Source organism: Virgibacillus halodenitrificans JCM 12304, assembly GCF_001310895.1.
GTDB lineage: Bacteria > Bacillota > Bacilli > Bacillales > Amphibacillaceae > Virgibacillus_Q > Virgibacillus_Q halodenitrificans.
Window position 1 is genome coordinate 173015 of record NZ_BAZS01000001.1, and the last position, 57671, is coordinate 230685.

Sequence of the window (57671 nt, forward strand, 5' to 3'; positions counted from 1 at the left end):
ATGAGGTGTAACTAAAACTATTTAAATTTAAGTATAGTTGAGGAGTTCTATCATAATGACATTAATTTTTGCGCATAGAGGAAGTGCCGGCACCCACCCTGAAAACACGTTTGCTGCATATTTGGAGGCGGAAAGAGTAGGTGTGGATGGTATTGAACTAGATGTACAATTAACAAAAGATAATCAGATTGTTGTAATCCATGACAGTACAGTTAATAGAACTACGAATGGAATCGGAAAAGTAAAAGATTACACGTTAGAGGAAATAAAACAACTTGATAATGGTTCATGGTTTGCACCTGAGTTTGATGGAGAAAAAGTTCCTACCCTTACTGAGGTTCTTAAATGGTTACAAACTAACAAATTACTTTTGAATATCGAGCTTAAAAATGAAACAAATATAGTACCCTACCTTGAGGAATTAGTTATTAAGGAAATTGAAAAACATAATCTAGTCGAAAGGGTAATTATTTCGAGTTTTAATCATTACTCTATTAGAAAGATTAATAAGTTAAATTCAAAGATTGAGTGCGCAATTTTATTTCTGGAAAAACTATACGAACCTTGGAATTATGCAACCACCGTTGGAGCGAAGGGGCTGCATTCTTATAATCCTAAAACTAGTGATGCCATGATAAGGGAGGCACAGGAAAGAGGATATCCGGTTAGAGTTTTTACAGTGAATAAGGAAGAAAGAATGCAACAGTTAATAGCCCAAGGATGCTCAGCCATATTTACAGATTATCCTGAAAGGGCATTGCAAGTTAGAGAGGTGGTTCGTGGATAGATTGGAGTAGTTAAAATGGAAGTTTTAAAATCAATTTTTATAGAATATGAGGTATATTTTCAGGTTTTAATTAGTGCAATACTTGGTTTTCTAATTGGAATGGACCGTTCATCAAAACATAAACCAGCGGGTCTAAAAACATATACGTATGTTGCAGTAGCTTGTACATTGATTACTATTATTTCAATTCATAGTGTTACAAGTTTTAGTAATCCAATCATGGGGACTCGTATGGACCCGATGCGTCTGGCTGCACAAATTGTTTCAGGGTTAGGTTTCTTGGGAGCAGGTGTTATTTTAAAGGATGGTCTTCAAGTAAAAGGTTTAACGTCAGCAGCTATGATTTTTTATGTAGGCGGTGTAGGGATAGGTATTGGAGCAGGATTTTATGGTTTAGTTATTTTCTCAACAATTATTACATTTGTTTTAACAAAAATCGGCCTAATCTTTGAAAAACAAAATGTTATAAAAATAGATGAATTCTCTAAAAATCAACACAAAGTAAAATAATGAGAGGGGTTATTGTATGTTGAAAATTGGTGTAATCGGGGTTGGTTCCATATCCAATTCACATATCGAAGCTTATCTGAAGAATGAACAAGTGGAGTTAACTGCTTTCTGCGATATTAATGAGGATAGGTTAAAGGAAAAAGGAGAACTATTTGGTGTAAAAAAGTTATATAAAAACTATGAGGAATTATTGAAAGATGAAGGTATTGATGCGGTAAGTATTTGTACTTGGAATAATACTCACTCGGAAATTGCGATTTCTGCATTAGAAAATGACAAACATGTATTAGTTGAAAAACCGTTAAGTATGAATGTAGAAGAAGCCTTAGCTGTGGAAGCAGCTGTTGAAAGAACAGGTAAAATACTTCAAGTAGGCTTTGTTAGAAGGCATGGAGATAATACAAGAGTACTTAAAACCTTTATAGATAACAACCAATTAGGTGAAATTTATTATGCAAAGGCTTCTTGTATGAGAAGGTTAGGGAATCCTGGTGGCTGGTTTAGTGATATTACAAAATCAGGAGGAGGTCCGTTAATTGATCTTGGGGTTCATATGATTGATACATGCTGGTATTTAATGGGCAAGCCAAACCCTGTTTCAGTAAGTGGAAATAAATATTCTAAATTAGGAAACCGCAGTCATATTAAAAATTTATCTTATTACAAAGCAGCAGACTATGATGCTAAATTAAATGATGTGGAAGATCTGGCAAACGCATTGATACGATTTGAGAATGGTCAATCGCTCTATATAGACGTCAGTTTCACACTTCATGCCAAAAGTGATGAGGTAAAGATTCAATTATTTGGAGAAAATGGTGGAGCAGAGATCGAGCCAGAGTTAGCGTTGATTGCAGAACAGCATGATACCATTCTAAATATTACTCCTCAAATAGATAATTTAGGATTTAATTTTTCAAAAGCTTTTTCAAATGAGATTAATCATTTTGTTGAATGCTGTTTAGAAGGAAAAGAAACAATTGCCCCTGTTAGCGATGGGGTGCAACTAATGAGGATTTTACAAGCCATATATGAATCTGCCGTAAAAGAAAAAGAAGTATATTTATAGCAGTTGGCTTGAAGTGATTAGGAGGGAAGGTAATGGCCGTTATTTTTGTGATAAAACCAGTAGAAAATTACTGTATAAACAGTACACACTGGAAAAAAATAAATTCCAATAGTGAATGGAATGTTGAACAAAAATTGGAACAAACAGAAAATATTGTAGCAACATACAGTGATGCACAATTTCATGAAGTACTAGCCGAGGGGTATGATGTTTATGTACCGTCGAGCCTCATTACTGACGATTACTGTGGGAGTTACAACAACCTTTATACTTATTTTGAATTGGAAAATTACCCTTTTTTTAAAAAATTAAAAGATGTAATAAAAAAAGATGAAAACAAAAAAGGAGTATTTAGGTTTAGAAGAAAAGTAAGTGAAAAAGAACAAAAAACGATTAGCAGTGATTTATATGTATTAAACTTTGTATTTGGTGATATAGAAAATGTGGAATTCGCCCACTCGGATAGGGGATATGAGCCTTTCCATGTTATCTTGCTTGTGCACTATATTAATGGAACTTTCGCTCATTTGGAATACACTTTTACTGATGAAGACTCCATCGAATTTGATTGGAGTGGTCTTAAAAGAATAATTGAATTTGACGGAAATGAAATGAACCCCGTTAAAACTAATGATCAATCTTCCAGTTTAATGTTATATACAGATACAATTTTATCTACTGCTTGCCAGGTAAATGAGGAGTTAATGACTAAATTAAATAGTTTTAAGCGATTAGTGGATGAGGGGGGTTTATAGTGAAAGTTGGAATGATGAGTTTTGCACACATGCACGCGCATAGCTATGCCAATAGTCTGCTAAAGCTGCCTAATGTAGAATTAGTGTGTATATTTGATGACGAAGAAGAGAGAGGTAAAGATGCAGCAAAAAAATACGGTACAGAGTATGTTAGTGACCAAGAGACATTTCTAAATAGAGAGATGGATGCAGTTATAATCTGTAGTGAAAATAGCAAACATAAGGAAATGGTAGTGAATGCTGCTAAAGCCAAAAAAAATATATTATGTGAAAAACCAATTGCAACTACACTTAAAGATGGAGAGGAAATGATTCGGGTATGTGAAGAGAACGGAGTTATACTACAAATTGCATTTCCCGTACGTTTTAATTCATCAATACGCCAGCTTAAAGATATGATAAGTAAAGGAGAACTTGGAAAGATTATTGCCTTCCGAACAACCAACCGCGGTCAGAATCCAGGTGGATGGTTTATTGATAAGCAAGCATCAGGAGGCGGGGCTGTTCTCGATCATACCGTACACATGGTTGATGTTATGAGATGGTGTATAGAAAAGGAAGTAAAAAAGGTAGATGCTTTAGTAGATTCATATTTTCATGATATTCCAATTGATGATGCCGGTCTTCTGACTTTAGAATTTGAAAATGGAGTAATTGCTTCCCATGATGCCAGCTGGTCGAAATTTTCGGCATACCCTACATGGGGTGACGTTACAATAGAGGTTATTGGTACAAAGAAAACTGTAAAAGTAGATGCTTTACAGGAGCATCTTCGTATGTATGAAGAAGATAGTAAACCACTAAAACATTTATTTTATGGCAATAATATGGACTTTGATCTAATTAAAGATTTTGTTGACTGCGTGAAAGAAGGAAGAGAACCCTCGATAACAGGTTATGATGGATTAAAGGCATTAGAAGTGGCTTTAGCTGCCTATGATGCTAGTGACAGTAAAAGTACTGTTTATTTATAGTTAATAAAGTTGCATTAGAACATGCCCAAGAGGCAACCTCTTGGGCATGTTTACTTGTTTGTGGCTAGGCTACCAGAATGAGAGAAGGCCACGTCCAAATGAGAGAGCCCCGCCTCAAATGAGAGACACGCGCATTCAAATGAGAGACACCCGCACCGAAATGAGAGAGCCCTCCCCCAAATGAGAGAGCGCCGCATCCAAATGAGAGAGCCGCACACCTAAAACGACCCGCCACAACTCATCCTCCCACTCTACTTAATCATTCCACATCAAATAGAAAGGTTGTCGTTTTCTTATATGTTTCTTCAGCTTCAAGCTGTATTCCCGGAAAGCCTTCATGCTCCAATGAAGCAGGTGATCCTTGTGTTTCAAAACACACGCCGAGGTGCTTTCTGGAACTGCCTGCAACGAGTTGCAAACCTTCCTCCAGTCCATTTCCGGTGTACATAACCATGCCAGGCTGATCCGTGGTGATTGTCATCGACCGACCACTGCCGGACTCTGTCACTTTTACCTGCTCCGTTGCATCTTTCTTAAAGATAAAATAATGGTCATAGCCATTACCGACAAGCCGGTTCTGTGGATGTGCGGATAATATGCCATCCTGCAATTTTCGCCCACTTCGGAAGTCAAATGGGGTATTGCCAACCACCAGTTTCCGACCAGTTGGAATCATCTCTTTATCTAATTCAACAAATTCATTACTGGCAATTCGAACATGGTGTCCGGCAATGGTTTCTTTTAAATTGCCACTTAGATTAAAATAACTGTGGTTTGTCATCGTCAAAACAGTAGATTGATCTGAATCAGCTTCGTAATCGATTACCAGTTCGTTGGCATTTGTTAGCGAATAAGTCACCGTAACGCGCAAATTCCCAGGGTATCCGCCTTCTCCATCAGGGCTTTCATGAGTGAGTTTTACGCCGACTGCTCCATCCGTAGAAAAGGTTTCTGCATGCCAGACAACATGACTGAATCCGTGCTCTCCGCCATGGAGGTGGTGCTTTCCTTCATTTGTGTCCAATTCGTAACTTGTTCCATTTAATTCAAAGGAAGCATTGGCTATTCTGCCTGCAACTCTTCCAATCACAGCGCCAAAGTAATTTGGGTTTTCCGCGTATTCCTCCAGATTTTCATAGCCAAGTACGATGTTTTCCTTATTGCCATGCTTGTCTGGTGCGATCAGCTTCGTGATAACCCCACCAAAATTCAGGATGCTCACTTCCATGCCATGATCGTTTGTTAGCGTATATTGCTTCCATTTATTTACGACCTGTTTTGATGTAATATGCATTATTTTTCCCCTCTCCACTTGATGCAAAAATAACGGGCAGACGTCATCTACCCGTTATCCTATTTCTATTTATTCACTGCATTGATAAATCGTTTAAATGCTGCCAGTCCGGATTCTGTCTGTTTAAATACACCAGCATCCTCCAGTACTCTGGCAAACTTTTTACCTAGCTCTTTTTCTACAATCGTATCAACAGTTGCCCCATCACTCACTGTGCCATACTCCTGCTTTAATTGGTCTGCCCATTCCTGATGGTATGCAGCAACGTCACTGGCTTCACCAAGTAAAAATTTCTTCAGCTCAGCAAGCTCTTCCTTTAATCGTGCAGGCAATACTGCAAGTCCCATTACCTCAATCAAGCCGATATTTTCCTTTTTTATATGATGGACATCTGCATGTGGGTGGAAAATACCCATTGGATGTTCTTCCGTTGTACGATTGTTTCGCAAAACTAAATCAAGCTCAAATTTGTCGCCGCGTCTTCTGGCGATTGGTGTAATCGTGTTGTGGCGTACTCCATCTGTATAAGCCAAAATAGCTGCCTCTTCATCCGAGTAATTTTTCCATGCGTTTAAAATATGCTCCCCAGCGTTGGCTAGCTGTTCCGGATCATCAGCCTGCAGACGAATGACGGATAATGGCCACTTCAATATGGATGCATGCACATCAGGAAACCCTGAAAGTGTAACATCCACAACATGTTCCGCATTTGTCATAGCGAATTCATAGCTTCCTGCCTGATAATGGTCATGGCTTAAAATGGATCCCCCGACAATTGGCAAATCTGCATTTGAGCCGATAAAATAATGTGGAAACTTTTCCGTAAAGGAGAGTAACCGTTGAAACGCAGCTAGATCAATTTTCATATTACGATGCTCTTCTGCAAGCAAAATGCTGTGTTCATTGTAATACACATAGGGGGAGTACTGTAAATACCAGTTTTCTCCCTGCAGTGGTACCTGAATAATACGATGATTCGCGCGCGCCGGATGACCGGTTCTTCCGTTATATCCCTCATTCTCGACACAGAGGAGGCATTTCGGATAGTTCACTGTCTGCTTCATTTCCCGTTCACGGCGAATTTGTTCCGGGTCTTTTTCCGGCTTGGATAAATTAATGGTAATATCGAGAACGCCATAGGCGCTGTCTGCTTTGAAGTGTATATTTTTAGAAATACGGTTCATCTGAATATAGTTACTGTTTTTGCTTAATTCATAAAAATAATCTGTTGCAGCAACAGGTGATTGCCTGTATTTTTTTTCAAAATGATGTTGAATGACAGAAGGTCTCGCCACAAAACAGTTCATTATATTTGCAGATAAGATTTCTTTCTCATCCAAAACATTTTCAATGACCTGTTCAGATACTGCCCAATCAATGATTTTTTCAAGAAGATCCGGGATGGAGGCATCCACGACTTCTGGTGAATGCTCCGGGAAAGAAGGGAGGCCAAGCTGATGCATGACCTGGTTACGCACATAAATATGATCTGCTGACTCGATCAGCTTTACTTCGATTCCTTTTTCAATCAGGCTTGCGATATGTGTGTAAATCAATGTTATTCCTCCGTTCCATAGCCGTTAGGGTGAGTGGAGTGCCATCTCCAAGCATCCTCCATAATTTTATCGATAGATGTTTGTTCAGGCTTCCAACCAAGAATGCGTTGGGCTTTTTCAGAGCTTGCTACAAGCTTACTTGGATCTCCAGGGCGGCGTGGCCCACTAACTGCTGGGATTTCCTTACCGGTAACTTTTCTTGCTGCATCAATCATTTCTTTAACAGAAAATCCTTGACTGCTGCCAAGGTTGAAAACATCGCTTGCTCCACCTTTTTTCAGATAATCAAGTGCAAGTAAATGGGCAGCAATCAGGTCATCGACATGGACATAATCACGAATACACGTGCCGTCTGGCGTGTCATAGTCTTCACCGAAAATCGTAATATGCTTTCTTTGTCCAAGCGCTGCCTGTAGAATAATCGGAACAAGATGTGTTTCCGGACGATGATCTTCACCGATAACAGCTGATTCCTTCGCTCCTGCCACATTGAAATAGCGGAGGGACACATAATTAATGCCATGTGCTTCATTAGTCCACTTCATCAATTTTTCCATCGTAAGCTTTGTTTCCCCATACGGATTGGTCGGCTTAGTTGGCATTGTTTCTGTGATTGGAACTGCTTCCGGTTCACCATATGTAGCCGCAGTGGAGGAGAAGACGATATATTTAACATTATGTTCCACCATTACCTGGAGAAGAACCTGTGTACCATATACATTGTTATCAAAATAGGCAAGCGGTTTTTCCATTGATTCACCAACAAGGGAATTTGCCGCAAAATGAATCACTGCCTCAATGGATTCTTTATCAAAAACATCACGTAAAAAGTCAATGTTGCGGATATCTCCTTCATAAAAGGTTGCCTCCGGATGTACTGCCTGCCGATGACCTGTCTGTAAATTATCGACAACCACCACATCATGACCTTGCTCCTTTAATTGATAAACCGCATGGGAGCCAATATAACCCGCTCCACCTAATACTAATATGCTCATTAAAAAATGCTCCTTTCTTTCTATAAAAGGTTATTGAAAAATTAAGTTGGTAATTTGCGTAGCTAGTGCGCTGGCGGATTACCCGAGACGATGCAGGGTTGTAGCGCGACAGTTTGCGTCTCGTCCGCGACACAAAGCACTCCGCCCGCGACATCATGTAGCTGAACCGAGACAGATAGCGCTCCTACCGAGACACCGTGCAGCTGAACCGCGACACGGAGCACTTCACCCGAGACACCAGGCGCCCTGTCCGCGACAACATGCGGCTGGACCGAGACAGCTCAGCGCTTACCCGAAACAGCATGAGTCAGCACTGCGACAGCAAAAGATCCACCGCGACACCGCTCCACAACATCAGCACACCACCACAATACTCACCTTACTCCGCCGCAGGCACGCTCTCTACATCATTCACCTTTTTCGCGCCGTCTGAAATACTTGCCGGGTAAAAGGTCGCGTCATAGCCGATTTTTCCGCGATAGATAGCATTAACTTGATCCCGGAAAGCTTCCTGATGTGCCTTTTCTACAATGGCGATCGCACATCCACCGAAGCCAGCCCCTGTCATTCTCGCGCCGAGTACGCCCTCTTGCTCGCGGGCGGCCGCTACAAGGGTATCCAGCTCCATGCCAGTTACTTCATAATCCTCTTTTAGTGATTGATGAGAGGCATCCATAAGGCGGCCAAATTCAGACAGATTGCCTGCATGCAATTCATCCAATGCCTTAAGTGTACGTTGGTTTTCTGTGACAGCATGGCGAGCGCGCTTACAATTTACCTCATCCTTAATTAAATGCTGATACTTTTCAAATTGCTCGTTCGTCAAGTCACCTAGACTGTTAATGGCAAGCTCTGATTGTAAATCTCCGAGTGCTGCTTCACATTGCTCCCGGCGCTCATTGTACTTTGAACCAGCAAGTGTGCGCTGTTTATTTGTGTTCATGATCATAATGATATGATCCTCAAGCTCTACCGGCGCATATTGGAAGACAAGTGTCTGGCAGTCTAGTAGCATCGCATGATTTTTCTTTCCCATGCCAATGGCAAACTGGTCCATGATGCCACTGTTTACGCCAATATAGTTGTTTTCCACTTGCTGACCAAGCTGGATCATGGCAAGCCGCTCGATATCTAAATCGAATAACTCTTCAAGCATTACACCTGTCACCATTTCAATAGATGCAGAGGAAGAGAGTCCGGCACCATTCGGGATGTTGCCATAATACAGAATATCCATCCCTGAACTAACCGAATGCCCTTGTTGCTTCAGAGCTTGAATCATTCCTTTTGGATAGTTTGCCCAGTCATGGTTGCTATCATATTCTAATTCATTAAGTTCACATTCAATTATACCTTTTTCGGAAAAATTGAGCGAATAAAACCGCAAAAGCTGATCATGACGCTTTCTGGCCAATGCATATGTTCCAAAGGAAATTGCTGCAGGAAAAACGTTTCCACCATTATAGTCGGTATGCTCCCCAATAAGATTAATTCTTCCCGGTGCAAAAAATGTAACTGGCTGGTGAGATGTTTGAAAAATCGATTGGAATTCGGTGAATAGGTCGTGTTTCATATTAAAACTCCTCTTTGCAAAATCTAGTTTTCTAGAACAAGTCAAAACGCTAGAGTGTAAGTAACTAATCCAAACTTTTATCCATAAGTATGATGTTTTAGTTTGTTTTGTAACTTAGTTAATTAATTTAATTAAGTCTATGTTACTACGAATAGAAGGGAAATTCAATATGAATGGAGAAATAAAATGAAAGGGGTTACTCACCTTTCATAGTCTTCAAAAGGCAAACTTATTTTTCCGGCAATCCTCCTCCTCTACCAAATAAAACACAAGGAGCTGCTAATCATGAACCACCACACAAAAATATATGTCTACAGCCTGGCCGGTCTGCTCTTCCTAAGCAGTCTGATTGCAATGCTTTATTTTGGCTATAAAACATTTTACATAGAAAAAGTAGAGTCCTCACAGCCGGCATATTCCTACCACTTCGCCCTCGTAGCCGAGGAGACAGAGAATAATTATTGGCGTTTGGTAGAAAAGGGAGCGAAGCAAGCTGCTGCGGAGAAGGGTATTTATTTGGAATATATTGCGCCAAATAAAGCGGATAATGATCAGCTGCTGAAGCTGTTTGATCGGATGATTGCGGCAAAGGTGGATGGGATTATTGTGCAGGGAATTGAGGGCGAACGCTTTGTTGATCTTGTCCATAAAGGGGTGGAGAGGAATATCCCAGTTATTACGATTGATACAGATGTGCCGAGCGAGCGCAAGGCTTATGTCGGGACAAATAATTTTTATGCAGGACAACTTGCTGGCAGACATATCATTGAAAACACAAAAGGAGAACAGCATGTTGGTGTTATTGTGGGCAGGTTTGAAGCAATTAACCAGCAGGAGCGATTGGCAGGCTTTAAGGATGCGATTAAAGCTCACCCGCGCATTCAAATTACGGAGATCAAGGAATCGAATATAACGGAAATTGGTGCAACACAGGCAACGTATGCAATGATGAAACAGCATCCCGAAATTAATGTGCTACTTGGCCTAAGTGCCCTTGATGGATTAGGAATGGTAGAGGGTCTCCAGCAAATTTTTCCTACAAAGGATGTGTTGATCACCTCCTTTGATATTTTGCCTGAAACGATGGAACTGATCCGTGAAGGTGAAATTGATGCAACAATTGCTCAATATCCGGAACAAATGGGCTCAATGGCTGTGGATGTGTTGATTGACCTGCAAAATAGAGACCTGGTAGACAATAAAATCTATACGAAAACGGAAATTATTGAAAAAGCTGATCTGCAGGTAGAGCCGGAGGTAGCGAGATGAAAACAATTAGAGGTAAGCTTACTGTCTACTTTCTTGTTTTTATAATTTTGTTTCAGGTGACTGCCATTTCTATCTTTGTCAGCTCTAATCAATTAACGAATACATATCATGATAGTTTTGAACAATTCCTTCTATTAAATTCGGTTGCACAAAAATCGGAAGAGCTCTATTTGCGGACCAAGACGGTTGTCACGAATGCGGATAAGGAGAATCAGGCGAGTTATTTTAAGGCAAAAAAACTGCTGCAGAAAGATAAGGACAGGCTGACACACCTGTATGCAGATACCCCAAAAATAGAAATAAAAAATTATATGAACCTGTTGGAGACGTTTATTTACGAGAGTGAATTAACGGTCGGGTTTACCTTGCAGGACGATATCGAGCAATATACAACCCACCTGGAGGAAACAAGAATAACTGCTTCTTATATTCAAGCAGCTGCCCTAGAAATTATTGATGTGGAGCTAACGGATTACCAAGCCTTTTATCAAAATTTACAGGTGCGCAATAATCATTTTTTTGTTTTTATTGCCTTTTTATTTATTACCACGATGATGCTGGCGATTTTCTTTGCGTTATGGTTTTCACGAGGAATTACGAGGCCGGTGCAGCAGTTGTCCCATGCGGCAAAGCAGGTTGCGGCAGGGGAGCTGCGGGGGGAGCCGGTTCACATTCATACAAATGATGAACTGAAATTGCTTGGCGATACCTTTAATCATATGCGGGCAAACATTGATGAGCTTGTGACAGAAATAAAAGATCAGTCGGAGCTCGACAGACTCATTAAGGAGATGGAGTTAAAGCATTTGCAAAACCAGATTAATCCACACTTCCTTTTTAATACATTAAATACCATTTCAAAGATGGCCTTTCTGGAGGATGCCAGATCAACCTCCAATCTTATTGATGCTGTAGCAGCACTGTTAAGGCATAGTTTAGGCCAAATTGATAAAAGTGTGCCATTGGCAGATGAGGTCGCAGTTGTTGAGGATTATTTTCATATTCAAAAGATACGCTTTTCGGAACGGGTGGAGTTTGTATTGGAAATGGATGAGGCATGTTTGGATATCGAGCTACCGAAGTTAACCTTGCAGCCACTTGTTGAAAATGCCTTTATTCATGGAATAGAGGAAAAGGAAGATGGTGGCCGGATTTCCTTGCATGTCTATTCCTCCCCTTCAACCGTTTTTGTGGAAATAAAAGATGACGGGAAAGGGATGCCGCCAGAGAGGGTACGGCAAATTCTTAGCCTGTCTGAACAAGAGCTGCCAACAGATGAGCATGCGGGGCATTCTACGGGATTGGGATTGTCCAATGTCATTCGTCGGTTACAGCTTTTTTATCAGCGGACAGATGTTGTGGAAATTGAATCAGTCATGGGCGAAGGTACGACCATTCGCTTACTTTTGCCGAAGCAGAAAGGAGAAAAGTAAATGCGTATTTTAATAGCTGAAGATGAACTATTGGAAAGAAAAGCAATGAAGAAATTTATTGAACAGAATTTTGCTGACATGACGGTTGTTGGTGAAGCAGTAAATGGCCGGATGGCGATTGAATTGGCAGCTGCCGAAAAGCCGGATGTGATTTTCATGGATATCAAAATGCCTGGCATTAATGGGTTGGAAGCGATTCGCGAAATACATAAAGTGCACCCGCAAACGAAGTTCATTTTAGTCTCTGCGTATGATTCTTTTGATTATGCGAAGGAAGCGATGCAGTACGGAATTAAGGATTATATTTTAAAGCCAGGGAAAAAAGAGGAGATCGTAAAAGCAATTATGCGTATCAAAAAGGAGGTGGAAGCGGAAAAAGAACAGCAGCAGCAATCCCGCGCAATAATCGAGGAACGTTTTCTTCAACACGCAAGGAAGCAAAAAGGGGCGGGGGATTTGGTTGCTTTGAAGCAACAGCTTTTTCCGGAAATGAAAAGCGGCAGTTTTCTTGTGATTACTTTTTCAGATCACAGGTATGGAGATCAATTGGAAGAGGTGCTTGCTTCAATATGTCCGTACACATTTATTTATCAGCTTTCAGAGGGGCGGGCGATTGTCTGTATTCTGGCTGATGTTGTGATGGAAAAAGCAGAGCTGCTTTCTATGGCGAAGAGGATCTCAAATCAGTTGGCGGGGGCAGTCTATATCGGAATTGGTTTTCCTGTGAAAAGAGTCGAACAGCTCTATCAATCCTATGAGCAAGCATATACCGCTTCCCTTCAATTAGCTACAGACCAAAAAAGTAATTTTAGTTTTCCTAGTGAAAAAGCACAGGATACAGCACGGGAACATCGGCTTGAAGCTTTAGTTAGTTTAGTTGAAAAAGGGAATGGAGAAGAGGCAGTTCAGCTTTTTCAGCAGTACCAAGCGCAGTTTTCGGAGAATATGTTGGAAGAATTATACTTAAACATCAAGAGCTTGTTTATGGAGCGGGATATGGAGCTTGGCGTTCGGGCTTATTCCATGTTGAAAACATCAGAGGATTGGTGCGACTTTTTATTACTAAGCTGTATGCATATGCAGCAGTTACATCAATCCAAACAATATATGGAGCAGGTTAAGCAGTATATCGCAGAACATTATCAGGAGCCGTTAACATTGGAAAAAGTAGCTGCAACGGTCCATTTAAGCACCAATTATTTTTCCAATTTATTCAAACAGGAGCTTGGGGAAACTTTTACAGATTACATCGCAAAAATTCGGATGCAACAGGCAAAGAAGTTGATAGAAAGCAACCAGTATACGTTAAAGGAAATCAGCTACATGGTCGGCTACAATAATCCGAACTATTTCAGCAGAGTGTTCCGCAAGCATTTTAATGAATCACCAAAGCAGTTTCAGCGCTCCATCTTTAAATAGTGCAAGAAACCGTAAAATAGTGCAGGAAATTAATCTGCTAATCTTATTTGAAATTTCTTATAATTAAAATTGTAAACGTTATCAATACAGAGAGGGGTTTTAGTGTGAAGAAGATAATTGGCTTATGTTTTTTCGCCTTATTCTCATGCTGGCAGCTTGTAGCTCGGATTCTGCGAAAGAAGAAAGCGGGGATTCTGATGCGAAAGCAAGTGACGGTGGAGGCGAAGGAAAAGTAGAGATTTTCAGCTGGTGGACAGGTGCTGGTGAGGAAGATGGATTACTAGCATTAATTGATTTATTTGAAGAAAAGCATCCGGACATTTCAGTGGAAAACGCGGCAGTAGCTGGTGGTGCAGGAACGAATGCGAAAGCTGTTTTAGCCACAAGGATGCAGGGCGATGACCCACCGTCCACGTTCCAGGTACATGGTGGAGAAGAGCTTAATAAAAGCTGGGTTGCCGCAGATAAAATGCAGCCACTAAATGACTTGTATGAAGCGAATGAGTGGATGGATAAATTCCCAGAGGATCTAATTGATCTTGTTAGTCAGGATGGCAATATTTATTCCGTTCCAGTAAACATTCATCGTGGGAACGTTATTTTTTACAACAAGAAAGTATTTGAAGATAACGGAGTAGATGTACCTACAACCTTTGATGAATTCTTTAAGGCAGCAGATAAGCTTCAGGAAGCTGGCGTAACACCATTGGCGTTAGGTGATAAAGAATCATGGACAGCAACACAGATTTTTGAAAATGTGGTCTTAGGTGTGCTTGGCCCTGATGACTATGGCAAATTATTTAAAGGTGAAATCGGCTTTGATGACCCGCGTGTAAAGGAAGCAGCAGAAAAATTCGGCAAGATGCTTGATTATGTGAATGAGGATCATGCATCGCGTAACTGGCAGGACTCCGGTCAGCTTGTTGCAAACGGTGAGGCTGCCATGTTGAACATGGGTGACTGGGCAAAGGGTTACTTTGTGAACGACTTAAACTTGGAGACAAATAAAGATTTCGGTTATGTACCATTCCCGGATACAGATGGTGACTTTATGGTAATCACAGATACGTTCGGTTTACCAAAGGGTGTAAAAAATCCGGATGAAGTAAAGGAATTTTTAACCGTACTTGGCTCTGTAGAAGGCCAGGATGCATTCAACCCGTTGAAGGGCTCCATCCCGGCACGTGTGGATGCAGATCCATCTCAATATGATGATTACGGCAAAGATACAATAGAAGATTTCAAGAATGCTAATCTGGCACCAAGTCTTGCTCACGGCTCTGCAGCAGCAGAAGGCTTCGTAACAAAAGCAAATCAGGCAGTAAACATTTTTGTTACACAGCGTGATGTAGATAATTTTATAGAAGCATTGAAGAACGCAGCAGGTGAGTTGTAAGAGCGGTAGGGCGTTGTTGGTAGGTTGTTAGGTTGGTTGGTAATGGACAAAAGTTGCTGTTGCTGGGGTGGAATTGTCTAATAGAGAGCGTCTAATGGACAGAAAGCGCTGTTGCTGGGCTGGGATTGTCCAATAGAGAGGGTCTAATGGACAAAAGTGGCTGATGCTAGTGTGGGATTGTCCAATAGAGAGGGTCTAATGGACAAAAAGCGCTGTATCGATGCTGAAACTGTCCAATAGGAAGCGTCTAATGGACAAAAAGTGGTGCAACCAAGCAGCAAATGTCCAATAGGGAGCGTCTAATCAACAATACCAAGCATCCCAGCAACCATCCACCACTCATCTGATATAAAACAAAATAAAGTGGGCTGCCTCGTTTATTTAGGCAGCCTTCTCTATGATGCGAAGTCTCTAGTTAGGAGGAACACCAATGGAGAATCAAGCACAACGGAGTCCCAAACGAAGAATTTCCAAGGATCATTGGACAGCAATTGCATTTTTAATTCCATCATTCATTCTGATTCTCGTATTTGTTTATGGATTTATCGGCTGGACCGGTTATGTTTCTTTGAGTAATTATAATTCGCTTGTCCCGGATTTTTCGTTTGCCGGATTGAAAAACTATATCTATTTATTTAATGATTTTCGCTTCCAGGCGGATTTACGGAATACTGTATTTTTTACAATTTTATTTATAGGCTTGGTTATTGTGCTTGGCATGGGATTAGCCATACTAATTGATCAAAAATTAAAGGGAGAATCCATTTTCCGGAATATTTTACTTTTCCCGATGGCCTTGTCGTTTATCGTTACTGGGGTTGTGTGGCAATGGCTATTAAATCCATCGACAGGGTTTAACCAATTTTTGAGTGTCTTTGGCATTCAGCCCAAATGGTATACCGATACAACGATTCTTGCAGGATTTGAATGGGGAAGCATCGAGTTTGGTTTGCCTGTAGCAATCATCGCTGTGGTAATTGCAGCAGTATGGCAGATGACAGGCTTTTCCCTGGCGATGTACTTGGCAGGTTTACGAGGAATCCCGGAAGAACTAAGAGAAGCTGCTCGTATGGATGGAGCCAGTGAATTTCAAGTATACCTGAAAGTAGTCCTGCCCATGCTGATGCCCATTACGATGAGTGTGGTTATCATCATGGCACATATTTCATTGAAAATTTTTGATTTAATCTATGCGATGACAGGTTCAGGCGCAAATTTTGTAACAGATGTACCAGGTGTTTATATGTTCGAAACAACTTTCCGTGGAAATTATTATGCCAATGGTGCAGCAATCGCGATCATTATGCTGTTATTGGTAGCAATCTTCATTGTTCCATATCTATGGTCAAGCAGAAAGGGGGATAAATAATGGCAGCCTTCCCAATTGGTAAGTTAATCAAATACATCATATTAATCTTTTTTGCCATTATATTTATTATGCCCATCTATGTCATTCTTGTTACCAGTCTGAAGCCACTTGATGAGGTGTCACTTGCTACGATGTGGACATTGCCAAGCGCCATTGACTTCAGTTCGTATGTTGAGGCATTTTCCAAACTCGCACCAAACTTCATGAACAGCATTTATTTAGTTGTGCCGGCAACATTGCTATCGGCACTCCTTGGGGCAATGAATGGCTATGTGCTTTCAAAGTGGAAATTTAAAGGTGCAAATACCATTTTCACAATCATTTTGTTCGGGATGTTTATTCCATATCAAAGTATCCTCATCCCACTGATTCAATTTTTACGTACCATTGATTTGTATAATACAATACCGGGACTCGTGCTCGTCCATGTTGTGTATGGCCTGCCAATTACGACGTTGATGTTCCGGAACTTTTATGCAAGTATTCCCGATTCGATGATTGAGTCAGCAAAGATTGATGGAGCAAGCTTCCTAGGAATTTTCCGTCATATTATTATCCCTTTATCCATTACTGGTTTCGTAGTTGTGGCTATTTGGCAGTTCACGAATATTTGGAATGAGTTTCTGTTCGCTGTAACGATAACTACCTCGGATCAGCAGCCGGTCATGGTCGCTTTGCAAAATCTATCCGGAAGCCAGATCGTCCAGTGGAATGTTCAGATGGCGGGCGCATTACTCGCAGCATTACCAACATTACTTGTCTACATTTTTGCAGGAAAATATTTTGTAAGAGGTCTGTTGGCGGGTTCTGTGAAGGGATAGGTTGAGTGGTTGTGCAGTGGTCAGCGCGAGGAAGGACTCTCGTACTGTCAGCTGATCTTAGTTTGAAAAATTGCTCGGTAATATCGATTTATTAAAACGTCCTAGAAAAGACAAACCTGCTTTTCACGTTATCAAACAAAAGCAGGTTTTTATTTAAGAAAAAAAGGAGGGAAATAGGATGAACTACGCTGTAGGGATTGATATTGGAGGTACGAAAATTGCTATGGCAGTGGTGGATGAAGCTGGCAGCATGCTTGCACATCACGTAATACCGATGGACCTGTCCATTCAGCCAGAAGAAATGCTGGAGCGGATTTGTGAGGAGGTAACGATGCTTGTGGCAAGTTGTGGAATTACTTGGGATTCCATTCTTGGCGTTGGTATCGGCGCACCAGGCCCCCTTGACATAAAGCAAGGAAAAATCACCTGTCCACCCAATTTGCCGTCATGGCTGGATATTTCCATTGTTGACTATATGGAGAACCATTTTTCTAAGCCGATCATTTTAGAAAACGATGCAAATGCTGCGGCGCTTGCGGAAAAATGGCTTGGTGCAGCAAAGTGCGAGGATCATTTTATTTACTTGACGATCAGTACAGGGATTGGTGCAGGGATTTTCTGTGATGGAAAATTACTGCATGGCCACAAAGGCAATGCAGGGGACATCGGGCATGGGGTGATGGATCCGTCCTTTGGCCAATGCACCTGTGGTCAAATCGGCTGTCTGGAGTCGATTGCCTCTGGGACAGCTATTGCCAAAAGGGGCTCTGCCATCATGGGAGAAGAGCTGACAGCAAAGGAGATTTTTGAGCTTTATTTTAATGGAAATACAAAAATCTTTCTGTACATTCAGCGCGTTTTTGATGTAATTGGCGCAGCATGTGTTTCGCTTATTAACACATTTGATGCTGAAAAGATTGTCATTGGCGGTGGTGTGACACAGGTGGGCGAGGCTTTGTTTGAGCATGTGCAATCATATGTCAGCAGCTATGCATTAAATCCAAGCGGGAGGGAGACGAAGGTCGTTCCAGCTGGTCTGGCTCAGCATGCAGGTGTTATTGGCGCTGCAGCACTGTGCCTTGACGTTTCCAAAAATCAATTACAAAAGTAGAAGCAGGGTAAGGAGATGGAACGATGAAAAACGACGCCATATTTTTGGAACCTTATTTTAACGAACGGGTATGGGGAGGGCAGCGTTTACGCCATTTATTTGATTACCAAATCCCTAGCACAAAAACTGGGGAGGCATGGACAATTTCTGCCCATCCCACGGGTCCTTCTGTAGTTAAAAATGGGCAATGGAAAGGGAAGACATTACAGCAGCTATGGCAAGAATATCCCGAGCTTTTTGGGAAAAATTCGTCCTCGGGAGGCTTTCCACTTTTAGTAAAGTTGATTGATGCCAATGACGATCTGTCTCTCCAGGTGCATCCGGATGATTTCGATGCAAGAGAGCAAGCGGGTGAGCCGAACGGTAAAACAGAGTGCTGGTATGTTGTGCATGCAGAGCCGAATTCTGAAATTGTGCTTGGACATCATGCAAAAAGTATAGTGGAATTTTCCGAGATGGTGGAAAACGGTGCATGGGAGCAACTGCTTCGCAAAGTAAAAGTTAAGCAAGGGGATTTTTTCTATGTCCCGAGTGGAACGTTGCATGCGATTGGGAATGGGATTGTCATTCTGGAAATCCAACAAAATTCGGATATTACGTATCGAGTCTATGATTATGATAGAAAAGATGCAAATGGGGAAACACGTCCTGTCCATTTGAATGAAGCGATGAAGGTTACTCAGATTCCACATATGGAAACAACACAAGAAGTCATTTCCCAACAAAAAGAAGCTTTTCAATTAATAAGATTTATAGAGGGACAATATTTTACCGTTGAGCATTGGAACGTGATGGGGACAGTGGATATTATTATGGAAAAGTCCTACCTTTTATGCAGTGTGATTGCAGGGGAAGGGAAGCTTGTTATGGAAAATACTTATTACTTACGAAAAGGGGACCATTTTATTTTACCGGCAGGCATAACGAATTATCGTTTACATGGGGAAATGGAGCTTGTGGTAGCAAGTGAAGGTAAGGGATAGGAGTTGGTAAGTGTATAAAAGCTGAGCAGAATTCGTAACTGATCGGCTTTTTTTGTTGGAGAGAGTTTGAGTGACCTGAAGATGGCAGTTTTTTGAGAGGGGAGAATAGTGTGAGATTCGATACTCAAAAGCAGTAGATAAGCCCCTTCACATTTAAAAGATTAAGAGAAAAGAACTACATAAAAATAGGGAAATCCGTCAAAAGGTGATTGACGTCTCTTTTAGTTGATGGTAGGATAATTTAAAGTTAATTAATTTAATTAATTAAGAGAGAAGGTTTATAGATAAAAAAGATAACGATTTCATTTGTCTAGTGTTTTTTATGTAAGCGGATTAGTAGAAACATAGATTATTTCATCATAGAAGAGAGGGTATTTTACATGGCTTTTATCACCATTGCTTCATTTTTATTTTTTACAGCTTTAGTTGCAATTATTTCTTATGTGAAAACACGCAAGGAGGATCTTACTACTTCGGATGGTTACTTCCTTGGTGGTCGTAGCCTGACTGGCTGGGTAATCGCCGGTTCCTTAATGCTGACAAACCTCTCCACAGAGCAGTTGGTTGGTTTGAATGCAGAGGGCTATGAATTCAGTATTGCGTCCATGGGTTGGGAGGTTGGCTCTGCTTTAGCACTTGTTTTGGTAGCGTTTTATTTACTACCGAGGTATTTAAAGGGTGGAATCACAACAATCCCGGACTTCTTGGAGGAGCGTTTTGACCCAGGTGTAAAATTATTCGTAACAATCTTATTTTTATTTGGATACATATTAAACCTGATGCCACCTATCTTGTATACAGGTGCTGTCGCTTTACGCGAAATGTTCAACGTTCAAGGTATGTTTGGTGTTGGTGATACTGCCGCATTATGGATCACTGTTTGGGCAATCGGAATTGTCGGCTCCATTTATGCTATTTTCGGTGGACTGAAAGCGGTTGCCGTGTCTGACACCATTAACGGTATTGGTTTATTGTTTGGTGGGCTACTTATTCCGGTATTAGGTTTGGCCTTTTTAGGAGACGGTTCACCAATCGCCGGATTCCAAACAATTGTGGAAAATACACCGGAAAAAATGAATGCAATCGGCGGCGAAAAAGAACCACTGCCATTTTCAACGATGTTTACCGGTTTGCTTTTAGTTAACCTATTTTACTGGGGAACTGCGCAGCATATTATGCAACGTGCCATTGCTGCGAAAAACTTGAAAGAGGGACAAAAGGGGCTATTAATTGCTGCATTCTTAAAAATGATCGGCCCAGTTATTCTGGTTTTACCAGGGATTATTGCATTTAACCTGCTCGGCGATAAGCTTGACCCGATCAATGCGTATTCAGCACTAGTAAATCACGTGTTGCCACTTCCGCTTGTCGGCCTGTTCGCTGCCGTATTATTTGGTGCGATTCTGTCATCATTTAACTCCGGGCTGAACTCAACGATTACGTTATTTATGTTAAACGTGTATAAACCTTATGTGAAGCCAAATATTACAGACCGAGTACTTATTAGCCGTGGTAAGGTGTTCGGAACATTTATTGCTATTTTCGCGATGTGTATGGCACCATTGATTGATCTGATGCCACAAGGCTTCTTCCAATATTTCCAAATGGTAAATGGATTTTATAATGTACCGATTTTCACTATATTAATTATTGGTTATACAACAAAACGTGTACCGGCAATTGCTGCAAAAATCGCACTCGGCGCATTCATTATTGTATATGCAATCACGCAATTGTTCTGGGATACAGGCGTGCATTACTTGCACATACTCGCCATTCTGTTCGTGCTTTGCTCCGCATTCATGTTAATCATGGGCAAAATCAAGCCGCGCGACACTGCATTTGTGCTGGAGGATAAAAAAGCAGTTGACCTTAAACCATGGAAACTCGCTTACCCAGTAGGCCTGGGCGCAGTCGCTATTATGGTCATCATCTATGTGATCTTCTCCCCGTTAGGGATTGCACAATAATATAGTTTATTAAGCAAGAAAAGGGGGGGATTTGCCGGATGGGAGGGCAAATCCCTTTTGTGTTTTGGGGGAGTGTTGATTTGAGTGGGTGTGGACTTGGTATGAGGGGGGCAAGGCTGAGATGAGAGGAAATCCTGCCAAATGAGAAAGCCCGGGCTTCATATGAGAGGGCAGCGGCTGATATGAGAGACGGGGTGGCTCAAATGAGAGGGGCTCAGCTTGATATGAGAGACAGCAAGGTTCAGATGAGAGAGCCCGAGCTAATATGAGAGACGACCTCGCTCAAATGAGAGAGCCTGGTCTAATATGAGAGACAGCAATGTTCAAATGAGAGAGCCCGGTCTAATATGAGAGGCATCCTGGTTCAAATGAGAGAACACAGCTTGGTATGAGAGGCAGGGTGGCTCAGATGAGAGAGCTCGGTCTAATATGAGAGGCATCCTGGTTCAAATGAGAGAACCCCGCCTCATATGAGAGAACGCCTAACCAAATGAGAAACACGCGACCCCAGCGTCACCCTCCCAAAAGCCGCTCACCTAACCAATCACCCCCAGCCACATCTATTTCCAAAAGTTTTCAAGTTGTCAAACCTGACCGGCAACAATCTCTTGCGTTATAATGGTAGGTATTGTTTAGAATCAATGTAGGAGATGACTTGAAGTGGATGGTATACTTAAGAAGAAATGGGTTGTCGTGAGCATCGCCATTTTTTGTGCAATATTGTGGGGGAGTGCTTTCCCTGTTTTAAAAGTAAGCTATGATGAATTGCAAATGGCGCCAAATGATACGATTGCTAAAATCGTTTTTGCTGGATGGCGCTTTCTAATGGCTGGATTAATTTTACTTATTGGTATGCTTTTTGTTAACTGGAGACGTCTTTTGGTAACAAGACGCCAGTTTATGTTTTTAGTGCTGTTTGGCATTATCCAAACCGCATTGCAATATTATTTTTTCTATAATGGACTAGGAAAAGTATCCGGCATGCAGGGAGCAATTCTCGTTTCAAGCGGAACTTTTTTCACTGTAATTTTAGCGCATTTTTTCTATCATAATGATCGTTTGAATTGGAAAAAAGCAATCGGCCTTGTTGCTGGATTTGGTGGCGTAATTGTCGCCAACTGGGGATCTGAACTGCAATTAAGCTTTCAGTTGACTGGTGAAGGCTATATGATTTTGGCAGCATTGACCGGGGCAATCGGAACCATTATGGCAAAAGAACTCGCTGTCGGTATTCACCCGTTTGCGTTAACAGGCTGGCAATTAACCATTGGTGCAGCACTGCTATTAGTAATCGGATTGCCACGATTAGACGAGGGCGCAATCACATTTACTCCGCTTGGCTATGGTTTATTAATTTATTCTGCCTTACTGTCAGCGGCAGCGTTTGCCCTGTGGTACTCAATTTTAAAATATAACAAAGCTGGCGAGATCAGTATGTTCAAATTCATCACCCCGGTTTCGGGAGCCATTTTATCTGCCATGTTTGTGCCGGGTGAGCGATTGAATCTGTTTATTATTGGTGCGCTATTCCTTGTGGCAGTAGGAATTATTGCGGTAAATTATAAGGGAAAAGCTGCAAGAAAAGCGGCACGGGCTCGGTAATTTTGGATTTATTGTGGTTTTAGTATGGGGCGGTTGCTCTCTCAAATGGAGTGGGCTTTGTCTCATATTTGGACAATGTCTCTCATATGGGTGCTTGCGTCTCTCAAATTCGAGCAGGTTGTCTCAAATGAGGTGGGTGCTCTCTCAAATGGAGTGGGCTGTGTCTCATATTTGGACAATGTCTCTCATATGGGTGCGTGTGTCTCTCAAATTTGAGCAGTTTGTCTCAAATGAGGTGGGCGCTCTCTCAAATAAATTTTAGTATAGTGCCCAGCAACTTTGTTTTTCTAGTATTGCTGCTTGATATAAATTTTAAAAATCGGAGGAAAAGCGATGCAACGTGGAACTTTTCAGTTAATGAAATCTGTTAATAAATCAATTATTTTAAATAAAATCAGAACAGCTGAACCAATTTCCCGGGCGCAAATTGCCAAGGATACTAAGCTTACCCCGCCAACTGTCAGCAGTATTGTGAAGGAACTCATGGAGCAGGGGCTGGTGATAGAAAGTGATAGTGGACAGTCGATGGGCGGCAGGAGACCGACCATGCTGCATATAAATAAGACTGCCTTTTATATTATTGGTGTAGATGCAGGGCCGGACAAAATCGATGCGATCGTTGCTGACCTTTCAGGGAGTGTACTTACACGGAGTAGCAGTCAGCTTGAGGCATCATTAACGAACAAAACCTTTTGGAGTCATTTGAAAAAATGTATTCGCTCCATTGTGGAGGAAGCTCCTACAAATGGTGCAGAAATATTGGGGATCGGTGTTGCTATGCATGGGATGGTAGATGTGCAAACAGGTACATCGTTATTCGCCCCCAACCTCGGATTAACGAATATTCCGATCAAAGAGGAACTGGAAAAAGAATTCAATGTTGTGATTAAAGTAGAAAATGACGCGCGGGCAATGGCGCTTGGTGAAGCTTGGTTTGGCGGACATGGCGAAATCGACAGCATGGTCGCCGTCAATTTGGGCCGAGGCGTCGGCGCTGGGATTGTAGTGGAAGGCAAGCTGTACCATGGAGCACAGGACATTGCCGGAGAAATCGGGCATATGACCATTGATATGAATGGAAAACAATGCGAATGTGGAAACCGTGGCTGCCTGCAAACCTTCGCTACTGGATCAGCAATCGCAGCTCGGGCGCAGGAACTGTTGCAAGCGAGCGAAGCCTCCAAAAAGGATGAGGCAGTTAAGCTGACAGGCGAGAGTGTGTATGCGCTAGCTAAGGCGGGAAACAAGATATATGAAGAAGTTCTTGTGGAAACCGGAGTATATATCGGCGTTGGGCTGACAAACCTGATCCACCTCGTAAACCCGAAAAAAGTCGTGCTTGGCGGCGGGGTCATGAACAGCACGGAATTTCTATTACCTAGTATCCGAAAAACCATCGAGCAGCGCGCGCTGACTCCTGATGCCAAACACACAGACGTCGTGGTCACCTCCTTGGGAGAAGACGCAACATTGCTAGGAGCAGTTTCCTTGCTGTTGGTGGAGTTGTTTGAGGGAGTTTGATGTGTGGCTGTTTCATATGGCAGGCTAGGTTTCTCATGTGGGGCGAGTGCAGTCTCAAATGTGAGGCTAGGTCTCTCATATGGAGCGTGTGCTGTCTCAAATGAAGCCCGCGCTCTCTCATATGGCATGAGCAGTCGCGGTACGTGGCCAATGAGTCTCGCTTGGAGGGTGAGCCGTCGCGGTACGAGGCAAGAGAGTCTCGATCAGCGCCCCACCAGTCGCGGTACATGGCCAGCGAGTCTTGGCCAGCGCACCACCAGGCGCGGTAAGCAGCGCACCAGTCTCGGCCCGAGCAGCGGCAATCACGTCCCACCAATCAATCGAGAGAATCCTCTACACAAAAACAAGCAGATCCTCCAAGGATCTGCTTGTTTTGCTTCAATCTATTCATTTTCCATGCCATAGCTTAATAGGTTTGTGAAGATGCGATAGCCGCCAGGGACCTGGTTGTTGATTTGGCGGTAGAATACGAGGTTGGTATAGAGATAGGTTCCCTCGCCATATTCTGCCATTAAGATACCGCCTGTAAATGGATCTTCATTTGGGTCTGCCATGGAGACGAAGGTTTCGTAGCGGTCATCCCAATTCATTGGGTAATATAAGCCGCGTTCCTGGACCCAGTTATCCCAGTCCTTGTCGGTAATTTTATTTGGATAGTTAAATAATTTATGTTCCGGCTGTAGCATAGTTACCGGAGCTGTTTCATCGGTGACACGCCATTTGATTGAAGGCTGCCCGATTTCCAGTGGGTATGGGGCTGTTGTGTTACTATCCCAGTTGTCCCACGGTTTGTGATATTGAACAACAACATGGCCGCCATTTTCAGCATATTCCAGCAGGCGATCATTATGTTCAATAAGGTCTTCTCTTGCCAGGCGTGCTCGAATGCCAGTAACAATTGTGTCATATTGACTTAGGTCCCCTGAAGCCAGGTCCTGTTCAGTCAATTTTGTTACATCAAATCCGGCATTTACTAATGCATCTGCAACAGTATCAAAACCACTTTCTACATAACCGATTTTCATGTTGTCCGGTTTTACCAGTTCAAATGCAACTCCATCAATGCTTGACGGGTATAGATAATAGGCATCATTAATGTGCTCATAGCTAATTTCTTGAATCGTTGTATCAAAAATCTCATCATCTGCTTCAGCGATAGCGCTAATAGAGAAATTTCCTTCTTTCACATCAGCAGGTGGTGTTACGTGAAAAGTGACTTGCTGTTCTTCGCCTTCTTTTTCAAATTCCACTTCTTGCTGTACAGGTTCACTCGTCCATCCATCCGGCAAATTCAAGGAAACATCTGCTTCGTGATCATCTGCTTTATAATTTTTTACTTTCACCGTAACAGGGATGTTTTCTTGAATGTCAGCCGTGTTAACCATCACGTTTTCCGGATCTGTTGTGACACTTAACTCAGGAAGTACAGATAGTGGCTGCTCCAAATCAACAGCATGGGTAGTTTCGGCGCCTTTTTCTTTAAAACTAATTTGTGGTTGGATTACTGAATCGTCATATGGGTGTGTATAGTCTGCTTCTTCTGGTACTTCTCCTTCAAATTCCACTGTTTTCGATTCATTTGGTTTTAACTTACCGATCTCTTCATTCTCATCAAAATCCCATTCCTCGGGAGCATTAATGCCTGCGTTCACATGCTTAATCATCTGGTTACCATTATTTGTAATTGTCATTTTTACTGACACATCTTCATCTCTTGTAACTACAGATGAATCTGCAGTTATCTCCACATCTAAACTGGAAGCGACAAAGCTGACTTCCTGTAGTTGTGCTTCTTTTAATTCCAGTTTGTGTAAAAGATCATTTTTCAAATCTTTATCCATGCTGCTGCTTTCCACTTTTTCAGTTAGTTTACGAACATCCTTTAACGCCTTCTGGGAAGGGGAGAGGATGGCTTCGCGATCTGGATAGAGCTCTATAATTTGATCTAAGTCCTTTTGTAATTTTTCCAGCTTCACGCTTAAATTTTTCTCGGAAACCTTGTCCGCCCAAGCATCAAGGTCATAAGGAATTCCAGCGAATAAAGCTTCCCCATTTGACGAAACGGCTTCTTTCCATAGCTCGAAGTGAAATTGTCTTGGTTCAACTGGGACGTCATTCCCCATCCCTTGGCTTTTATGCATATACCTTGATTTCTCGCCAAGCTGTGGATAGGACATACCATAGACAGGATCATAGTCGCCAATTTCAAGCGAGGTTGTTGCTTCTTCCTCGGAAGCTGCTGGCAAATAGAGTTTTTTGACTTGCCATGTTGATAGACCTTCATCCAATTGCTCCGGGAAGACGGAAGGATCTGCAGCATCTTCAAAAGCTCTGCCACTCAAAACAGTCATTGCCCGGTGATGGCCATGCTGTGTATCGACATTGCGGAATGATGGCATAACCACATCCGGTTGATATGTGCGAATAAAACGGATTAAGCGTTCATATGTTACCTCTTCGCCCCATTTTTCCAATGTTTCTTCAGGGGATTTGGAAAAACCGAAGTCATAAATCGGATCTGAGGTAGTTTCACTTAAATGATATGCTTTTACCCCAGTGATCTTAGCTGCTTCGATCATTTCATTTGAACGGATAATTCCAAGTGCGTTACCTAATTCACTGCCAATTTCATTTTGACCGCCTTCCCCGCGGTTAGCGATCAGGCTTGAAGTTTTAACACCAAGGCCTCTTGAAAGGTATGCAAGTAAGTCACTTCGCTCATCATCCGGATGTGCTCCGGTATTTAAAAAAGTAACTGTCGTGCTCAGAGGTTTAACCGCATTCCATAATTCTTCGTCATGCTTGGTCTTGTCCTTTGCCGCCCCAGTAATAGGGAGCAGGGAGATAACCAATACTGCAATTAAAAATAGATAAGAAAACTTCTTCATTTTGTAACCCCTTTCATTATTTTTAAATAGTTTCACTCAGTTAGTAAACATAACTAACCAACTAAAGTGAAAAGCCTATTCAGCAAACATACTACCAATACGTCCTTTTTGTGTAAATAGTCCAAAAATACTATATTTTTTGTTATTTAAATTCAAAGGCGTGAAAATCAGAAGTCGGCATATAAATCATATATAGAGTAAAAAAATAAATTTTCAAAATCCACTTTACAATAATAACGCTTTCATTTATAATCTTGGTAACAATCTAATTAGTAAGTAAACTTTACTAACCTACAATTCTCAGGGAATAAATATAAAGTTTAAGGAGCCTGTCCAATGCAGAAAGGAAATGCAGCCTACATAAAAACAATGAACAAGCGACTTATCCTCAAATGTGTGATGGAAGAGGATGCTATATCCAGAGCTGCTATAGCGAAAAAACTATCATTAAGTAAACCAACGATTTCCACATTAGTAAATGATTTATTAGAGGATCAATGGTTAATTGAAACAGGAAACGGATCAGCTTCAAGGGAAGGAGGAAGAAAGCCGGTTAATTTAACATTTAATGCGAAGCGATCCTATATTGTCGGGATCGATATTGGAGGCACCAATGTAGGAATGGGAATTACCGATTTAAACGGGCATGTCTGTGCATTCCGCGAATTCCCCACACAACAGCATTTGGAGCATAACTTATTTGAAGAAATGAAACGAAATGTTGATTCGATGAAGGATCAGCTCCGAATTGATGATACGAAGATTCTAGGAATAGGGGCAGGAATCCCTGGTGTCACCAACATAAAAGAAGGAATTGTAGTAGAAGCTCCGGCTCTTAAATGGAAGCGTTTCCCAATTGTTGCAGAGCTGGAAAAGACCTTTCAACTGCCTATCCATGTAGATAATGATGTGAACATTAATGTACTTGGCGAGCATTGGATGGGCATTGGTAAAAACAAAGAAAATCTCGTTTATGTCGCAATTGGTACAGGAGTCGGAAGCGGGATCATGATTAATGGCAATTTATACCGTGGCACAAATTACAGTGCAGGTGAAATTGGCTATCTCGTGACAGATAAAGAATATGCAAAAGCATACCATCCGGTACATAAGGGATATGGATTTTTAGAAAGTGTCTCGAGTGGTTCTTCGATTAGTATGCAAATAACCAAAAAGTTAGGTAAAGAATTGAGTGCCAAGCAAGCGTTTGAACTATATAACGAAGGCGATGAAGCAGCAGTGGAGGTCATTGATCAAGCACTGGAGCATTTAGCTATCGGGATCAGTAATTATGTTTCGTTATTTGATCCGGAAATTATTATTTTAGGAGGTGGTGTCAGCGGATCATTTTCCCTTATACACAAGAAAGTGATGGACATCATGAATCGGTACGCTCCACAGCAATGTGAAGTAGTACGAACATCTTTTGGCAAAGAAGCGGGAGTCATTGGTTCAGTAGCATTATTTTTAAACGAGTTTGAAGGATTGTTTGAAATTTAAATTGAGAGGGGTTAATCAAGTGAAAAAGCTAAGCATGTTTTTATTCATCGTTCTTCTAGGGTTGTTGCTCACAGGCTGTATGGCTGGTGGTAGTGATGAAAGCAGTGAAGAGAAAAGTGACGGGGGTGGCGAAGGTTCTGCTTCCAATGAAGATTTGGAAGAAAAAGTTGTCGTCTATTCCCCACACGGTAAAGATATTTTAAGTGATTTCCAAAAGCAATTTGAAGAAGAGTATGGCATCAAAATGGAATTCTTGGATATGGGTTCACAGGAGATTTTAGATCGTGTGCGTTCAGAAAAAAATAATACCCAGGCAGATGTTTGGTGGGGTGCACCTCAAGTGAACTTCGACCAGGCAAAAGATGAAGAGCTTTTAAAAGAGTATAAGCCTTCCTATGCCGATGCATTGGATGAGATGTACCATGATGAAGACTGGATGTGGTCTGGAACATCCATGACACCAGAAGTTATTTTGTATAATTCAAAAGAAATTTCCAAAGAAGAAGCACCAAAGGATTGGGATGACCTGCTTGACCCGAAATGGGAGGATGAACTTATCATTCGCTACCCACTTGCTTCAGGTACGATGAGAACCATCTATTCTGCAATGATTTACAGAACATATAAGGATACACAGGATCCACAGGAAGGTTATGAGTGGTTACAAAAGCTGGATGAAAATACGAAGGAATACTCTGCTAACCCGGAAATTATGTATAACCAGGTTGCTAAAGGTGTTGGCTCCCTATCTGTTTGGAACATGCCGGATACTGTTATGCTAGCTGAAGAAAAAGGCTACCCGTTTGATTATGTAATTCCTGAGAGCGGCACACCTGTATTGACGGAAGGAATTGCAATTATTAACGATGCACCACATCCAAAAGCAGCTGAAGCATTCTACGAGTTTGTAAATACACCTGAAGCAGCAAAGCTGTTGGCTGAGAAATATTACCGCATTCCGACAAGAGAAGATGTAGAGGATCTGCCAGAATGGATTACAGAAACAGAAATTAATCCAATGGATATCGATTGGGCTCTTTTCCAGGAGAAGTCAGAAGAATGGATGGAGCATTGGGATAACAAAATTAAAAACACAGAAAAAGATAAAAGTGAAGAAGAATAAATAAATCAAGCTAGGCTTTTTAGAAAGAGGAGTTGTTTTTTCATGTCAACAGTAAACTTGTCAGAGATTACAAAGCAATTTGGGAACGTAACAGCGGTCAAGGGGTTGGATTTGGTCATTAAAGAAGGAGAATTCTTTACATTTTTAGGTCCAAGTGGATGTGGAAAAACAACAACCCTCCGAATGATTGCTGGCTTTTATTTCCCAACTAAAGGAAAAGTGAAATTTAACGAGCGGGACATGACCTCTGTTTCGCCGGAAAAAAGGAATACAGGCATGGTTTTCCAAAACTATGCCCTGTTCCCACATATGACTGTTTTTGAAAACGTTGCCTTTGGACTAAAAGTTAGAAAGATAAATAAAACAGAAGTAAAGCGCAGGGTAGAGGATGTTTTGAAAAAAGTGCGCCTGGAGCAATTTATTGATCGCCAGGTAAGTCAGTTAAGTGGCGGTCAGCAGCAACGGGTTGCCTTAGCACGCGCACTTGTAATTGAACCGGATATTCTCTTGCTTGATGAGCCTTTAAGTAATCTGGATGCTAGATTGAGAGATGAAATGCGTACAGAAATACTGCGGCTACAGCGGGAATATGGCATTACAACTATTTATGTAACACATGATCAGGTAGAGGCTTTAACGATGAGCGACCGGATCGCCGTATTTAATTTAGGTGAATGTCAGCAGGTTGGCACACCGACGGAAATTTATAATAAACCGGTGAATGACTTCGTTGCTGAGTTTATTGGTGAAACAAATCTACTACCTGTGGAACGTGAAAAGCAGGAGGGAGAAATATTTACTTTTTCCAGTAAGGACTTGGAACAAACGGTACATGTAGCTCATACAGAGTTGAACATTGCAGACTACAATGATACAGATGATTTGTATATGTCCATACGTCCGGAGGCAGTAGAGATTTCTGAAACGCCAATACAAGCAGAGAATGTGTTTTCCGGTACCGTAACACTTGTTCAATTTACTGGTGAGTCGGTACATACCTTTGTGAAAATCAATGAGAGCGTAACAATTAAAACAACAGCGTTAAACCGGGGACCGAGCACGTATTTTAAAGAAGGCACACAGGTATATGCCTATCTGCCGGAGAATCATATTCGCGTCATCCCCGAGGCAAAGGGTGATAAATAAATGTTAAATGCTGAAAAAAGAAAAACGATACTTTTACTCATCCCCGTTGTTTTAATTCTAGTTGGTTACGTGTTATATCCATCGATTGCTACGATTGTAGAAAGCTTTAAACAAAAAGGCGTCTTCTCCATGGAAAATTACAATGACTTCTTTGGAGAAAAATCAGCAGCGAACTTTGAAGCATTATGGAACTCTGTCTATATTTCGTTGTTGTCGGTATTCTTTAGTGCATTAATCGGTATACCGCTTGCTTATATTTTTAACAGGTATGACTTTCCCGGCAGGCAGTTTTTCTCCAATATTGCGATTATGCCAATTGTACTCCCATCGTTAGTTGGGGTAATGGCATTCATGTTTTTATACGGAGAAGCAGGCCTCGTGCCGAATGCCATCAAGGATCTGTTCAATTTATCAGAGGTTCCCTTCAGCATTGGCGGCATATCAGGAATTTTGCTTGTGCATGCATATACGATGTATCCGTATTTTTATATGACGACATCATCTGCATTAAATAATATTGACCCTTCCTTGGAGGAAGCGGCCTACAATTTAGGTTCAAGCAAATTTAAGGTATTTTGGAAAGTAACGTTTCCCTTATTAACACCAGGACTTGTTGCTGCATCTCTATTGGTCTTCATGGTATCCATGGCTTCCTTTAGTGCCCCGTTTTTATTGGCGGGCGGATTCCGGGTCTTAAGCTTACAAATTTACTTTTCAAAAATTAACGGTGATCTGGAGATGGCTGCAACCCAATCCGTTATTCTATCCGTTGTTTCGATTTCCTTCCTATTATTTATGCGCTGGTATCAAAGCAGGAAGGATTACCGGATGGCGAGTAAGGGGATTGGCGCACACCGCAGTGAAGTAAACAATCCAGTTCTAAAAGGTGTGATGGTAACACTTGGAATTGTTGCAATGATTGTTTTACTCTTGCCACATGCGACCTTGCTTATTCTGTCACTCGTCCCAGAAGGTGCATGGACATGGCAGACCTATCCAACAGCATTCAGCCTGGAAAATTTCCGATTATTATTTGAGGATCCGAACATTTGGGATCCGGTGAGAAACAGTTTAATTATGACGTGCCTAGCCTGTATCGGTGTATTCATCTTTGGGATTATTACATCGTACGCACTCGTGAAACGAAGCTTTATCGGCAAAAACCTACTCGATATTCTTGTGATGATTCCATGGGCATTACCAGCAACCGTGGTCGGGATGAATTTGATTTTGGCATTTAACAAGCCATCTCCATTTTCTTTTGGACAGATCTTGGTCGGCACGTTCTGGATCCTGCCACTTGCTTACTTTGTGCGGTTTATCCCACTGGTAGTCCGTTCAACAACTGCCGTATTGGAGCAAATGGATGATTCCTTGGAAGAAGCAGCGCAAAATCTTGGCGCAAAATGGTTTTACACCTTCCGTCGTGTCGTGATACCAATCATTATGCCAGGCGTACTAAGTGGAACACTGTTGGCATTTGTGCAAGCGGTCGGCGAATTCCCTACATCGGTATTGCTATATACACTAAGCAATAGGCCGATTTCGATTGAAATTATGAACCAGCTCCGCATGTTCAACATGGGGCAAGCTGCAGCGTACGGCATGATTCAAGTCGGATTGATCGCGATTGTCATGTTTATCGCCTATCGCTTCTTTGGGGTTAAGTCGGAGAATACGTTGTAGGATTGTTGTGAGATTTGGTTTGAGAAGATCTATGAAAAATTATTAGAAGTTAATCAATCAATGATAATCAAAAAATGTTGAGGTGCTACTATTGCATACATTAAAGGAACAATTTGAGAAAACAGATGGTGTCGTTTTTCCTGGAAAAACCTTCATGGATGAACTACTGAAGCCGGTTTTTTACGACCAAAAAGAACATCTATTTGATGCGATGTTTCACATCCATAAAGCACATACAACGATGCTTGCAGAACAAGGCATTCTAACTGATGATGAGGCTGCAAAAATTTTGGAGGCGTTGCCGAGGTAGAAAAGATGGAAAAGGCAGATATCGAATATTCTTCTTCCTATGAGGACCTGTTTTTTCTAGTTGAATCTCAAATTGGAACATTAATTGGTGACGAACTAGCAGGAAAAATGCATATTGCCAAAAGCAGGAATGACATGGGTGAAGGCATGTACCGTATCGTTCTACGCGATTATTTACAGGAAACAACAGAAGCTGCAGAAAAGCTGGCTGAGGCCATTTTGTATCAAGCAGAGAATCATGTAGAATCCATTATGCCTGCACATACCCATACACAGCCAGCCCAGCCAACAACATTCGGCCACTATTTGGTCGCCATTTATGATAGCTTGCAGCGGGATATCGATCGCTTGAAGCAAGCACGAAAAACAGTCAATCAATCCCCAATGGGCGCAGCAGCCATCACCACCTCCGGCTTCCCGATAAACAGGGAACGCATGGTGGATCTGCTCGGCTTTGAAGGATTAATCGAAAACTCCTATGACGCCATTGGTGCAGGCGACTACTTAATCGAAGCGGCTCAGGCATTGATCAGTCTCATGACAAATATGGGACGCTGGTTACAGGAATTCCTGCGAATGACCTCAAAGGAAGTAGGGTTGCTTAAGGTATCAGATGCTTATGTACAAATAAGCAGCATCATGCCACAAAAGCGTAACCCCGTATCCATTGAGCACTCGCGCGCCATCGCCAGCAGTGCCGCGGCAGAAGGTATGGCTGTTGTGCATATGATCCATAACACACCATATGGAGACATTAATGACACAGAGGATGACTTGCAGCCACACCTTTACGCAGGCTTCAAGAAAGCATTGCGTGTGCTGAAGCTCATGCGTGCTGTTGTAGTGACAATGGACTTTAATAAAGATCGCGCCTACCAGCAGGCAAGAGAAAACATGATCACAATCACCGAGCTTGCCGACGTGCTCGCCCGCGATTATGGAGTCTCTTTTCGCAAAGCACATCATAAAGCGAGCGTCATCGCCAAAATGGCTGATAAGCAGGGCAAGGAATTATATGAAATACCAGTTGACGAACTGAATGAATGGCTGGAGGACGTGACATTGACCGAGCAAGACTGGCAGCAAATCACAGATCCCTATTACTTTGTCCAACGTCGACGCGTGACAGGCGGAACAAACCCGGATGTAGTAAGAGAGATGATTGATCGGCGGAAGGAGTAGTTCTCCTTTTGGTGGGGGGCGCTCTCTCATATGGAGCGTGTGCTGTCTCAAATAGGGCCTGGGTTGTCTCATATGAGGTGGGTGCTGTCTCAAATGGGGCAGGTGGTCTCTCATATGAGGTGGGTGCTGTCTCAAATGTGTCAGATGGTCTCTCATATGAGGCGGGTGCTGTCTCAAATGTGAAGCTGGTTCTCTCATATGAAGCGTGTGCAGTCTCAAATGTGAGGCTAGGTCTCTCATATGAGGCCGATGCTGTCTCAAATAATATGGCTGCTCTCTCAAATGGAGCGTGTGGTGTCTCAAATAGGAGCCAGTGTCTCTCATATGATAGTAAATGTCTAAAAAGGATGGGCGTGGTTTTGCCCATCCTTTTCCATGTGGATTTTAATTAACTATTGTGGTGTTTTTATGTGTGAGTTTATTAACTAGAAGCTATTTATTCCTAAGGTGCTTTTGATGCGTTGGATATCTACTTTCATTTTCCAAACTTCCTCCCGCAAAACCTCTGTTTCAGCAGAAGCTGCTGCTTGAAAACCAATTATCTCTTCCTCTTCTTCACGCTGCCCCAACTGCTTTTCTGTATCTTCTAAACTGGACATTATTTTGTTCAGCATTTCTATTATTTGATCCTTCTTTTCCACTCCCACCACCTCCTTATATTTTAATAGATTATAGCACATATCAAAAAAGATTTAGAAAGAAATTTATAATAATTAAAAAGAACTTTGCTTCCTTAACAGATAATGAAAAACTTACAAATAAAATTAGAAATTCAGCATCAATATAGCATTTAAATTCAATTATTGGCTTTTCGCTTCATTCCCCAAACCGTGCTACAGTAGCTTTAAAAAGGAGAAAGATATGAAACTAAATACACGAACCAAACCAACTTCTTTAAAGAAATACGAAGCACTCCTGCAAAGGCTCGGCCCAAACCATCCAAAATTAATGGAAATCGAATCAAAAGCAGCAAGAGAAATATACGGTTATGAAGGAGAGAGATTAGTAGATTATCATACTGACTTTTTGACAGAAGATTTTACTGTTGTTCATCAACTTACTTTGAAATTGCGAGGTAAACTTTTTCAAATGGATACAGTCGTGATTGGCGATAATGGCATCTATCTTGTAGAAATCAAAAATAATAAAGGAATTGTTACTTTTAATACAACATTAAAACAATTTTCTAGAGAGGATGGCGAAAATGAAATTGGTTATCGTTATCCCATTACTCAGGTGGAGCTTCAGAAGTTGAAGCTGGAGCATTGGCTGCAGCTGCAAGGGTATCCAGAGGTACCGATTTATCCGCTCATTGCAATTAGTAAACCTAGTACGATCATTAAAGTCAGTGGGGATGAGGAGGAGGTTGCGCGGAAAGTTCATCATGCTGAGTATATTCCGAAAGAGATATTGGATTTAGACAGGAAATATAAAAGCGAGACAAAACTCCCCCATGAAAAAATCGGTCGACTTCTGCTTCGAGCCTCCAGCGAATATAATGCAGACATTCTCAAAGAGCATGGTGTCCTCCTGTCTGATCTAGTGCCTGGGATATATTGCTCCCATTGCAACAGGCTAGAAATGGTGAGAGGACACAACACATGGAAATGCGATCACTGTCAGAAAAAAGATCAAAAAGCACATCTGCAAGCACTGGCTGATTATTTTCTGTTAGTCGGTCCTTCTATATCCAATTCTCAAGCTCAATACTGGCTACAATATAATGAAAAAAGCTCAATTACCAGAATGCTAAGAGGAGCAGGGCTATATCACGACCGTCGCAACCGAAAATGGTGGTTAAAAAGATGAATAGGAGTGGAGAAGGATAGGTAATATAAGGCCAACTAGTGAAAGATGAAATTACTCTTGAATAGAATGAGAGAGTTTCCCCTGATTTGAGAGAGCCCGCAGTCCATATGAGAGACCATACTGATCAAATGAGAAAGCCCGCATCCAATATGAGAGACAGCACTCCATCCAAATGAGTGAACCCCCACCCAATATGAGAGAGTCCGCATGTCATATGAGACAGCACGCACCTAATATGAGAGAACGCCCCATCCATATGAGAGAGCACCCCACCCAAATGAGACAGCTGCATGCCATATGAGAGAACACCCCATCCATATGAGACAGCACGCCACCCAAATGAGAAAGCCCGCACTCCATATGAGAGAGCATGCCACCCAAATGAGAGAAAACGCACCCTATATGAGACAGCACCCCATCCAAATGAGAGAACAACACACAACCCAACAAAAAAAGAACTCCAGCCACGCTGGAGTTCTCCCTTATAGTATAAGTGCTATTACATCATATGTAATAATATTAACCTATTAATAGAAACGCTTGTAGCTATCGAAGTGCTTGCTCCAGTAAGAGTTGCTTAGCTTCGTTTTTGTTACGCCTGTGGAGGTTCCTGCATGGATGAATTCGTTGTTTCCAACGTAGATTCCCATGTGGGAGATTCCTTTTCTGTAAGTTCCTGAGAAGAAGACTAGGTCTCCAACCTGTGGCTTGCTTACATGGTAAGAACGGTTGTAGTAGCCGTCTGTTGATAAGCGGCTTACGCTTTTGCCTGCGTTCTTATATGCATAGTAGATGAATCCGCTGCAGTCAAAGCCGCTTGTGGTGGAACCGCCCCATACATATTTCGTGCCCATAACGCTTTTGGCTGTGCTTACAAGCTTGTTCACATTGTAGTCAACATTCGTTGCAGTTGACCCGCCAGAACTGCTGGAGCCTGAGCTTGACCCTGTGCTACTTCCGCTTGTGCTTCCATTAATGCTTAGTTTTTGTCCGATTAGGATTAAGTCAGAGCTTAGGTTGTTCCATTTCTTCAAGTTGGATACACTCACACCATATTGTGCTCCGATGCGTGATAAAGAATCTCCGGATTTAACAACATACACCTCGGATGAGCCTGTTGATGGCTTGCTTGATCCGCTGCTTGAGCTTCCAGAAGAACTTGAATTAGAGCTGCTTGACGATGAGCCATTCTTGCTTACAACGAAAACATTTCCGGGGAAGATAAGCGTGGTGTCAAGGTTGTTCCATTTCATTAAGTTACTTAGAGAAATGTTATGTTTTGAGGCAATTCCACTTAGTGTATCGCCACTTTTTACTGTATATGTAGAGTTTGAATTAGTAGATGGTTTAGTAGTATTTGAGCTGTTGCTTGAATTAGAGTTGGATGATTGCTCGTTATCTGTTTCTATGATTTGATTTGGATAAATAAGATCTCCTGAAATTCCATTGATGGAACGTAACTGTGAAATGCTGGTGTTATATTGCTGGGCTATTGACCACAATGAATCTCCACTTTGAACCTTATGAGACGCTGCTTCTGCTTCCTCTGCGCCAACTACCGCTGCGGCTATCGCTGCAGTTGCAGTTACCGACATAATAATCTTTTTATTGGCCAATCGATGATTCTCCCTTCACAAATCTATCTATTTATTCTTCCATTTTTTCTAAGAAGTGACTCTATTATATAAGTAGAAGAAGGAAAAATATAGATATATAGGGAATTTGTAATGAACTTGTAATATTAATCCTGTTTATGGAGGGAATACTATATATATTGTCATTTTTATGTACAATCATCTTTTGTAAAGAAAAATTTAAGAAAATCGTTTCATGAGCAACCGGTACCATATTTGCGTTTTCGACAACACCTCCTTTTTCAAACGGAAACTGACAAAGCTCGCAATTTCATGCGAGGACTTCAGCGTTTATTTCATTATCCTTCCAAAAACCTTCTATTAACATATATAACTTTTACCTTCCGACTTAAGTACTATTTCATGTCATAGAAACAAATTCTTCCAAAAATTATCTTCATCTTTTTTCTAATTATGTGTTATAATTTCGATTATAATGTCGATATATAGAATATGTTGCAAAATCACTTTTGCAGAATCATAGAATAAGGAACAGCGAATAAGCTTTGGTCGAATGGATCGCCCCCTCATCCTAGTAGATGAAGCTCTCCCCGTATTCAGGCTGGAAACAAAATGGAGGTACTTACATGGAAGAAACGATTTCCCTCAAGGAAATATTTGAGGTCATTAAAAAAAGGCTGATGCTCATTATTGCCTTGATGCTTGGAGCTGCAATTATTGCTGCAGCGATCAGTTATTTTGTATTAACACCAACCTATCAAAACAGCTCTCAATTTCTTGTCACCCAAAGCCAGGAAGACCCAAATACGCAATACAATTCCAATGATATCCGTACAAATATTGAACTCATCAATACATATAATGTCATTATTAAAAGCCCGCGGATATTGGATGAAGTTGCCAAGGAGCTTAACTTGAATCTCACACCAGAACAGCTTTCCGGAAAAATTGAAGTATCGAGTGCGGAACAATCACAGGTAGTAACTGTTACCGCTACAGACCCGGATCCAGAGCTTGCAACCGCGATTGCCAATACAACTGTCGAAGTTTTTCAGGAAAAAATCCCTGATTTGATGAACGTGGATAATGTATCAATCCTTTCACAGGCTCAGTTAACAGCTGACCCATCACCAGTAGCGCCAAATCCAATGTTGAATATTGCGATTGCTCTTGTGCTTGGAGCGATGGTAGGAGTTGGACTTGCCTTCTTGCTTGAATACTTGGATAACACGATTAAGTCAGAAAATGATATTGAGAAAAAACTGGAAGTTCCCGTGCTTGGAGTCATCTCTCATATTGAAGAAAATGATATCCGTTTTGAACCAGGAGCAATGCAGGCTGGGAAGAAACTAAGAGGGGGTGGCTATAATGGCTCGCAGAAAAAAACAATCTAAAAGCAATAAAATGAGATATTTAATTACAAAATTAATGCCACGGTCCCCGATCTCTGAACAGTATCGTACCGTCCGCACCAATCTGCAATTTTCTGCTGTAGATGAAGAATTGCGACGCATCATGGTAACCTCTGCAGGTCCAGGCGAAGGGAAATCGATGACGACAGCAAATCTAGCTGTGGTATATGCGCAACAAGGGAAAAAGGTCTTGCTTATCGATGCGGATTTACGGAAACCGACGATCCATTACACATTCCGTCTCGACAATTTGCGCGGACTAAGTAATATTCTTGTAGGAGAAGCATCTATTGAAGAAGCGGTATCCTCCAGTGATGTGGAGAACCTTGATTTGATCTCCTGTGGCCCGATTCCGCCAAACCCATCTGAATTACTAGCTTCCAAGCGAATGGAAAAAATGCTGGAAGCAGCAAGCGAAATGTATGATGTCGTGTTATTGGATACACCACCAGTACTTGCCGTAGCGGATGCGCAGATTTTGTCCGGCCTCGCGGATGGCGTTGTACTCGTCGTTCGCAGTAAGCATACAGAATATGAAGCAGCTGAAAAGGCGATAGAAGCATTGCAAGCTGTAAATGCCAGAGTACTAGGCACGGTGCTGAATGACCGTGATAAGAAAGAAGCAAATTATTACTACTATTACGGTACAAATTAATAGATTTTGTAAAAACCTCCATGTTGTGTGGAGGTTTTTTTGTTGCGCTATTTTGGTTGGGGGGGAGTGTGGTTGCTGGCTCTCTCATTCGGGCGGGTGCACTTTTCAAACGGGCACTCATCATGCTCCTAAACTCTCAATCTCTAGCTAAATCTCCCACATACCAGCTTTTTCGCCTCCTGCAGCGTGCCTATATAGTACTAAAAAGTCATATGTTTTATAAATGGAAAAACAAGGGAAAACAGTTAATAAGTATCGGTTTTTTGGAAAAAGACTTCCATCACACATGACTTTTTAACTATTTTCATGACTTTATTATGACTATAATTTCCTATAAATAACCAGTTACTTTTGTTATTATATTAAAACAGATATAAATAGAGACAAACAAGATTAATTTGGGCATAAAGGGGTAACAAGTTATTAGGGGGGCTTTTATGATTGATATTCATAACCACATTCTACCTGGTGTAGATGATGGAGCGAGTTCATTAACGGAGAGTATGGCAATGGCAAGGGAAGCTGTAAAGGAGGGGATCGATACGATTATCGCCACCCCTCACCACAAAAACGGGGAGTTTACCAATACAGCTGAACAAATTATTGGTGCAGTGGAATATTTGAATCATAAGTTACAGGAAGAGAATATTTCCGTACAGGTTTTGCCAGGTCAGGAGACAAGGATCTATGGGGAGATGCTTGAGGACCTGGAAAAGGGAGAATTGCTGCCATTAAACAAAACAAGTGGCTATGTGTTTGTAGAATTGCCAACAGAGCATGTCCCACGCTATACGACCCAACTTTTGTTTGATATGCAGATTTCAGGATATAAGCCGATCATTGTGCATCCGGAGCGAAACCATGAATTGATGGAAAGTCCGGATAAGTTATATCGGCTTGTGAAAAATGGTGCTTTAACCCAGATTACTGCAGGCAGTATTACGGGTAAAACGGGTAAAAAGGTGCAAAAGTTTGCTTATCAACTTTTAGAGGCGAATTTGACTCATTTTATCGGCTCTGACGCACATGGTGTGAAGAAACGCAGCTTCTATATGAGAGAAGCACTTGCTGATATCAAAAAGCATGTAGGTAATCATACGACGTATCAGCTAATGGAAAATAATGAAGCAATTGTTTCTGGACATGGTGTGTACATGGATCCGCCAGAACGAATCGCTATGAAAAAGAAGTGGGGTATTTTTTCTAAATAGAAAAGCTGGAAATAAGCTTGTATCGCTCTAAAATGGGACTAATATAGCCTGTCTGTACCTAATGTTTTCTGTTATAATTTCCTATAAAGATATAAAAATAGGAAGTGAAGACATGATAGATATTCATAGTCACATTTTACCGGGAATGGATGACGGTGCGGCAACAATAGAAGATAGTGAGGCGATGGCAAGAGCGGCTGTGGCAGATGGGATTCATACAATCATTGCGACACCACACCATCAGAATGGAAAATACAATAATGAAAAAGCAGAGATTTTACCATCGGTAGATCAGCTAAATAGTCATTTACAGGAAAAGGGCATCCCTTTACTCGTGCTGCCAGGGCAGGAAAATCGCTTGTACGGCGAATTAGTGACACATTTAAAAGCGGGACAACTCGTGACATTGGCGAATGAAACGGACTATGTATTTGTGGAGTTTCCTTCAGGACATGTGCCGCGTTATGCGAAACAGATGCTGTTTGACATACAGGTAGCAGGCTTTAAGCCGGTGATTGTTCATCCGGAGAGAAATAGAGAGATCATGGAGCATCCATCTGTTTTATACAATTTTGTGGATAAGGGTGCATTATCTCAAGTGACTGCTGCAAGTATTGCAGGCAAGTTTGGCAAAAATGTACAAAAGTTTGCTCATCAATTGATTGAGGCGGACTTAACGCATTTTGTCGCATCTGATGCGCATAATACAACTTCCAGAGGTTTTTGTATGCAGGAGGCGTTTGAAGAGGTTAGTAAGCGACATGGTTCGCAAACGAGCTTTTTCTTAATGGAGAATGCGCAGCTTCTTGTGGAAGGATTAAATGTGAATCGGAATGAGCCTGAACAAGTGAAGAGGAAAAAGTTCCTCGGTTTGTTTTAAAGGGAGATGCCAGAGACTGTATCTTAGTTTCTGTGCGTCTTTTTTTTATGCGCTGTAATCGTGGTTAGAGTCAAAAAACAATAGAATTTAGACTAAAAACTAAATGGCAGCGTCATCTCGCTGCGGAAAAATACTGCGCTGGGAGTAATTCATTTATCAGCAAGTACTCATTTACAGTCATTAGAAACTACAAATTACTAATTGATTGGAGCGGAAAGTGTCCCTCTGCAGCGGAGGTTAATGGGAGCATAAGGAAAACTAGACATGGTTAATGCGACCATAACAGGCTTCTCTAAATAAACGGAATACAACATAACAAACACAACAAGCCGTACATCGCTAATCAAGCACTACTAACACCCTATGCCCAACAATACTGCTACCAGGGCCCCCTTACAAAATAGGGATGGGCTAATACGATTAATACATACTTTCACTACATCAAGTTAAAGGTAAGCTCAAATTCAAAATACTACCTACACTAATTTATTCATTTCTAAAGGCTTTGCATTATTATGTATACCTTTTGACCTATACTAATTAATAGACCAATCATTGTGGAAAGGGGATGGGGAGTTGGAACAGATTCAGGTGCTGATTGTAGAGGAGCAATCATTAATGCGGGAGGGGATTGCAGCGATCATTAATCATACAGAGGACATGGCCGTTGCGGCAATGGCTGACAGTGGCAGAAGGCCATTGACTATATTCGAAGGCAACCGCCGGACGTGGTGCTGCTGGACCTTCATATGGAGGATCTGGATGGGATTAAAACAGCAAGCACAATAAAGGAAGCTTGGCCCTCGGTGCAAATAATCTTTCTGACTTCATTTGCTGAGGAAGAACTGATTTTACGGGGGATTGATGTTGGTGGAGCTGGATTCCTATTAAAAGAAATCCGTGCACAGACATTGGTTCGCTCGATCAGACAGGTGCATGATGGGGACGTTGTTTATTCTGGGCAAGCTGCAAGAATACTAATCAACAAGATTCGTGAGCTTACATTAAGTGAGAAGGAAATATTGGGGAAGCGCTTGGAAAACCGGGGGATTCATCTGACAAAGCGTGAGCTTGATATTACGTATTTATTTATGAGTCGAATGACGAATAAACAAATTGCGCAAAAGTTATACCTCGGGGAAGGCACCGTAAAGAATTATATTAGTGAAATTTATAATAAACTTGGAAACCGGAATCGCAAGCATAATATCAATTTTCTGAAAGAAGTGTTAAATAGAAAGTAATGGAAGTTATTACTTTTATTTGTAAAAGTAACTAAAAATATGACTAAATATTTAGTACTATTGAAATATATCTTTTTTACTAGGGGAGAAGAGATGGACAGAATATGCTACACGAGCACAATGGATTATATACCCTCTGTTATACAATCCATTAACAAAGAGGCAGATATGCAAATTGATTTTGTAACATATACAGAGAATATTCGACGTTTAATGGTGCTTGCCAATCCAACAATACTTCTATTTGATATCGAGGGGATAGAAAAATCAGAAGTTCAGCATACGATCACTTATTTAAAGCAAGAATTGACAGGGGTAAGCATCATTATTCTGACCGCACCAGTACATGAGGGCAGCTCTTTATGGTTGATTGAAGCTGGGATTGATAGTGTCATAGAGAAAAAGGAGCATATACATACAAACATTGTTTCGACAATTCGAACGGCCGCAGAAGGCCATTTTATTATGCCTTCTAAGCTGATTTCTCCGCTATTATCTGAGTTACAAGAGTTGAAAGTAGCGAATTTTGACATCTTTTACCGAAAGCTGTATGACTTCGATATTGAGTTATCCAAGCGGGAGGCAGAGGTTGCCTACTTAATGAAGCAAGGACTGAAGAATGGAACCATTGCAAAAAAGCTGCAATTATCGGAAGGGACAATTAAGGTCCATGTAAACCATATTTACAAAAAATTTCCTATTAAACGCAGACGCAATGTGATAGAATTATTAAATAAGATCATGGTAGAAAAAAATCTACAATTACCTACATATTAATTGGAAAAATTACTATAGAATAGAAAGGAGCGAAGGCTTTGACATATCGAACAAGACTGACATTGTTGATCATTCTCGACTCCCTGATTGTCAGTACTGCGATTTTTATCGCATCTTGGATTGTATATCCTTCGACAAATGTTTCACAGCTTGATGCGATCATTATTAGTGCGATAGCTCTATTAGTCTTTCATCATCTTTTCGCATTTATTTATAAGCTGTATAACAAAGTATGGGCCTATGCGAGTATTGGAGAATTAATAGCGATTGTGAAGGCCATTACGCTGTCGATTATTGCGGCGGGGATTGTGCAATATCTGTTTAATGACTTTGCGGTCTATCGTAGAGCATTACTTATTACATGGATGCTGCATATCACTTTAATTGGTGGATCCCGATTTGTATGGCGGATATATCGTGACCGTTATATTGCAAAAGCGGACAACCAGAAGCGTACTTTAATTGTAGGTGCTGGATCGGCTGGAGCAATGATTGCAAGGCAGCTGAAGAATGATCACAACAATCAGGAATTGTTACCAGTGGCTTTCGTAGATGATGACATAAATAAACAAAAGATGCAATTGTTTGGTCTTCCTGTAGCAGGTACTGTGAAAGAAATTCCGAACATTGTAAAAAATCTGGAGATCCAGCATATCGTCATTGCGATTCCTTCCTTGAAGAATGGCGCATTGGAGAAAATTGTAGAACAGTGTAATAAAACAACAGCCAAGGTGCAGATGATCCCGAAAATTGAGGATCTGATGACAGGCAGAGTGTCTGTCAGCCATTTGAAAAATGTCGAGGTAGAGGATCTGCTTGGGCGGGAGCCTGTGAAGCTGGATATTAACGCAATCTCGGAATATGTGACAGACAATACGGTAATGGTGACAGGAGCAGGTGGCTCGATCGGTTCAGAAATCTGCCGACAGATCATGAAATTCAATCCAGGCAAAATTGTGCTATTCGGACATGGCGAATTTAGCATTTATACTATTGATATGGAATTACGTAATAGATACAAAGATGCCAACATTGAAATCGTGCCTGTTATCGGGGATGTTCAGGATCGTGACCGTGTGTTTGAAGTCATCAAAGAACAGCAGCCAGCGATCATTTATCATGCTGCTGCACATAAGCATGTGCCGTTAATGGAATACAATCCACATGAAGCAGTGAAAAATAATATCGTCGGCACTAAAAATGTCGCAGAAGCTGCCGATACATTTGGTGTGAGTACCTTTGTAATGGTTTCGACAGATAAAGCAGTTAATCCGACAAACGTAATGGGTGCAACCAAGCGTGTTGCCGAAATGGTTGTCCAGGATATGGCAAGAAAAAGTAAAACGAAATTTGTCGCTGTCCGATTTGGGAATGTACTCGGAAGCCGAGGCAGTGTGATCCCGCTCTTCAAGAAACAAATCGAACAAGGTGGCCCAGTAACCGTAACGGACCCGGAAATGACCCGTTACTTTATGACAATTCCAGAAGCATCCCGACTAGTTATCCAGGCAGGAACGTTGGCAAGAGGTGGCGAGATCTTTGTCTTGGATATGGGCGAGCCTGTAAAGATTGTCGATTTGGCAAGAAACCTTATCAAACTATCAGGCTACTCGGAGGAAGAGATTCCAATTCAGTTCTCAGGTATCAGGCCTGGGGAGAAGATGTATGAGGAGCTTCTTGGTGAAGATGAGGTGCATCCTGATGCGGTGTATGAGAAGATTTATGTCGGTCGGACGATGGATGTGGATGCGGCATTGTTCCTTAATTTAATTGATCGGTTTGAGGGTTATGATGCGGTTGAGTTGAAGGATAAGTTGATGGGTATTGTGTTTATGGAGAAGACATTGTTGAGTGTGAAGGGGAGTTAGTTTGGATAGGGTCTTTTGGCGACCGCAGAGTGAAAATATACTCGCTTTCCGCGGGCAATGCTTCAGCTTCCTCGGAAGAAAACCACTTCCTGCGGGATCTTCAGCTATTGCTTTTCCCGCAGGAGTCTCGCATATTTTCTTCTGCTGTTAGGGATTAACTTCCTACTCCTACTAACCAATACTGGTAAATAAAAATGGGGGTTATTTGATTGAAAACAGTCAAAAAGGCTATTATACCGGCAGCAGGGTTGGGAACAAGATTTTTACCTGCGACAAAAGCAATGCCTAAGGAGATGTTGCCGATTGTTGATAAGCCTACGATTCAGTATATTGTGGAAGAAGCTGTGGCTTCTGGGATAGAAGATATTATTATTGTAACAGGTAAGGGTAAGCGTGCGATTGAGGATCATTTTGATAATAACTTTGAACTGGAAGATAATCTGGTAAAAAAAGAAAAGTTTACATTACTAGAAAAAGTGAAGCAGCCTTCCCAAGTGGATATTCATTATATCCGACAAAAAGAACCAAAAGGACTTGGCCATGCAGTATGGTGTGCACGTAAGTTTATTGGCAATGAGCCATTTGCTGTATTGTTGGGTGATGATATTGTTCGTTCAGCAACACCTTGCTTACGTCAGTTGATTGAGCAGTTTGAAGAGACAAGCAGCTCTGTTGTAGGTGTGCAGCAAGTACCGATGGAAGAAACACATCGATATGGGATTGTGGAACCGAGTACGGTAGAGGGTAGAAGGTATCAGGTGAATAATTTTGTTGAGAAGCCTGCGCAGGGCACATCACCTTCCAATTTGGCGATTATGGGACGTTATGTATTTACACCGGAAATTTTTGATTTTCTGGATAGACAAGAAATTGGTGCAGGTGGAGAAATTCAATTGACGGATGCGATTCAGATGTTGAATGAGCTACAAAAGGTGTATGCTTATGACTTTGAAGGCAAGCGATATGATGTTGGTGAAAAGCTTGGCTTTGTAAAGACGACAATTGATTTGGCTTTGGAGAATGAAGAGATTAAGGATGAATTGTTGGCTTATTTGAGAGAGAAGGCTAGTGGGGTTGAGGTTTAGGGGTTAATTCTGATTCCCTTGTTAAACCTTGCGGTTTAAGATGATAAACTAGAACTTATAGGTGTTATAAATGTTTAATCAATCGTTTGTTTAGGTGAATGCATGGGAGGGTTGGACATATTGTAGTGTCTTAGCCCTTTTATGTGTGTTTGGGTGTCACACCTAGAACAATATTGACTTAAATAATTTTGATAGGGTTTGATATGTTACCTTTGGTACCTAAGTTATCTACCCTGCAAGTTGGATGGTTAAACATAGCAATTGAGCTTTTTTATAATTTTTTGTTTGTACATAATTTGAGGCGTCTCGCGGGCACCTAATGACTACTATAGCTACTTCGTAGCTAGTTTACATATATAGGTGATGTGTCCTTACCTTTATCAATGGATGTACTCGGCTGTGCTGTGGATTCAAATACCTTAGACGCGTTTGTTGTCAGGAGTGTGGCGTGAGGCGGGGTTAGATGCCCTGTATTAAAATATTGTAATTGCCTTGCGGGCTGTTTATCGTCTAGCGGTGAACTGTCAGTGAGATGCAGGAAAGAAACAGAGAGAACAGAGTACTGAGGAGTATGATATTGAAACTCACTTATTAAAAATTTCGTATTGAGTACCAGACGTTTTTAGTAGTTTAGCAGTTAATTGGATTAAAACTTAGGGATCCAATTAAGTCTTAATCTACTAAAGTTATTAATTTATTCAAAATAGGAAGGAAGACTCTAATTGGGAACTAATCAAGTAAACGAAAAAATTTATCTTTCCTCACCTCATATGAGTGATCAGGGATATGAAATGCAATATATAAAGGAAGCTTTTGATACAAACTGGATTGCACCCCTTGGTGAAAACGTAAATGGGTTTGAAAGAGAATTAGCTGAAAAAGTGGGTTCTAAAGCTGCTGCAGCACTGTCTTCTGGAACAGCTGCTATTCATCTAGCTCTTAAAGCAGCGGAAGTTGAAGAAGGAGATATTGTATTCTGTCCATCACTTACTTTCTCAGCCACAGCAAATCCTATTATCTATCAAAATGCAATTCCTGTTTTTATAGATAGTGATTTTGAGACTTGGAACATGTGCCCTAAAGCATTGGAAGAAGCTTTTGAGAAATATCCAGAAGTTAAAGCAGTTATTGTAGTTCATTTATATGGTTTATCGGCTGATATGGATAAAATAATGAAGCTATGTAAGAAACATAATGTCGTTGTCATTGAAGATGCAGCAGAGTCGTTAGGTGGTTACTACAAAGGTCAACATACAGGAACATTTGGTGATTATGGCATCTTTTCTTTTAATGGTAATAAAATTATTACTGCTTCCGCTGGTGGGATGTTGGTTTCTAATAATGAAGAGAAAATAGCAAAGGCGAGGTTTTGGGCTACTCAATCAAGAGATCAAGCACGACACTATCAACATAGTGAATTAGGATTTAATTATCGTATGAGCAATGTTGTTGCAGGTATTGGTCGAGGGCAGCTTAAAGTATTAAACGAAAGAGTAGAAAAGAAAAAGTATATATATAATTTCTATAAGAAAGAACTTAGTGAACTTGAAGGTGTTGAGTTTATGCCGATTAATGAGTGGGATGAACCAAACTATTGGTTAAGCTCGATGACTCTTACTGGCAAGGTAAGACCGATTGATATTATAGAGGCTCTTGAAGAAGATAATATAGAATCACGACCTGTTTGGAAACCAATGCATTTGCAGCCATTCTTTGAGAAATACGACTTTGTAGGTGAGGGTATTTCAGAGAAGTTGTTTGAGAATGGTGTTTGCTTGCCTTCTGATACGAAAATTACGGATGGAGAGTTGAAAAGGGTTGTAAAGATTATTAAGGGAGTGTGGATAGAATAATGAATAATTATAAAAGTGGTGTTTATAGAAGGTTTCTAAAAAGACCGATGGATTTTATACTTTCTTTAATTGCTATCATTATTCTTACTCCTTTGTTTTTAATTATTATACTACTAGTTAAGTTTAAACTTGGGAGCCCGGTAATTTTTAAACAAGAGCGACCTGGGTTGAATGAGGAAATATTTACGATGTATAAATTTAGGACGATGACGAATGAAAAAGATGAGAATGGCAATCTTTTACCAAATCATTTAAGGCATACAAGATTTGGAAATGTTTTGCGCTCTACTTCATTAGATGAACTTCCTGAATTATTAAATGTTATAAAAGGTGACATGTCTCTTATAGGACCAAGACCATTATTAATAGATTATTTACCTCTATATAATGAATATCAAAAACATAGACATGATGTAAGACCGGGGCTATCTGGTTTAGCACAAGTAATGGGCAGAAATGCAATATCATGGGAGGAAAAATTCAAATATGATATTGAGTATGTTGAGAATATAACTTTTACTGTAGATTGTCGTTTAATGATAAGAACAATAACAAAGGTCTTTAAGAGAGAAGATGTTAATAATAATGAAAAAATAACTATGGACAGGTTTCGAGGAACAGTGAATAAGTGATTAAAAATAATTTCATGAAAGTTTATTATGAGGTGTTTTTCTATACTATGAAAAAAGAAGAAGTTTATATTGTTGGAGCAGGAACTTATGGGGAAGTAATGTATGAATTAGCTGAATTGTTAGGTTACACCATAGAAGGTTTCTATGATGAGAATGATCAAAAAAAAGGTAAGACAGTAATGAATTCTAAAGTTCTTGGCAGATTATCTGAATTAGAAGAACATGATATAAAGGGTAAAAAATTTGTTATAGCTATCGGCAAAAACTCCACAAGAAATGAATTAATGGATAAAATCAATAAATTTGGTGGAGAGACTCCAACATTAATACATCCTTCGGCAATAATTAGTCCAAGTGCTGAAATTGGGAAAGGTGTATACATACATGCAAATGCATATATCTGGACTAAGGTGAAAATAGGTAACCATTGTATTATTAGTCCTAAAGTTATTATTGCTCATCATACTTCAGTGGGGAAGGCATGTTTAATTTCAACCATGTCAGCAGTAGGGGCATCTGTAACAATTGAAAATGAAGTATTTATAGGGATGGGTAGCACTATTATGACAGGAGTGTCATGTATAGGAGGAAATACCACTATTGGTGCAGGCTCAGTAGTTATTAAAGATGTAGATGATTATAGTGTTTATGCAGGGGTTCCTGCTAAAAGGCTAAGAAGTATATAATTGCTTTAAATAAAAAATTGGATGGTACAAACTTCTCGCAAGGATGGAAAAACATAATGAATATCTTATTTTTATCAATTGGTAGGTTTACTAATGTAGAGGATAAAGGACTTTATACCGATCTTTTAAGAGAATTTAGAGATAATGGTCACAATTTATATGTTGTAAGCCCTAGAGAAAAAAGATTGAAAAAACCAACCGAATATGTAAATGAAAATGGAGTACAGTATCTTAGGGTCAAAATTGGTAATATAACCAAAACCAATGTTGTTGAAAAGGGTATCTCAACGATAATGATAGAAAACTTATTTTTAAAAGCTATTAAGAAGTATATGAACGATATAAAATTTGATTTAGTAATCTATTCAACCCCCCTATAACTTTTGGGAGAGTCATTAGCTATGTAAAGAAAAGAGATAATGCAAAATCATATCTTCTGTTAAAAGATATTTTCCCTCAAAATGCTGTTGATTTAAATATGTTTGGTAAAAAAAGTCTTATATATAAATATTTCAGGTATAAGGAAAAACAGTTGTATGCTCAATCAGACTTTATTGGATGTATGTCACAGGCAAATGTGGATTTTGTCATAAAAAATAATATTGAAATTCCTAATGAATCAGTTGAGGTTTGTCCTAATAGTATAGAGCCTGTAAAGATAGAAAAGAATGTAACCGAAATTAGGGAAATTAGAGAAAAGTATAATATACCTTTCCACAAAACTGTATTTGTATATGGTGGAAATCTTGGAAAACCTCAAGGTATTGATTTCTTAATTGAGTGTTTAAAGGCAAATCAAAATAATGATCAAGTTTATTTTGTAATTGCTGGGTCAGGAACTGAGTTTAATAAACTTAAAGCCTTCTTCAACAATTCAAAATTGACTAATGCGCAGTTGTTCGCGCAACTTCCAAAAAATGATTATGAAATTTTAGCAAATTCATGTGATGTAGGATTAATATTTCTAGATAAGAGGTTTACCATTCCTAATTTCCCTTCGAGAATCTTGTCTTATATGCAATCATCAATGCCTGTGTTAGCTGCAACAGATACAATTACTGATGTTGGACAAGTTATTGAAAAAGGGAAATTCGGATGTTGGTGTGAGAGCAAGAGTGTTAAACATTTTAATGAAAAACTGCAGTTGCTATGCAATAAAGAAATAAGAAATCAAATGGGGATTAACGCTAGAGGTTATTTAGAAAATAATTATACAAGCAAGCACTCGTATGAAATTATTATGAGTCATTTTAAATAAATGAAGAGAGGTAAATATCATGTTTGAAAATAAAACCTTGTTAATAACAGGTGGGACAGGATCTTTCGGTAATGCAGTGATGAAAAGGTTTTTAGATACAGATATAAAAGAAATTCGGATATTTTCCCGAGATGAAAAAAAACAAGATGATATGCGTAAGAAATATAAAAGTGAAAAGTTAAAGTTTTATATCGGAGATGTAAGAGACTTAAGAAGTGTTAAGGATGCTATGTACGGGGTCGATTACATTTTTCATGCGGCTGCTCTTAAACAAGTTCCCTCTTGCGAATTCTTCCCAATGGAAGCTGTGAAAACAAATGTAACTGGTACGGAAAACGTGCTTACCGGAGCAATTCATAGTGGGGTTAAAAAAGTCATATGTCTTTCCACTGATAAAGCTGCTTATCCAATTAATGCGATGGGCATATCGAAAGCAATGATGGAGAAAGTATTTGTTGCTAAATCAAAAACTGTTGACCCAGATAGCACATTGATTTGTGGAACCAGATACGGGAACGTAATGGCTTCACGCGGATCGGTTATTCCGTTGTTCATAGAACAGATTAAAAATGGACAACCATTAACTGTAACGGATCCTTATATGACAAGATTTCTTATGAGCCTTGAAGAAGCAGTTGAACTAGTAGTCTTTGCGTTTCAGCATGCGAAGGCGGGGGATATTATGGTACAAAAATCCCCATCTAGTACAATTGGTGATCTTGCTCTGGCAATAAAGGAACTTTTTAATGCTGAAAATGAAATTAAAATTATAGGTACACGACATGGTGAAAAAAGATATGAAACTCTTCTCACGAAAGAAGAATTTGTAAAAGCTGAAGATTTACCTGGCTTCTATAGAGTATCAGCTGATCAAAGAGATCTTAATTATGATAAATATTTCGCAGAAGGCGATCAAAAGTTGTCTACTGAGGAAGAGTATAATTCACATAATACAAGGATTCTTAACGTGGAGCAGATAAAGGAGAAGTTATTAGAATTAGAATTTGTTAGAAAAGAGTTGGAAGCATGGAAGAATGGAATTCATGTCAAGAACTAAAGGTGGTATTAATTTATGAAAATTCTTGTAACGGGTGCAAAAGGGTTTGTAGGAAAAAACCTTATTGCGGAGCTGAAAAACAAAGGGTATAACGATATACTTGAGTATACTAGGGAAAGCGATCCTTCACTACTTGAGAAATATACAAAAGAATGTAATTTTGTCTTTCATTTAGCTGGGGTTAATAGACCAAAAGATGAAAATGAATTTATGGAAGGTAACTTTGGTTTAACTTCTCAATTACTAGAATTATTAAAGAAACATAACAATAAGGCTCCTGTACTTCTCACTTCTTCTATTCAAGCAGAAAAGGATAACTCCTATGGAAGAAGTAAGAAGGCTGGTGAAGATTTATTATTAAATCATTATTATGAGACTGATACCAAAGTATATCTATATCGATTACCAAATTTATTTGGTAAATGGAGTAAACCAAACTATAATACAGTGGTGGCTACATTTTGTCATAATATAGCTAGTGGCTTAGATATACAAGTTAACAATCCAGATGCAGAGCTTAATCTTTGTTATATAGATGATGTTTTAGAAGAGTTTATTAGGGCTCTTGAGGGACGGCCAACTGTTCAGGATGATTTTTGTGTTGTACCTGTAACACATAATATTACACTTGGAGGTTTAGCGACCCTTATAAAGAGCTTTAAAGAAAGTAGAAAAAATTTAAGTATCCCTAATATGGGGGATGCTCTAACTAAAAAGCTTTATAGTACTTACTTAAGTTTTTTACCTGTAGAACAGTTTTCTTATGATCTTAAAATGAATTCCGATCATAGAGGATCTTTTACAGAGTTTATGAGAACTCCTGAAAGAGGCCAAGTTTCTGTGAATGTGTCGAAACCAGGAATTACAAAAGGAAACCATTGGCATCATACTAAAAACGAGAAATTTCTAGTTGTTAGTGGGGAGGGCTTAGTTCGCTTTAGACAAATAGATTCTGATGAAGTTATAGAATATAGAGTTAGTGGAGAAAAACTACAAGTTGTAGATATTCCAACGGGATATACTCATTCAATTGTAAATGTTGGGGAAAGTGATCTCGTAACAGTAATGTGGGCAAATGAATGTTTTGATCCAGAAAAGCCAGACACTTATTTCGTGGAGGTATAACTATTGAAAAAATTAAAAGTCATGACAGTCGTTGGTACTAGGCCAGAGATTATAAGGTTGTCGGCTGTTATAAATAAATTAGAAGATTCAGATGCAATTGAACATACTCTTGTTCATACGGGACAAAACTATGATTATGAATTAAACGAAGTATTCTTCAAGGATTTTAATTTAAAGAAACCAGATTATTTTCTAAATGCAGCAACTGGAACAGCAGTTGAAACGATTGGAAATATTCTAGTTAAAATAGATCCTATTATGGAAGAAGTAAAACCGGATGCATTTTTAGTACTTGGTGATACAAATAGCTGTCTATGTGCTATTGCAGCAAAAAGACGTCATATTCCTATTTTCCATATGGAGGCGGGGAATAGATGCTTTGACCAACGAGTACCAGAAGAAACTAATAGAAGGATTGTAGATCATACAGCTGATATTAACTTAACTTATAGTGATATTGCTAGAGAATACCTTCTTAGAGAGGGCATCCCATCAGATAGAATTATTAAAACGGGGAGTCCAATGTATGAAGTTCTTAACTCTAGAAAAAAAGATATAGATTGTTCAGATATACTAGAGAGATTGAGCTTAGAAGAAGAGAAATATTTTGTAGTATCAGCTCATAGAGAAGAAAATATAAATTCAGAAATAAACTTCCAGGATCTGGTTGGAAGTTTAAACGCAATTGCTGAAAAATATAATATGCCAGTTATTTTAAGTACACATCCAAGGACTAAGAAAATGATAGAGACTAAAGGAATTGAATTTAATCCTTTAGTTAAAACGATGAAGCCTCTAGGTTTTAATGATTATGTGAAACTTCAAATCAAGGCGAAAGCGGTTCTTAGCGATAGTGGAACCATTAGTGAGGAATCTTCCATCCTTGGATTTAGAGCTCTTAATATTAGGCAAGCACATGAAAGGCCAGAGGCGATGGAAGAAGCATCAGTTATGATGATTGGGCTTGGAAAAGCAAGAATATTACAGGGTCTTCAAGTGTTAGAGACTCAAGAGCGTGATACTTTAAGACGTGTTGAAGATTATAGTATGCCTAATGTGTCAGATAAAGTTTTGAGAATATTAATATCTTATACAGATTATGTGAAAAGGCTTGTTTGGAGGGAAAATTAACATGGCAGAACCATTGGTTAGCGTTGTTATCCCTTTTTATTCAGGAGTAAACTGGCTTAAAGAGGCACTTAACAGTGTGCAAAACCAGACTTATAAAAACATAGAGGTCTTAGTTATTAATGACGGCTCTAAAGAGGATATTAATGAGTTAGTTAGGTTATATAATATAAACATTAATATTATCAATAAAGATAATGGTGGTCCTGCTTCAGCGAGAAATATGGGTATAGAGAAGTCAACAGGTAAATATATTGCCTTTTTAGATTCAGATGACATTTGGCTACCAGATAAATTAAAAAAGCAAATAGAACAAATGGAATTAAGGGCTTATGTATGGAGTCAGCATTCATATGAAATGTTTTGGGAAAATAGCGATAAAACAAAAATAATTAGCACAGATATTTATGAAGGGAGTGTTTACAAAGACTGCTTTGTATCATTCAAAATACAAACTTCATGTGTAGTTGTTTTAAAAAGTATATTAATAGAAAAAAATATTAATTTTCCTTTAGATAAAAGATACGGACAAGATGGCGCATTCTATAAGCAAATTGCTAAACATTACCCCTTAGGCTATATAGATGGTGTGCTTTCTAGGTTCCGCATAAGAGGTACTAATGCAGGATTTAGAGCTAGGATACAAATTAATAGTAAAGCAACTACTTGGAAAGAAATTAAAGACAATAAGAGTGATTTGTATTTCCTTCCAAACGGAATTATCCTAGCATATAGGTTGTCGCACTTTTTGAATAAATTCATAGTCTGGACCAATAAACATGTATTAAGAGGAAGAAACGAAGCTAGTATTGAATGGTTATCTAAGTTAATGTATGTATTTCCATATTCTATTTTTAAAATGTACTCAAAGAAATCAAGATGATATAGTTCTATAATTTTCTTTGAAAATATATTTTATAAACTAAGGAGAATTTAAGGTGGATATTCTTTATATTAGTTCCGCTTGTAGTGAACAAACTTTAAAAGATATGAGTAATAAATATATGAGAGGTAAACCATTAAAAGCACCTCAGCAAACTTTTGATTTATCAGTTGCAATTGGCATGTCTAAATATGTTAATGTTGATTTAATCTCCCTACCCCCAGTACCTTCTTATCCAAATAGTAAATGTATCATCTTCCCTAAGAAGGTAGAAAGGTATAATGAGAACGTAAATATAAAATATATACCCGTAATAAATTTACCATTAGTAAAATCTTTATGTATTGTATTTTTCACACTATATAAAATCGTGGTATGGAGTAAAAAATGTAAAAACGAGAAATTCATTGTCTTACATTGGCCATACTTTCCAACTATGCTAGCTGCTTATATTGCTAAATATTTTACTAAAAATAAAGTTATATTGACAGTTCCAGATTTGCCAACTTATTCTGCAAACTATAATGGAAGTTCTAGTTTTAAAGCTAAATTAAGATTGTCTGTGAATAAACTAAAGCCTAATCTGATAAACAAGTTTGAAGGTTATGTTTTATTAACGAAATATATGAGGGAAAAGTTAGACATTTTGGATAAGCCATATACAATTATGGAAGGTCTTATTAGAGAAGAAAATATTCTACAAAATAATACTTTAGAACAAAAATATCCAGTTAAAGTTATAATGTACGCCGGTGCTGTGTATAAAAAATTCGGTTTACAAAAATTAGTAGAAGCCTTTCATAAGCATGTAAATGAAGAGTGTGAATTATGGATTTATGGTTCAGGAGATTTTGTTACAGAACTTAATAAGTATGAGAAAATAGATAAAAGAATCAAATATATGGGAGTTAAATTTAGGGATGAAATTTTAGAAGCCGAAAAGAAGGCAACATTACTAATAAACCCGCGTCCTTCTGGTGAAGATTTTACCCGATACTCTTTTCCATCTAAAACGCTTGAGTACCTTGGATCAGGTACACCATTACTCTCCACAAAGCTTAAAGGGATACCATTAGAATATTATGAGCATCTATTATGGATAGAAGAAGAAACAGCTGAAGGAATCGGAGAAGATTTGAACTTTCTACTAGCAAAGGGAGAGAAATGGCTTCATGAAAAGGGGAAAAATGGTCAAGAATGGGTAAGGAATAATAAAAATACAAATACACAAACCCAAAAAATTATAGACTTGCTTAAAAGTATGGTCAATAAATAATAAAACATCACTCTCAGAATAACTGCGGATGAATGGTCTATAACTATAATAAGGAATGTTACAATGAATTTAGAAAATACTTTTTCAAGAGGGAAAAATAGCCACATATTAGGTTTAATAATGTTCTTTTATTTAATGTTTACAGTATTTTTGTTTGAATTTGGGCCGTGGCCATGGCCGGTAGAGAATAAAGTATTACTTTATTCATATTTAATTATTAATAATTTCCTTTTACTACTTGGATATTTTATAGGAATAAATACAAAAAGAATATCTAGATCTAATATGAACTATGAAACTTGGTTTAAGTTGTCATTACTGATAAGTATTGTTTTATTGGTACCAACATCTCTTACTAGGACCGGTCAATTATTCCCAAGTTTTGTAGGTGTACTCGAAAATCTGGGAAATGCTTATTTTGAAACTAGACAAATTAGACAGGAAAATAGTTCTGTAGTTGAGTATATACGAATGTTGTTCTCACCAATTTTATTTTCGTTATACCCGTTAACACTTTACTATTGGAGTGAAATAAGAAAAAGATATAAATATATATCTTTAATTGTGTGTATATTGTATCTATTAATATCCATTAATATGGGGATTAATAAAGTAGTAGTTGATTATTTGATAATCTTATTTGTAATAATTACTATTAAGAAATTTAATCTATTTAAAAAAAATATAGACATAAAACATCTTATTAAAAAAACTATTATTGTATTTACTCTTGTGGTAATTTGTACTCAGTTCCTCAGTTACTTTCAATCTACCCAGGAATCTAGAGTTGGTGAACATGTTGGTGAGTATAATCATAGGGTAGGGATATATTCCAATGAAAACGCACTTTTGATTAAATATTTACCAAAGGAGATACAAGCAGGGACTATACAATTATCTTCATATATTACCCAAGGATACTATGGATTGAGTCTGTCGATGAAAGAAGACTTCAGTTGGACTTATGGGGTAGGTAGTTCAATTTTTGTTATG

51 protein-coding genes (2 of these 51 running past the window's edge) are annotated in these 57671 nt (G+C 39.8%); 44 read left to right on the plus strand and 7 right to left on the minus strand.

The window, feature by feature from the left end; all coding sequences use genetic code 11:
- The 6 genes in view from JCM12304_RS00680 to JCM12304_RS00705 are tightly spaced (at most 51 nt apart) and all read left to right on the plus strand, a layout consistent with a single transcriptional unit that may run on beyond the window.
- Positions 1-4, plus strand: partial view of a Cof-type HAD-IIB family hydrolase gene (locus JCM12304_RS00680; RefSeq protein ID WP_060678218.1) — the end only. The gene continues 752 nt to the left of window position 1, outside the view; the window shows 4 of its 756 coding nt (coding positions 753-756); its start codon lies beyond the left edge, outside the window; it ends in the stop codon at positions 2-4.
- Positions 5-55: 51 nt separating this feature from the next.
- The gene (locus JCM12304_RS00685; RefSeq protein WP_060678219.1) at positions 56-787 is read left to right on the plus strand and encodes a glycerophosphodiester phosphodiesterase; all 732 of its coding nucleotides are present in this window, start codon (positions 56-58) and stop codon (positions 785-787) included.
- A gap of 15 nt (positions 788-802) precedes the next feature.
- Complete coding sequence (locus tag JCM12304_RS00690) at positions 803-1297, plus strand: MgtC/SapB family protein (protein WP_060678220.1); 495 nt, start codon at positions 803-805, stop codon at positions 1295-1297.
- 16 nt (positions 1298-1313) lie between these two features.
- Positions 1314-2366, plus strand: coding sequence for a Gfo/Idh/MocA family protein (locus tag JCM12304_RS00695; RefSeq protein ID WP_060678221.1), 1053 nt, complete (start codon positions 1314-1316; stop codon positions 2364-2366).
- A 32-nt stretch (positions 2367-2398) separates the two neighbouring features.
- Positions 2399-3121: a hypothetical protein gene (locus tag JCM12304_RS00700; protein ID WP_060678222.1), complete on the plus strand. Its 723-nt coding sequence runs from the start codon at positions 2399-2401 to the stop codon at positions 3119-3121.
- Positions 3121-4095 (plus strand): Gfo/Idh/MocA family protein, encoded by a 975-nt coding sequence (locus tag JCM12304_RS00705; protein ID WP_060678223.1) that lies wholly within the window; start codon positions 3121-3123, stop codon positions 4093-4095. The genes JCM12304_RS00700 and JCM12304_RS00705 overlap by 1 nt, the downstream gene beginning before the upstream one ends.
- Before the next feature lie 259 nt (positions 4096-4354).
- On the opposite strand, the gene JCM12304_RS00710 is transcribed toward JCM12304_RS00705, so the two are convergent.
- The 4 genes from JCM12304_RS00710 to JCM12304_RS00725 form a co-directional block, all read right to left on the minus strand.
- Positions 4355-5389, minus strand: coding sequence for an aldose epimerase family protein (locus JCM12304_RS00710; protein WP_060678224.1), 1035 nt, complete (start codon positions 5387-5389; stop codon positions 4355-4357).
- A gap of 65 nt (positions 5390-5454) precedes the next feature.
- The gene (gene galT / locus JCM12304_RS00715) at positions 5455-6945 is read right to left on the minus strand and encodes a UDP-glucose--hexose-1-phosphate uridylyltransferase (RefSeq protein ID WP_060678225.1); all 1491 of its coding nucleotides are present in this window, start codon (positions 6943-6945) and stop codon (positions 5455-5457) included.
- 2 nt (positions 6946-6947) lie between these two features.
- Complete coding sequence (gene galE / locus JCM12304_RS00720) at positions 6948-7943, minus strand: UDP-glucose 4-epimerase GalE (RefSeq protein ID WP_060678226.1); 996 nt, start codon at positions 7941-7943, stop codon at positions 6948-6950.
- A gap of 379 nt (positions 7944-8322) precedes the next feature.
- Positions 8323-9516: a galactokinase gene (locus JCM12304_RS00725; RefSeq protein ID WP_060678227.1), complete on the minus strand. Its 1194-nt coding sequence runs from the start codon at positions 9514-9516 to the stop codon at positions 8323-8325.
- A 285-nt stretch (positions 9517-9801) separates the two neighbouring features.
- Here JCM12304_RS00725 and JCM12304_RS00730 point away from each other — a divergent pair, with 285 nt between their 5' ends.
- The 11 genes from JCM12304_RS00730 (at position 9802) to JCM12304_RS00780 (ending at position 24410) form a co-directional block, all read left to right on the plus strand.
- The gene (locus tag JCM12304_RS00730; protein WP_060678228.1) at positions 9802-10785 is read left to right on the plus strand and encodes a sugar-binding protein; all 984 of its coding nucleotides are present in this window, start codon (positions 9802-9804) and stop codon (positions 10783-10785) included.
- Positions 10782-12218, plus strand: a complete 1437-nt coding sequence (locus tag JCM12304_RS00735) for a sensor histidine kinase (RefSeq protein ID WP_060678229.1) — start codon at positions 10782-10784, stop codon at positions 12216-12218. The genes JCM12304_RS00730 and JCM12304_RS00735 overlap by 4 nt, the downstream gene beginning before the upstream one ends.
- Positions 12219-13637, plus strand: a complete 1419-nt coding sequence (locus tag JCM12304_RS00740) for a response regulator (protein ID WP_060678230.1) — start codon at positions 12219-12221, stop codon at positions 13635-13637.
- 124 nt (positions 13638-13761) lie between these two features.
- Positions 13762-15033, plus strand: coding sequence for an ABC transporter substrate-binding protein (locus JCM12304_RS00745; protein ID WP_060678231.1), 1272 nt, complete (start codon positions 13762-13764; stop codon positions 15031-15033).
- 430 nt (positions 15034-15463) lie between these two features.
- Positions 15464-16402: a carbohydrate ABC transporter permease gene (locus tag JCM12304_RS00750; RefSeq protein ID WP_060678232.1), complete on the plus strand. Its 939-nt coding sequence runs from the start codon at positions 15464-15466 to the stop codon at positions 16400-16402.
- Between the two features lie 68 nt (positions 16403-16470).
- The gene (locus tag JCM12304_RS00755) at positions 16471-17223 is read left to right on the plus strand and encodes a carbohydrate ABC transporter permease (protein WP_369813120.1); all 753 of its coding nucleotides are present in this window, start codon (positions 16471-16473) and stop codon (positions 17221-17223) included.
- Between the two features lie 178 nt (positions 17224-17401).
- Positions 17402-18334: an ROK family protein gene (locus JCM12304_RS00760; RefSeq protein WP_060678234.1), complete on the plus strand. Its 933-nt coding sequence runs from the start codon at positions 17402-17404 to the stop codon at positions 18332-18334.
- A 23-nt stretch (positions 18335-18357) separates the two neighbouring features.
- Positions 18358-19317: a mannose-6-phosphate isomerase, class I gene (gene manA / locus JCM12304_RS00765; RefSeq protein WP_060678235.1), complete on the plus strand. Its 960-nt coding sequence runs from the start codon at positions 18358-18360 to the stop codon at positions 19315-19317.
- 380 nt (positions 19318-19697) lie between these two features.
- A complete protein-coding gene (locus tag JCM12304_RS00770; RefSeq protein WP_060678236.1) occupies positions 19698-21287 on the plus strand; it encodes a solute:sodium symporter family transporter in 1590 nt (529 codons plus the stop codon).
- Positions 21288-21947: 660 nt separating this feature from the next.
- Positions 21948-22889 carry a DMT family transporter gene (locus tag JCM12304_RS00775; protein ID WP_019378133.1) on the plus strand — a complete coding sequence of 314 codons (942 nt, stop codon included), beginning with the start codon at positions 21948-21950 and terminating at the stop codon, positions 22887-22889.
- A gap of 333 nt (positions 22890-23222) precedes the next feature.
- On the plus strand, positions 23223-24410 hold the full coding sequence (locus JCM12304_RS00780; protein ID WP_060678237.1) for an ROK family transcriptional regulator: 1188 nt from the start codon (positions 23223-23225) through the stop codon (positions 24408-24410).
- Positions 24411-24793: 383 nt separating this feature from the next.
- Here JCM12304_RS00780 and JCM12304_RS00790 read toward each other — a convergent pair whose 3' ends face one another.
- Complete coding sequence (locus JCM12304_RS00790) at positions 24794-27298, minus strand: NEW3 domain-containing protein (RefSeq protein ID WP_060678239.1); 2505 nt, start codon at positions 27296-27298, stop codon at positions 24794-24796.
- Positions 27299-27634: 336 nt separating this feature from the next.
- Between JCM12304_RS00790 and JCM12304_RS00795 the strand changes: the two genes are divergently transcribed.
- The 6 genes from JCM12304_RS00795 to argH all read left to right on the plus strand — a co-directional run bounded on the left by JCM12304_RS00795 (position 27635) and on the right by argH (position 34244).
- On the plus strand, positions 27635-28798 hold the full coding sequence (locus tag JCM12304_RS00795; RefSeq protein WP_060678240.1) for an ROK family transcriptional regulator: 1164 nt from the start codon (positions 27635-27637) through the stop codon (positions 28796-28798).
- A gap of 19 nt (positions 28799-28817) precedes the next feature.
- Positions 28818-29921, plus strand: coding sequence for an extracellular solute-binding protein (locus JCM12304_RS00800; RefSeq protein WP_256200738.1), 1104 nt, complete (start codon positions 28818-28820; stop codon positions 29919-29921).
- A gap of 42 nt (positions 29922-29963) precedes the next feature.
- The gene (locus JCM12304_RS00805; protein WP_060678242.1) at positions 29964-31067 is read left to right on the plus strand and encodes an ABC transporter ATP-binding protein; all 1104 of its coding nucleotides are present in this window, start codon (positions 29964-29966) and stop codon (positions 31065-31067) included.
- The gene (locus tag JCM12304_RS00810) at positions 31068-32753 is read left to right on the plus strand and encodes an ABC transporter permease (RefSeq protein ID WP_019378141.1); all 1686 of its coding nucleotides are present in this window, start codon (positions 31068-31070) and stop codon (positions 32751-32753) included. It abuts the gene before it with no gap.
- A gap of 91 nt (positions 32754-32844) precedes the next feature.
- The gene (locus JCM12304_RS19820; RefSeq protein WP_060678243.1) at positions 32845-33063 is read left to right on the plus strand and encodes a hypothetical protein; all 219 of its coding nucleotides are present in this window, start codon (positions 32845-32847) and stop codon (positions 33061-33063) included.
- A gap of 5 nt (positions 33064-33068) precedes the next feature.
- Positions 33069-34244: an argininosuccinate lyase gene (gene argH / locus JCM12304_RS00820; protein ID WP_060678244.1), complete on the plus strand. Its 1176-nt coding sequence runs from the start codon at positions 33069-33071 to the stop codon at positions 34242-34244.
- A gap of 425 nt (positions 34245-34669) precedes the next feature.
- Here the strand turns inward: argH and JCM12304_RS00830 are convergent, their stop codons facing one another.
- Entirely contained in the window at positions 34670-34885 is a 216-nt protein-coding gene (locus tag JCM12304_RS00830; protein WP_060678246.1) for a hypothetical protein, read from the minus strand.
- A 220-nt stretch (positions 34886-35105) separates the two neighbouring features.
- On the opposite strand from JCM12304_RS00830, the gene JCM12304_RS00835 reads away from it, so the two are divergent.
- Positions 35106-36053, plus strand: coding sequence for a nuclease-related domain-containing protein (locus JCM12304_RS00835; protein WP_060678247.1), 948 nt, complete (start codon positions 35106-35108; stop codon positions 36051-36053).
- A gap of 527 nt (positions 36054-36580) precedes the next feature.
- On the opposite strand, the gene JCM12304_RS00840 is transcribed toward JCM12304_RS00835, so the two are convergent.
- On the minus strand, positions 36581-37669 hold the full coding sequence (locus JCM12304_RS00840; protein WP_060678248.1) for a C40 family peptidase: 1089 nt from the start codon (positions 37667-37669) through the stop codon (positions 36581-36583).
- 605 nt (positions 37670-38274) lie between these two features.
- Here JCM12304_RS00840 and JCM12304_RS00845 point away from each other — a divergent pair.
- The 20 genes from JCM12304_RS00845 to JCM12304_RS00940 form a co-directional block, all read left to right on the plus strand.
- Positions 38275-39042 (plus strand): YveK family protein, encoded by a 768-nt coding sequence (locus JCM12304_RS00845; protein ID WP_019377600.1) that lies wholly within the window; start codon positions 38275-38277, stop codon positions 39040-39042.
- Positions 39017-39715 (plus strand): CpsD/CapB family tyrosine-protein kinase, encoded by a 699-nt coding sequence (locus JCM12304_RS00850; protein WP_060678249.1) that lies wholly within the window; start codon positions 39017-39019, stop codon positions 39713-39715. The genes JCM12304_RS00845 and JCM12304_RS00850 overlap by 26 nt, the downstream gene beginning before the upstream one ends.
- A gap of 437 nt (positions 39716-40152) precedes the next feature.
- On the plus strand, positions 40153-40926 hold the full coding sequence (locus JCM12304_RS00860) for a tyrosine-protein phosphatase (RefSeq protein WP_060678251.1): 774 nt from the start codon (positions 40153-40155) through the stop codon (positions 40924-40926).
- Between the two features lie 112 nt (positions 40927-41038).
- The gene (locus JCM12304_RS00865) at positions 41039-41806 is read left to right on the plus strand and encodes a tyrosine-protein phosphatase (RefSeq protein ID WP_060678252.1); all 768 of its coding nucleotides are present in this window, start codon (positions 41039-41041) and stop codon (positions 41804-41806) included.
- 576 nt (positions 41807-42382) lie between these two features.
- Entirely contained in the window at positions 42383-42595 is a 213-nt protein-coding gene (locus tag JCM12304_RS19220) for a helix-turn-helix domain-containing protein (protein WP_060678253.1), read from the plus strand.
- Positions 42556-43050: a LuxR C-terminal-related transcriptional regulator gene (locus JCM12304_RS00875; RefSeq protein WP_256200739.1), complete on the plus strand. Its 495-nt coding sequence runs from the start codon at positions 42556-42558 to the stop codon at positions 43048-43050. Before JCM12304_RS19220 ends, JCM12304_RS00875 begins: the two co-directional genes overlap by 40 nt.
- Before the next feature lie 93 nt (positions 43051-43143).
- Positions 43144-43827: a response regulator transcription factor gene (locus JCM12304_RS00880; RefSeq protein WP_060678255.1), complete on the plus strand. Its 684-nt coding sequence runs from the start codon at positions 43144-43146 to the stop codon at positions 43825-43827.
- Positions 43828-43865: 38 nt separating this feature from the next.
- Positions 43866-45695, plus strand: a complete 1830-nt coding sequence (locus tag JCM12304_RS00885) for a polysaccharide biosynthesis protein (RefSeq protein ID WP_060678256.1) — start codon at positions 43866-43868, stop codon at positions 45693-45695.
- 209 nt (positions 45696-45904) lie between these two features.
- Positions 45905-46780, plus strand: a complete 876-nt coding sequence (gene galU / locus JCM12304_RS00890; RefSeq protein WP_060678257.1) for a UTP--glucose-1-phosphate uridylyltransferase GalU — start codon at positions 45905-45907, stop codon at positions 46778-46780.
- Positions 46781-47550: 770 nt separating this feature from the next.
- Entirely contained in the window at positions 47551-48633 is a 1083-nt protein-coding gene (locus tag JCM12304_RS00895) for a DegT/DnrJ/EryC1/StrS family aminotransferase (RefSeq protein WP_060678318.1), read from the plus strand.
- Positions 48633-49265 carry a sugar transferase gene (locus JCM12304_RS00900; protein WP_060678258.1) on the plus strand — a complete coding sequence of 211 codons (633 nt, stop codon included), beginning with the start codon at positions 48633-48635 and terminating at the stop codon, positions 49263-49265. Before JCM12304_RS00895 ends, JCM12304_RS00900 begins: the two co-directional genes overlap by 1 nt.
- The gene (locus tag JCM12304_RS00905) at positions 49262-49951 is read left to right on the plus strand and encodes an acetyltransferase (protein ID WP_060678259.1); all 690 of its coding nucleotides are present in this window, start codon (positions 49262-49264) and stop codon (positions 49949-49951) included. The genes JCM12304_RS00900 and JCM12304_RS00905 overlap by 4 nt, the downstream gene beginning before the upstream one ends.
- 56 nt (positions 49952-50007) lie before the next feature.
- Positions 50008-50331: a glycosyltransferase family protein gene (locus JCM12304_RS19825; RefSeq protein ID WP_256200740.1), complete on the plus strand. Its 324-nt coding sequence runs from the start codon at positions 50008-50010 to the stop codon at positions 50329-50331.
- A 98-nt stretch (positions 50332-50429) separates the two neighbouring features.
- Entirely contained in the window at positions 50430-51209 is a 780-nt protein-coding gene (locus JCM12304_RS19830) for a glycosyltransferase family 4 protein (protein WP_256200741.1), read from the plus strand.
- A gap of 19 nt (positions 51210-51228) precedes the next feature.
- Positions 51229-52266 (plus strand): polysaccharide biosynthesis protein, encoded by a 1038-nt coding sequence (locus JCM12304_RS00915; RefSeq protein WP_060678260.1) that lies wholly within the window; start codon positions 51229-51231, stop codon positions 52264-52266.
- Between the two features lie 15 nt (positions 52267-52281).
- Entirely contained in the window at positions 52282-53391 is a 1110-nt protein-coding gene (locus JCM12304_RS00920) for a capsular polysaccharide biosynthesis protein CapF (protein ID WP_060678261.1), read from the plus strand.
- A 3-nt stretch (positions 53392-53394) separates the two neighbouring features.
- A complete protein-coding gene (gene wecB / locus JCM12304_RS00925; protein ID WP_060678262.1) occupies positions 53395-54522 on the plus strand; it encodes a non-hydrolyzing UDP-N-acetylglucosamine 2-epimerase in 1128 nt (375 codons plus the stop codon).
- A gap of 1 nt (position 54523) precedes the next feature.
- Positions 54524-55402, plus strand: coding sequence for a glycosyltransferase family 2 protein (locus JCM12304_RS00930; RefSeq protein ID WP_060678263.1), 879 nt, complete (start codon positions 54524-54526; stop codon positions 55400-55402).
- A gap of 55 nt (positions 55403-55457) precedes the next feature.
- On the plus strand, positions 55458-56678 hold the full coding sequence (locus JCM12304_RS00935; protein WP_060678264.1) for a glycosyltransferase: 1221 nt from the start codon (positions 55458-55460) through the stop codon (positions 56676-56678).
- Positions 56679-56741: 63 nt separating this feature from the next.
- Positions 56742-57671: the 5' portion of a hypothetical protein gene (locus JCM12304_RS00940; protein ID WP_060678265.1), read on the plus strand. The gene runs 369 nt beyond the window's last position; the window shows 930 of its 1299 coding nt (coding positions 1-930); its start codon is at positions 56742-56744; its stop codon lies off the right edge, out of view.

Bases quoted from the DNA above. Each gene is read 5' to 3' on its own strand.
- JCM12304_RS00685 (WP_060678219.1), top strand. From the start codon at position 56: ATGACATTAATTTTTGCGCATAGAGGAAGTGCCGGCACCCACCCTGAA.
- JCM12304_RS00690 (WP_060678220.1), top strand. From the start codon at position 803: ATGGAAGTTTTAAAATCAATTTTTATAGAATATGAGGTATATTTTCAG.
- JCM12304_RS00695 (WP_060678221.1), top strand. From the start codon at position 1,314: ATGTTGAAAATTGGTGTAATCGGGGTTGGTTCCATATCCAATTCACAT.
- JCM12304_RS00700 (WP_060678222.1), top strand. From the start codon at position 2,399: ATGGCCGTTATTTTTGTGATAAAACCAGTAGAAAATTACTGTATAAAC.
- JCM12304_RS00710 (WP_060678224.1), bottom strand. From the start codon at position 5,389: ATGCATATTACATCAAAACAGGTCGTAAATAAATGGAAGCAATATACG.
- galE (WP_060678226.1), bottom strand. From the start codon at position 7,943: ATGAGCATATTAGTATTAGGTGGAGCGGGTTATATTGGCTCCCATGCG.
- JCM12304_RS00725 (WP_060678227.1), bottom strand. From the start codon at position 9,516: ATGAAACACGACCTATTCACCGAATTCCAATCGATTTTTCAAACATCT.
- JCM12304_RS00730 (WP_060678228.1), top strand. From the start codon at position 9,802: ATGAACCACCACACAAAAATATATGTCTACAGCCTGGCCGGTCTGCTC.
- JCM12304_RS00735 (WP_060678229.1), top strand. From the start codon at position 10,782: ATGAAAACAATTAGAGGTAAGCTTACTGTCTACTTTCTTGTTTTTATA.
- JCM12304_RS00740 (WP_060678230.1), top strand. From the start codon at position 12,219: ATGCGTATTTTAATAGCTGAAGATGAACTATTGGAAAGAAAAGCAATG.
- JCM12304_RS00745 (WP_060678231.1), top strand. From the start codon at position 13,762: ATGTTTTTTCGCCTTATTCTCATGCTGGCAGCTTGTAGCTCGGATTCT.
- JCM12304_RS00750 (WP_060678232.1), top strand. From the start codon at position 15,464: ATGGAGAATCAAGCACAACGGAGTCCCAAACGAAGAATTTCCAAGGAT.
- JCM12304_RS00755 (WP_369813120.1), top strand. From the start codon at position 16,471: ATGCCCATCTATGTCATTCTTGTTACCAGTCTGAAGCCACTTGATGAG.
- JCM12304_RS00760 (WP_060678234.1), top strand. From the start codon at position 17,402: ATGAACTACGCTGTAGGGATTGATATTGGAGGTACGAAAATTGCTATG.
- manA (WP_060678235.1), top strand. From the start codon at position 18,358: ATGAAAAACGACGCCATATTTTTGGAACCTTATTTTAACGAACGGGTA.
- JCM12304_RS00770 (WP_060678236.1), top strand. From the start codon at position 19,698: ATGGCTTTTATCACCATTGCTTCATTTTTATTTTTTACAGCTTTAGTT.
- JCM12304_RS00780 (WP_060678237.1), top strand. From the start codon at position 23,223: ATGCAACGTGGAACTTTTCAGTTAATGAAATCTGTTAATAAATCAATT.
- JCM12304_RS00790 (WP_060678239.1), bottom strand. From the start codon at position 27,298: ATGAAGAAGTTTTCTTATCTATTTTTAATTGCAGTATTGGTTATCTCC.
- JCM12304_RS00795 (WP_060678240.1), top strand. From the start codon at position 27,635: ATGCAGAAAGGAAATGCAGCCTACATAAAAACAATGAACAAGCGACTT.
- JCM12304_RS00805 (WP_060678242.1), top strand. From the start codon at position 29,964: ATGTCAACAGTAAACTTGTCAGAGATTACAAAGCAATTTGGGAACGTA.
- JCM12304_RS00810 (WP_019378141.1), top strand. From the start codon at position 31,068: ATGTTAAATGCTGAAAAAAGAAAAACGATACTTTTACTCATCCCCGTT.
- argH (WP_060678244.1), top strand. From the start codon at position 33,069: ATGGAAAAGGCAGATATCGAATATTCTTCTTCCTATGAGGACCTGTTT.
- JCM12304_RS00835 (WP_060678247.1), top strand. From the start codon at position 35,106: ATGAAACTAAATACACGAACCAAACCAACTTCTTTAAAGAAATACGAA.
- JCM12304_RS00845 (WP_019377600.1), top strand. From the start codon at position 38,275: ATGGAAGAAACGATTTCCCTCAAGGAAATATTTGAGGTCATTAAAAAA.
- JCM12304_RS00850 (WP_060678249.1), top strand. From the start codon at position 39,017: ATGGCTCGCAGAAAAAAACAATCTAAAAGCAATAAAATGAGATATTTA.
- JCM12304_RS00860 (WP_060678251.1), top strand. From the start codon at position 40,153: ATGATTGATATTCATAACCACATTCTACCTGGTGTAGATGATGGAGCG.
- JCM12304_RS00865 (WP_060678252.1), top strand. From the start codon at position 41,039: ATGATAGATATTCATAGTCACATTTTACCGGGAATGGATGACGGTGCG.
- JCM12304_RS00875 (WP_256200739.1), top strand. From the start codon at position 42,556: ATGGAGGATCTGGATGGGATTAAAACAGCAAGCACAATAAAGGAAGCT.
- JCM12304_RS00880 (WP_060678255.1), top strand. From the start codon at position 43,144: ATGGACAGAATATGCTACACGAGCACAATGGATTATATACCCTCTGTT.
- JCM12304_RS00895 (WP_060678318.1), top strand. From the start codon at position 47,551: ATGAGTGATCAGGGATATGAAATGCAATATATAAAGGAAGCTTTTGAT.
- JCM12304_RS00900 (WP_060678258.1), top strand. From the start codon at position 48,633: ATGAATAATTATAAAAGTGGTGTTTATAGAAGGTTTCTAAAAAGACCG.
- JCM12304_RS19825 (WP_256200740.1), top strand. From the start codon at position 50,008: ATGAATATCTTATTTTTATCAATTGGTAGGTTTACTAATGTAGAGGAT.
- JCM12304_RS19830 (WP_256200741.1), top strand. From the start codon at position 50,430: ATGTTTGGTAAAAAAAGTCTTATATATAAATATTTCAGGTATAAGGAA.
- JCM12304_RS00915 (WP_060678260.1), top strand. From the start codon at position 51,229: ATGTTTGAAAATAAAACCTTGTTAATAACAGGTGGGACAGGATCTTTC.
- JCM12304_RS00920 (WP_060678261.1), top strand. From the start codon at position 52,282: ATGAAAATTCTTGTAACGGGTGCAAAAGGGTTTGTAGGAAAAAACCTT.
- JCM12304_RS00930 (WP_060678263.1), top strand. From the start codon at position 54,524: ATGGCAGAACCATTGGTTAGCGTTGTTATCCCTTTTTATTCAGGAGTA.